Raw genomic sequence first — 57,671 nt, 5'->3', positions numbered from 1 at the left:
TTCAGGACGATAACCACTCTCCTTGAACAGCTGGAACACCTGAGCAGGGTCCAGTGCTCCGGCAAGATCGACGTTGGCGCAGAACCAGTCGATGAAGTCCTGGTCCAGCGTTGGAAACTGCACCATCGAAGCGCCAAAGAATGCCTGGTCCTTGCTGTTGCGCAACATCGCCAGCTTGTCCCGATTCGAACCGGTGCAAACGATGCGCAGGCCGTAGTGCCTTGAGCTGTTGAGCTCGTCCCTCGCCGCCTTGAGCGCGAACAGTGCTGCCACGCCTTCGTCGGTGGTGATCGCATGTTGCGCTTCGTCGATGATCAGCACGATGATCTTCTTCGACTCATCGGAAAGTGCCACCAACGCTGCCGTCAGGTCGATGTCCTTGCCCAGGCCAATCTTGTCCAGGCTGAAGTTGAGGCCACCGACTACGACCTTCTCCATCCCCGACGACCGTGCCAGCCGTGTGATGAAACCCTCATTGCGCCCGACCGCTTCGCGTACCGCCTCGACGATGACCTGGCCAGGGTCTTTCTTCAGGTCTTTCCACAAGTCGGCGTACAGCACGATCGCCCCTGTCGCCTCCAAGGCAGGCCGCAGGTCTTCACGGGCGAAGGTGGACTTACCGGTACGCCGTGGCGCCGCCAGGAAAACGCCCGAGCTGGCAGCACTGCCCACCGCGACCTGCAAGATCAGTTTGGAAAGCCGCGCAGCCAGGGCGGGTCGGTGATAGAGGGTTTCGGTCATTCCGGTCCTTTGAGCGTCGGTTATAGGAAACTATAGAGCGATTATAGACAAATTATAGAAGCGCGATTTTACAGACGATTATAGGCCGACTATAGAACGCAGCGAAACGGAAAGAGAACATTTGTACCCCTCGATATTGGCGCTGCAAAATCGGATCCAACGCGTTAAGGTAGGGAACAGGGACGGACCAATCGCCACGGAGCTCGCCATGACCACCCTCTCACGCCTCAGTTTGTTGGTTTTAGTCCTCGGCATGGTCCTGGGCGACATCATCGTGGCCAGCGTGGGACTGGTTGGCCTGTGCGGCGCCGCCGTCTACTTCACCCTCAAGCAGGATGCTCAGGACCCGCCCACCTCACCCGGATTCCTCGCCTAGGAAGACGCCGGCAGACGAATCCTGAACTGCGCCCCCCCTAACGCCGACTGCGCCACGGTCAATGTCCCGCCCTGCCCCTCGATCGCCCTTCGGCTGATCGCCAGCCCCAAGCCAAACCCACCGGTGTTGCGGTCACGGCTGCGATCCAGGCGATAGAACGGCTGGAAGATGCGTTCGCGTTCTTCGGGCGGAATACCGATGCCATCATCCTCCACGGTCAGCAGGCAGGCCCCGTCCTCCTCCTGCCGCAAGCGCAGCAACAGGCTCTGGTCGCAATAACGCATGGCGTTGCGCACGAGGTTCTGCACTGCACGCGCGGTCAACCTCGGGTCGAGCACGAAGCGCGGCAACATGCCCTCTGCGCGCACTTCCCATTGGATACCACGGCCGTCCAGCTCCTCGGCAAAACCGCCCAGCACGCTGTCGACCAACTCCAGCAGCGACACCTCGACCCGCTCACGGGCCTGGTCGGCGTTGTACAAGCGGCTATAGGACAACAACTCAAGCACCAGCTCATCCAGCTCGCGCACATGCCCAACGAGTTCCAGCAGGCGTTTGCGACTGGCTGGCGGCACTTCATCGAACAGCAGCACGAGGCCGAAATCCAGGCGGGTCAGCGGCGTGCGCAGCTCATGGGAAACCGCGTTCAGCAGTTCACGTTGCTGATTCACATGCCGTTCCAGGTCACTGGCCATGGTGTCGAACACTCCCGCCAGTTCTCCGATGTTGGAATGCGGCGAAATGTGCGTGCGCTCGGCCATCTGCCCTTGGCCCAGACACCTTGCGGTCTCCTTGAGTCGCTCAAGGTCACGCCAGTGCGGCCACACCCACAGCAGCAGGCATCCCAGCATGGCCGCGCCAATCAACACGGTAACGCCCCAGGACAAGAGGTTGATGTCCAGCGGATCGGGCGGCGCATGCAAACGTACCAGCCAGTCATTGTTCAGCGGGGCCAAAACGGTCTCGTAGTAACCCCAATCGCCGATACGCACCGCATAAAGCCCTTGCGCCAGGCGCGCCTGTTCGTCGCGGCTCAAGCCCGCCTGGTCATTGCGCAGCAATTGGACCTGGAGCGGCTCGAACACCTTGGCCAGGTCCCGCTCCACCGTCGGCCACTGCTCGGACGGGGTCTGTTGGAACTGGCGGACGATCAAGGTCTGTACACCTTTGGCCTGCTCCAGGTTATAGGCCATGAAGCGGTCCTGGAACAGTCCGACGATGGCATCCGGAATCAACAGCAAGGCACCGGCGTAGGCGACGATGATCACTAGGTACAGGCGCACCAGGATTTTCAGCATGCGGGTTCAGCACTCCCACTCGACACGACTGAACAGGTATCCCTTGCCCCAAACGGTCTTGATCTTGCGCGCTTCGCCGGCATTGTCGTCGAACTTGCGACGCAGCTTGGAAATGGCGACGTCCACCGAGCGATCGGTGCCGTTGAATTCGATACCCCGCAGTTCCTGCAGAATGCGATCGCGGCTCAGCACCTCGCCGGCACTGCGCGCCAACACCACCAGCAGGTTGTACTCGCCGCTCGACAGTTCCACTTCTTCGCCCCGCCACGTCACCGCGCGTTCGGCCAGGTCGATGCGCAAACTCCCCACCTGGATCAGATCACTTTCCAGGCGCGGCTCGTTGACGCTGCTACGGCGCAACAGGGTGCGCACGCGGGCCAGCAATACCCTGGGCTCGCAGGGCTTGGTGACATAGTCGTCCGCGCCCATCTCCAACCCCAAGACCTGATCGTGACTGTCATCACGGGCGGTGAGCATCAGAATGGGCAGGCTCTGCGAGGCCTGGCGCAGCAAGCGACACACCTGCAGGCCATCGAGGCCCGGCAGCATCAGGTCGAGTATCACCAGGTCGGGCCTTTGTTGATGGAATGCGTCCAGGACATGGTCGCCACGGGCAATCACCTGCACATGGTAGTCGTTTCGTTGGAGGTAGCTGGCAATCAGCTCGGACAACGCGCTGTCGTCTTCGACCAGAAGAAGGTTTGGCATACGCACTTTGATACATAACAAGAGGCAGGCAGGATATAGAATCCTACGCTGCGTCAGGGCCATTCTTCACACTTTTTCACACTCGCCCTACAGCTGGTAACAGGCAGCCAGCCCGCGGCTGCCTTAGGATACGCACGCTCATCATCGGAAGATCGGTATGCCTATTTCTTTCCCTTCGCGCCTGCGCCCCATGGCGCTTCTGGCGCTTGTCACCCTGACTCTGGCCGGATGCGACGACAGCTCGCAACCCAATGAACAAACACCCAAGCCCCAGGTGCGCGTGGAAACCGTGCAGCTGCAGCCTCTGGCAGTCAGCACCGAGCTGAGCGGCCGGCTGCTCGCCCCGCGCACCGCCGAAGTTCGCGCCCGGGTGGCGGGCGTGGTGCTCAAGCGTGTGTACCGCGAGGGCAGCGACGTCAAGCAAGGCGATGTGCTGTTCCTGATCGACCCGGCACCGTTCAAGGCTGACCATGACAGCGCCCGCGCTACCCTGGCCAAGGCCCAGGCTACCTTGTACCAGGCCCGGCTGCAGGAGCAACGCTACCGCGAGCTGGTCGACGACAAGGCCGTCAGTCGCCAGGAGTACGACAATGCGCGCGCGGCGTTCCTGCAAGCCGATGCGGCGGTCGCCGAAGCCAAGGCGGCGCTCGAGCGGGCACGCCTGAACCTGGGTTACGCCACGGTCACCGCCCCTATCTCGGGGCGCATTGGCCGAGCGCTCGTCACCGAGGGCGCACTGGTCGGGCAGAACGAGACCACGCCCCTGGCGACCATCCAGCAATTGGACCCGATCCATGCCGACGTCACCCAGTCGACCCGCGAACTCAACGCCCTGCGCCGCGCCTTGCGGGCAGGCGAGCTGCAACAGGCAGGTGATGGCCAGGCCCGTGCCACGTTGATCCAGGACGACGGCAGCGCCTACCCGCTGCCGGGGAAGTTGCTGTTCTCCGACATCAGTGTCGATCCGAGCACCAACCAGATCACCCTACGCAGCGAGTTCCCCAACCCGGATCTCGACCTGCTGCCGGGCAGCTACGTGCGCGTTCGCCTCGAACAGGCGCTGCAACCCAAGGGTATCAGTGTCCCGCAACGGGCCATCCTGCGTGACAGTGCCGGGGTACCGAAGGTGCTGGTGGTCGACCAACGGTCCCAGGTCAGCGAGCGCCAAGTCGCGCTGGGCAACGCCCAAGGTGACCGCTGGGTGGTCAGCGAAGGCCTGGCCCCTGGTGAGCGCGTGGTCATCGAAGGGCTGCAACACATCAAGGCCGGCGACCAGGTGCAAGTCGACGCCCCCCAGGGTGCCCAGCCCGTTGCCCAACACCTCGGCCAGTGAGGGCCTGATCCATGCCGCAGTTCTTCATTGACCGCCCCATCTTCGCCTGGGTGGTGGCGCTGTTCATTCTTTTGGCCGGAGCGCTGTCGATTGTGCAGTTGCCGGTGGCCCAGTACCCCAACGTGGCGCCACCGCAGGTCGAGATCTACGCCGTCTATCCCGGCGCTTCCGCGGCGACCATGGACGAGAGCGTGGTCAGCCTGATCGAGCAAGAGCTCAACGGTGCCGACAACCTGCTTTACTTCGAGTCGCAAAGCAGCCTGGGCAGTGCCACCATCACCACCACCTTCGAGCCCGGCACCCATCCGGACATGGCCCAGGTCGACGTGCAGAATCGGCTCAAGGTCGTCGAGTCGCGCCTGCCCCGCCCCGTCACCCAACAGGGCCTGCAAGTGGAGAAGGTCTCCACCGGCTTCCTGTTGCTCGCGACCCTCACCTCCGAGGACGGCAGCCTGGATGAGACCGCTCTGTCCGACATCCTGGCGCGCAATGTGATGAACGAGATCCGTCGCCTCAAGGGTGTCGGCAAGGCGCAGTTGTATGGCTCCGAACGGGCCATGCGCATCTGGATCGACCCGGCCAAGCTGATCGGCTACCAGCTCACGCCCAATGACGTCGCCGCCGCCATCGCCGCGCAGAACGCCCAGGTCGCGCCTGGCAGCATCGGCGACCTGCCCGCCCGTGGCACACAGGAGATCACCGCCAATGTGGTGGTCAAGGGCCAGCTGAGCACGCCGGAAGAATTCGCCGGCATCGTGCTGCGTGCCAATACTGACGGCTCCAGCGTGACCATCGGCGACGTCGCCCGGGTTGAGATCGGTGCTCAAGAATACCAGTACGGCACTCGCCTGAACGGCAAGCCAGCTACGGCCTTCAGCGTACAGCTCGCCCCCGGCGCCAACGCCATGGAGACTGCCGATCTGGTGCGGGCAAAAATGCAGGAGCTGTCACGCTACTTCCCCGAAGGGGTCCGGTACGACATCCCCTATGACACCTCGCCGTTCGTCAAAGTGTCGATCAAGCAAGTGATCAACACCCTGTTCGAGGCCATGCTGCTGGTGTTCGCAGTCATGTTCCTGTTCCTGCAGAACCTGCGCTACACCCTAATCCCAACCTTGGTGGTGCCAGTGGCGCTGATGGGTACCTTTGCCGTGATGCTGGCGATGGGCTTCTCGGTCAATGTGCTGACTTTGTTCGGAATGGTATTGGCCATCGGTATCCTGGTGGACGATGCCATCGTGGTGGTGGAGAACGTCGAGCGCATCATGGCTGAAGAAGGTCTTGAGCCCAGGGCGGCGACGCGCAAGGCCATGGGCCAGATCAGCGGCGCTATCGTCGGTATCACCCTGGTGCTGGTGGCGGTGTTCCTGCCGATGGCCTTCATGAAAGGCTCGGTCGGGGTGATCTACCAGCAGTTCTCGGTGTCCATGGCGGTGTCGATCCTGTTCTCGGCATTCCTGGCACTGAGCCTCACACCGGCCCTGTGCGCGACACTGCTCAAACCGGTGGCCAAGGGCGGGCATCATGAGCGCAAGGGGTTCTTCGGATGGTTCAATCGTCGCTTCGAAGCGACAAGCGAAGGCTACCAACGCTGGGTAATGGCGGCGCTCAAACGCAGCGGCCGTTATCTGCTGGTCTATGGCGCGCTGCTGGCGGTTCTGGGTTATGGTTTCAGCCAATTGCCCACCGCATTCCTGCCCACCGAAGACCAGGGCTACACCATTACCGACATTCAGTTGCCACCCGGTGCCAGCCGCATGCGCACCGAGCAGGTGGCAGCGCAGATCGAAGCCCACAACGCTCAGGAGCCAGGGGTGGGCAACACCACGGTGATCCTCGGCTTCAGCTTCTCAGGTAGCGGGCAGAATGCCGCGCTAGCCTTCACCACGCTCAAGGACTGGTCCGAGCGAGGGAGTGACGACAGCGCCCAGTCGATTGCCGACCGTGCAACCGTGGCCTTCAGCCAGATCAAGGACGCGATCGCTTTCTCGGTGCTGCCACCGCCCATCGATGGCCTGGGCGAGTCGACGGGTTTCGAGTTCCGCCTGCAGGACCGAGGTGGCATCGGTCATGGCGAGCTGATGGCAGCCCGTGACCAGTTGCTGGCCGGCGCAGCCAAGAGCAAGGTGCTGACCAATGTCCGCGAGTCATCGCTGGCTGAAAGCCCACAAGTGCAACTGGAAATCGACCGCCGCCAGGCCAATGCCCTGGGTGTGTCGTTTGCCGACATTGGCTCGGTATTGGATACCGCAGTGGGTTCCAACTACGTCAACGACTTCCCCAACCAGGGGCGCATGCAACGCGTGGTGGTACAGGCCGAAGGCGACCGGCGCAGTCAGGTGCAAGACCTGCTGAACATCCATGTGCGCAACAGCAGCGGCAAGATGGTACCTCTGGCTGCCTTCGTCCAGGCCAGGTGGGTCAGCGGACCCGTGCAACTGACCCGCTACAACGGTTACCCGGCGGTATCGATCTCAGGCGAACCGGCGGCCGGTTACAGCTCGGGTGAAGCGATGGCTGAAATCGAGCGCCTGGTAGCCCAGTTGCCCGTGGGTACGGGTCTGGAATGGACCGGCCTGTCGCTGCAGGAGCGTCTGTCCGGCAGCCAGGCCCCCTTGCTGATGGGGTTATCGTTGCTGGTGGTGTTCCTGTGCCTGGCCGCACTGTACGAAAGCTGGTCGATCCCCACCGCGGTGTTGCTGGTGGTGCCGCTGGGTGTGCTAGGGGCGGTGCTGGCGGTGACCCTGCGCGGCATGCCCAACGACGTGTTCTTCAAGGTCGGCTTGATCACCCTGATCGGTTTGTCGGCCAAAAATGCCATCCTGATCATCGAGTTCGCCAAGAGCCTGGTCGACCAGGGGCATGATGCCGTCGACGCTGCGGTTCAGGCTGCCCGTCTGCGCTTGCGCCCCATCGTCATGACCTCCCTGGCGTTCATCCTCGGCGTGGTGCCCCTGGCCATCGCCACCGGCGCCAGCTCGGCCAGTCAGCAGGCCATCGGCACCGGAGTGATCGGCGGCATGCTCAGTGCCACCCTGGCGGTGGTGTTCGTGCCGGTGTTCTTCGTGGTGGTGATGCGTCTGGCCGGGCGCGGCAGCGCCATCCAGGGCAAGCTGTTGACCGACGAAACCTGACTGGACAAGCAGCCCGTTGAATGAGAGGGTTCCCGGCATCGACTGCCCGGAACCCTTTTTCATGCCAGACGCACTGCCCCCCTGCTCCATCCTCATCCTCGCCGGCGGCCGTGGCCAACGCATGGGCGGCCGCGACAAGGGCCTGGTCGACTGGCAGGGCGAACCGCTGGTGGCGCATGTGCAGCGCGTGGTACGGCCTCTCAGCGATGACCTGGTGATTTCCTGCAATCGCAATCAGGACACCTACCGGGCCTATGCCAACCAACTGGTTGGCGATGCAGACCCGGATTTCCCCGGCCCCCTGGCCGGGGTGATCGCTGGGCTTGCAAAGGCACGTCATGAGTGGGTGGTGGTGCTGGCCTGCGACGCGCCGCTGGTCGACCAGGCACTGATCGACGACCTGCGCAAATTGGCCGTGCAGCATGACCGCTGCGCGATGGTTCGCCAGGGTGGGTTCTGGCAGCCAATGTTCAGCGTCCTGCCGCGCCGGGTATTACCCTTGCTCGAACAAGCCTGGGCAGCAGGTGAGCGGAGTTTGCAGAGAGCGCTGATGCGCCAGTCGATTGAAGGGCTGGACTGCGCGGAAGAGGATCCAAGGTTGAGCAACTTCAACAGCCCGAATCTGCTGAAGCGGACTTTGTAGGAGCGGGCTCGCCAGCGATCACCGGCCAAGCCGGTGCCACACGGCAACCCCGGTTTCCACAAGCCCCACGCCAGAGCGCAAACTGCACGGACTCACTCCAGCGCCAATTCCTCGACACTGATCTCACGCATCCTGAACTTCTGCACCTTACCGGTGACCGTCATCGGAAACTCATCGACGAAGCGGAAGTACCTGGGCACCTTGAAGTGGGCAATCCGCGCCCTCGCCCATTCGCGTAACTCGTCTTCGGTGGCCATATGCCCTGGATGCAACCGCACCCAGGCAACGATCTCTTCACCATACTTCTTGCACGGGACCCCGATCACCTGCACATCGGCAACCGCTGGGTGGGTGAAGAAAAACTCCTCCAGCTCACGCGGGTAGATGTTCTCTCCCCCGCGAATGATCATGTCCTTGCTGCGCCCGACGATCCGCACGTAGCCCTGCTCGTCCATCACCGCCAGGTCACCCGTGTGCATCCAGCCCTCGGCGTCGATGCTCTCGGCAGTGGCCTTGGGGTTGTTCCAGTAACCCAGCATCACACTGTAGCCACGGGTGCATAGCTCGCCGATCTCACCACGGGGCAAGGTGCTGCCCTCGGCATCGATGATCTTGTTCTCCAGCCTCGGCTGGGTGCGCCCGACACTGGTCACCCGCCGTTCCAGATCGTCATCGGCGCCAGTCTGCAGCGACACCGGGCTGGTCTCGGTCATGCCGTAGGCGATCTGCACTTCGGCCATGTGCATCTGGTCGATTACCCGACGCATTACCTCGATCGGGCAAGTGGCCCCAGCCATGATGCCGGTACGCAGGCTCGACAGATCGAATTCGCCGCGCTGTGGGTGGTCGAGTTCGGCGATGAACATGGTGGGTACACCGTACAGTGCGGTGGCCTTTTCTTCCGCCACTGCCCGCAGCGTAGCCAGGGGGTCGAAGGCGTCGTTGGGGTAGATCAGGGCACTGCCATGGGTCATGCAGCCGAGGTTGGCCATGACCATGCCAAAACAGTGATACAAAGGCACCGGCACCACCAGGCGGTCGTGTTCGGTCAGGCCCAGGCTTTCACCGACCATGTAGCCATTGTTGAGAATGTTGCGGTGGCTGAGCGTGGCGCCTTTGGGGAAGCCTGTGGTGCCAGAGGTGTACTGGATATTGATCGGGTCGTTGCACTGCAATTGCGCCTGCCGCTCGGCCAAGGCTTCGCGGCTGATGGCTTCGGCGCGGGCTTGCAGGTCATGCCAGGCCAGGAAACCTGGAGGCGGCGACAGCGCCAGGCTCACGACACCGCGCAGGTTGGGAAAGCGCTCGCAGATCAGCGCACCCGGCTGCCCATGGGAAAGGCCCGGGATCAGGCCCTGCAGCATGGCGTGGTAATCGGATGTCTTGAAGGCGTCCGCGCAGATTACCCAACGGCAGCCAGACTGGCCCAGGGCGTAGTCCAGTTCATTGGAGCGATAGGCCGGATTGATATTGACCAGAATGGCACCGACCCTGGCGCTGGCGAACTGAGTGATGCACCATTCGGCGCAATTGGGCGCCCAGATGCCCAAGCGATCGCCAGGTTGCACACCAAGGGCCATGAGCGCGCGGGCATGCTGATCGACCGCGTCAGCCAGCTGTTGCCAGGTGTAGCGCAGGGCCTGGTGGCGGACCACGAGTGCCTCGCGATCGGGGAAGCGGGCGACGGTGGCGTCGAAGGCGTCGCCGATGCATTGGTCGAGCAGGGCCTTGTCCGGGTTGCCCTGTGAGTAGCTTGGCTGGGGCATGGGCAGTTCTCTTGTTGTTCTTGTAATGACGGGACCGGCGCTTTCGCAGGCAAGCCGGCTCGTGCAGGGGAGCGATGCAGGAGCCGGCGTGGCGACGCCGGTTTAACGGACGAACACCTGAGGCGTGGTGGTGGACATGTCGCCACCGGGCAACTTGATGTTCTTCACCTTTTCCAGGGTTTGCGGGTTGAACACCGCCAGATCGTTGAAGGTGCCGCCCAGGTACAACTTGTCGCCCTTTTTGTCGAAGGTCACGCAATAGTAAGTGTGGTCCAGATTCGCCGCCTTGATCAGCTTGCGCTGCTTGATGTCGTACTTGGCCAGGCGGTTGAGCACGCCGTACATCTGGTTCGGGTCTTTCGGCGAGCGTAAGCCGGTGAAGTACAGCTCCGTCAGGTCGGCGAACTCAGCGGTATGACGCTTGCCCGTCTTCAAGTCCACGCTCAGGTAGCCATACAGCAACTCCGCGGTGTTGGGGTCCTGCTTCTCATCCTTGAACTTGGCGATGGTGTACAGCATCGAGAACTCATGCCGGGCGCTTTGGTGCGGCCAGAAATACAGCACGTCCGGAGCGCTGTAGCCCTTGCGGTTCCAATTGCGCAGCGGCAACGCCACTTCGTACTTGCCCGTGTTGACATCCATCTTGTAGAGGTCCGGCCCGGCCACGAACAGGCTGCCATCGTCGGCGGTGCGCATCAGGTAGACCTGGCGTGGCATCGGGAAGGTGCGCACGGGCTTGGCCTCCAGGCCATCAGCTGTACGGAATACCTCAAGGCGCGGCGGCTTGACCACGTAGTGGTCGTTCAGGCGCTGCGTCGGGTTGACCGTGGCATACACCTCTTTGCCGTCAGGGCTGATGGCGAACGAGTACATCGATTTGCCGACTTCGCCCGGCACGCTGGATAGGTTGGCGTGGAAGGTGGTCTTGCAGGTGTCCAGGTCGATGCCGTAGATGTCGGCAAAATGGTTGTTCAGCACGTAGGCGGTGCGGTTGTCCGGTGCCATCATCGCGGTGCCTGGGCCGAAGGCGTCAGGCATGCGGCAGCTCTTGTAGAGTGTGTCGCTGGCGACATCCACCACATGCAGGTTGTTCGGGTAGTTGGTGGCGATCAGGTATTCATGGCCAGCCTTCAAGGCGGGGCCGGTGTCTTCGGCCTGGGCTGCCCAGGCGCAGGTCATAGCGGCGATGGTGAGCGCGAGTTGCGCGCAGCGTCCAGCTTTCATGCGGTTTCCCCTTGTCATTCTTGTTGGACCGTCACTTGTCTTTCGGGAACACGGTGCCGAGGTTCCGCCAGTCTTCCTGGGAGTTGCTCGCCTGGGCGTTCCAGTCCTGGTAGGTGCTCATCATGTCCGGCACCTGGGCGGGCCACCAGCAAGGGTCGGAACAGCCATACAGGTCGGCTTCCATGGGCTGGCACAGCGAGCTCACGCCGCCAAAGGCGTCCACTTCCCAGCCCGGGTCGGTGGTGGCGGTGCAGCCGGCCACCGCGCTCATGGCCATGACTTCTTCGACGCGGTCTTCGGCGGCAGCCTGTTCGAGAATCCGTGCCTTGTTGTTCAGGGGCTTCAAATGCTTCATGTCAGTGCGCCTTCCGCGGAGTGATGTAGCGGTCGATGAAGGCCGGGTTGACGGCCATGATGCGGCTGTAGACCTCGATGCCGAAGTCGACCCAGTCACGCATCAGCTCGCAGTAGTGATAGGTCGGGTGCTGCGGGTCGCCGTAGCGGGCATAGCTTTCGTGGTAGCAACCGCCGGAGCACAGGTTGCGGATACGGCAGCTGTCGCAGCCCGTGTTGCTGCGGTCCAGACGTTGGGAGAGGAAGTCGTTGAGCTGCGCCTGCTTCACCCCCTGGTGCACATTACCAAAGGTCGGCAGGCTGGAGCCGGTGAAGCGGTGGCACAGGTTCAGCTCGCCTTCGTGGTCGACGGCCAGCATCTTCAACCCGGCGCCGCACGGCAGTGCCTTCTTGTGGCCTTCGTGGATGTCCGTAATCAGTTGGTGCAGGTTGGAGAAGCCGATGTTGCGATGCGCCAGTGCCGCCTCAAGGTAGCGTCGACCCAGTGCCTTCATGTTGGCGAAGACCTCCACCAGTTCGTCACTGGTCAGGTTGAAGCTTGCCATGTCTCCGGAGGTGACCGGCGCAAAACCGACTTCGGCGAAACCCAGCTCGTTGAACAGGTGGTTCCAGATCGTCTCGACGTCGGTGATGCCACGGGTCAAGGTCACCCGCGCACCCACCGGGCGGCTGTGGTAACGCGACAGCAGCATGTCGACCTTGCGTCGCACCACGTCGTAGGTACCCTGCCCGCCCACGGTGATGCGGTTACGGTCGTGCACGGTCTTTGGCCCGTCGATGCTCACCGACAGACCAAAGCGGTGGGCGTTGAGCCAGTCGACGATCTCTTCGGTCAGCAAGGTGGCGTTGGTGGTCATGATGAACTCCACCTGCTTGCCGGCCTCGGCGAAGCGCCGCTCGCAGTAGCCCACCATGTGCTCGATCAATGGCCTGTTGGACAGCGGCTCACCGCCAAAGAACACCACGCTGTAGCGCTCTTCGTTGGGCGATTCCGTGAGCAGCATTTCCACCGAGGCCTCGGCGGTGGCCGTGCTCATCTTCTTCCCAGCCGAGGGTTTGTCCAAGTCTTCCTTGTAGCAGTAGGTGCAACTTAGATTGCAACCGGTGTTGACATTCAGTACCACAGTGTTCAGCGCCGTGCGCTCGACCTGCTTGAGGGCGATCTCCGGGGTCAGCGGCGAGCCGTCGCTGACCACTTCCAGGGCGATCAACTCCCGTAGGGTCTCTTCGATATCCTGCCCGGCGAACTGCTGGCCAAGCCGCTGCATCAGCTCTTCGGCCGAGCAGCCTCGTTGGCGCAAGGCATCGATGATGCCGCCAGTCACCGCATCCGCGGTGAACAAAGAGCTGCTGGGAATGTGAAACAACATACGGTCGGCATCGACCTGCACTTCGTGCAGGTTGCGTTCGACCAGGTTCAGTAGTGCGCCCATGGCAACCTCCCGATAATCGATCCGTTGGAATACGCGTCCGCCACAGCCCTTAAGGCAACGGCGGGTTGTTCCAGCGTTGTACGGTGACGATCAGGTGGCCTTCGCCCTGCTGGCCGCCATCTTCGAGTTGGGCGATGACCTTCAGGTTGCCGGCGTTATTGGTCATCATCTTGCGCGCAGGGTTGGGGCCTGCGCCTCCCGGCACGAACACACCGTCAGCCTGCATGGTGCCGGCGAACTTCACGTCTTCGTCCTCGATCGCGCGTTCGTTGAACGGCTCGACCTTCCACTTCGCCGGCAGGTAGCCGATGCGCAGCGGCTGGCCACTGGCGTCCTTGCCCCAGGCCTCGGCCTCGAAGCGCCCCTGAACCTTGGGCACCGAAGCGCCGTTCTCGCCGATACGGGCAATGGAAAACGCCGGCACGACCTTCACTTCGTCGACCTTGTCGTAAACCGCCAGGCTTGCGCCCTTGAGCGCACCCACGGTCACTTCGCGCTGGCCAGGCGTGGCATCGGCCGCGGCTCGCGCCTTGACTCGAACCCACGTTGGAGTCGACTCCAGCACCTCGGTCACCTGTACACCTGCGCCAAGGTCCGGCTTGCCAGCAAGGTCACTGCCTACCAGGGTGACTTCCTGTTCGGTACCGGCCTTGATGAAGGCCGGCTGCACGGCCAGCAGACGCGCCTTGCCCGCCTGGGCGGCACTGAAGTCCAGGCCGCGCTCGTCGTGTTCGGCCTCGAACATGCGGCCTTTCATTTCGCCATCCAGCGCCGCGAACACCTGACGCAGGTGGCTGTCACCGACCTTTACGTTGCCGCGCCATTCGTAGCCGTTGTAGAGGATCGCCGAGCCGCTGCCATTGAACGGCGTGCCATCGGCGTAGGCGCCTTTGACGTCGACCTTGAAGGTGTCACCTTGGTCGGGGGTGACCGTCATCACGCCGCGTACATCACCTTTGGCCAACATATGGCCGCTAAACGCCCATTGTCCCTGAAGCGTATCGGCTTTGGGCTTGGCCTTTTCCCATGCCGCATAAGCGGGGCTCTCAAGCGGGAAGCGCTTGGCCAGGTCTGGCACCACTTGCTTGAGGGCGATTTCCAGCCACTCGCGGTCACGGGCCTGGGCCTGGTATTCCAAGGACGGCCATTGTCCGAGGTGGAAGTTGACCAAGTGCTCCCATTCCTGGGCGGGACGACGTTGCAAGGCCACCCGGGCACCGGAGTGGCAGCGACCGCAGGTCTGGCTCAGTTGTTCGTCGAAGTGCTCGACGGTGTTGAGCCGGCGTTCCATGGCATAGCGCACGCCGTCGGTTTCACTCGGGGCGAGGCCCTGCTTGTCGGCCAGGTACTTGACCAGGGTGCGGCGATCGTCATCGCTGATCTGCAGGCCGTGCATGACTTGCATGCGGGCGATACTCATCAGCCAGCCTTCCGGAGTCTTGCGCTGGTGGCTGATGCGACTGTAGGTGTCGTTGCCTTCGGGGATATGGCACCCCATGCACTTGTTCTGTAACAGGCTCGGGCCCTGCTCGGCCGCCATGGCCTGGGTGCTCAGCAGTGCGGCGGCAACCAGTGCCAGCTTACCCGCATGCCGCCGGAGTCGAGTCGTCTTCAAGGTCAGACCTCCACGGTGTTTTTCTTATGGTTTTCGCACGCTTTGGTACAACAGGTGTGCATGTATCGGTTGCGATACAGAAACTATGCCAGGTCACGCAAAAACGTTGAATTTCAGGCAGTTGGACAGTTTGCACGGCCAACTCGAGGGATTGCCGCCTGAAGCGCAGCGTGCCATTTCGCGACACGGTGTTTCATCCTGAGACAGGGCCTGGCGGGCGGGGCGCGCGCGATCCCAGCCCGCGGCCACGAGTCCAAGGGCCAGTCAGGTACCTGCGAGCGCGCACTTGCTCGGGCAAGCGCTCGACAGTCACTGTTTCACAACCGTCTCACAGCGTCTCAATGTGCAACAGCGCAACGGCGCACCCCCTCGCGTGCAGCGCGACAAACCCTAGGCATTTCAGGCCCTTGCGCACACGGGGCGAGCTTGGCACGGCCATTGCGCCAGTGCCCGTCACATCCAATGACAAGAGGCTCAGCCCCATGCTTTGCGAACTGCCCATCCTGCCTGCTACCCGCGCCTTCCTCGAACGCAAGCTGAAGATGCGCATCGGCGCCGACTGGCAGGACGCCGCCAGTGGCCAGACGCTTTCCTTTCGCAACCCGGCCACCGGGGAAATCCTAGGCGAAGTGCCAGCCGCCGATGCTACCAACGTCGACCGTGCCGTGCAGGCCGCCCGCCAGGCCTTCGATGATTCGCCATGGAGCCGCATGCGCCCGCGCGAGCGTCAGAACCTGCTGTGGCGCCTGGCCGACCTGATGGAGCGCGACGCGCAGCAACTGGCCGAGCTTGAATGCCTGAACAACGGCAAGAGCGCGGTGGTTGCCAAGGTGATGGACGTGCAATTGGCCATCGACTTCCTGCGCTACATGGCTGGCTGGGCTACCAAGATAGAGGGTAGTACCGTCGAGGCGTCCATGCCGCTGATGCCCAACGATCAGTTTCATGGCTTCATCCGCCGCGAAGCAGTGGGCGTGGTCGGTGCCATCGTTGCCTGGAACTTCCCGCTTTTGCTGGCCTGCTGGAAGCTCGGCCCAGCCCTGGCTACCGGCTGCACCGTGGTGCTCAAGCCTGCCGACGAAACGCCGCTGACTGCCCTGAAACTCGCAGAGTTGGTGGATGAAGCTGGCTATCCTGCTGGTGTGTTCAACGTCGTAACCGGCACCGGCCTGAATGCCGGCGCCGCCCTTAGCCGACACCCTGGCGTGGACAAGCTGACCTTCACCGGCTCGACCGAGGTGGGCAAGCTGATCGGCAAGGCGGCCATGGACAACATGACCCGCGTCACCCTAGAGCTCGGCGGCAAGTCACCCACCATCGTCATGCCCGATGCCGACCTGCAGGAAGCCGCCGCTGGCGCTGCCACCGCGATCTTCTTCAACCAAGGCCAGGTGTGCTGCGCCGGTTCGCGGCTGTACGTGCACCGCAAGTACTTCGACAACGTGGTGGCCGACATCGCCGGAATAGCCAACGGCATGAAACTTGGCAATGGTCTGGACCCGGCGGTACAGATGGGCCCGCTGATCTCCGCCAAGCAACAGGACCGGGTCACCGGCTATATCGAACTGGGCCGTGAACTGGGTGCGACCATCGCCTGCGGCGGTGAAGGTTTCGGGCCGGGCTACTTCGTCAAGCCGACCGTGATCGTCGATGTGGACCAGCGCCACCGCCTGGTGCAGGAAGAAATATTCGGCCCGGTGCTGGTCGCCATGCCGTTCGATGACCTGGATGAGGTGATCGCCATGGCCAACGACAACCCTTACGGCCTGGGGGCGAGCATCTGGTCCAACGACCTGGGCGCGGTGCACCGGATGATTCCGCGGATCAAGTCTGGCTCGGTGTGGGTCAACTGCCACAGCGCGCTGGACCCGGCGCTGCCGTTTGGCGGCTACAAGATGTCCGGCGTCGGCCGAGAGATGGGCGCGGCAGCGATCGAGCATTACACAGAGCTGAAGTCTGTGTTGATCAAGCTCTGACCGTTCCTGTGCCGGCCCTTTCGCGGTGCTCCTCGAAAGGGCCGGCACAACCACCCCCAAAAATAACGACAAAAACAGGGAGCACACCCTTGGGCACACTCTCGCCTGCGTCCTCGCCCTGGTGGTCACCGCACCCACCCAGGCCAACGAGCTGTACAACCAAAACGGCACGCCGTCAGGCCGTCGAATACGTGACCCAGGGCAAAACTGACGGGCGTTTGGTTAGGCTCTGTACGAAAAGCCTTGAAAGCCGGTGATGCTGCGCGAAAACAGGGCGGGGAGATAGCGGCGCCTACATGAAGTTATTCACCGCTTATTGCTTCTAACTTGAAATGCGAGGCTGCCGTAAAGGGCCATGACCTGCGCGGAACAATTAACGCGCTTCATCGATTGTCTCTTGCGCGATAAGCAGCAATTGATACCCGGGCCCACTGCTCAAAAACTCTTACACTACGCTCACGCCCCTCAGGCGTTGCTGCAGCGGCGAGTTGTAGCAATTCAGCTCTGCGGACAGGTACTACGAAACTTTCCAGCCTCAACTGGCGAGCAATGAAGATGGAAACGATAGCCTGAGCTCGCTCTGTGGAATCCGGTCTCACTGCACCATTCTCTCGAAGAAAGGCCATAATATCACCTGTCATTTGCCGCTCTTCAGGTGCAAAGCGTTCCACCAGGCGATTGAGATTGCCTATTGTGGATGCGGCCGATTGCTGAACGGCTCTAGCTTGCACCTGTCGCTGTACAGGTTCGCCGTTGCGCATAGGATTGACAAACGCGATTTGCCGGGGAGGCGGTGAATTTTGCCTCTGCGGGCGTTCCCCGCTCTCCCGTGCAAGTATCCTGTCTACCATAATTTTAGACTTAATATTCCCGCTCGGATCCGTAAAGTTGATCGGATCATCACCACAGTACGCATATGTATTTATGCCACCCAAGCCGAAGGGGCTGTAGGTGTCAGGAGACAAGAAGCGCATAAGCGTCGAGCTGTATAATCTTTTTCCGTTCCCTAAAAGATCACACGCCGTCATTGAGTCACGGACCTGGCCATTGAATGCCAGTATGGCCCCATGCTTTAACACATCAAAATGGCCATAAGGGGCGTACACGACTGCGCGTGCTTCATGCATGATCGAGTTTGTGGCGCTGGTAGAAAGTAACAGGGTCTTGTCAAGCGCACCCGCCCACTGCTCAGCAAGGGGGGAAGAATCACTTCGAAAGATTACGCTAATCTGGCCAATGGAACCGATAGCCGAGAGCCGGCCACCTTGGTAAAAACAGTGCTTTTTCATAACGGTTCTCGAAAGATCGGTGTCATATCTGAGCATTGCGAGACCGCTGTCCACAACTGGTAGTTCTGATAGTTTTCCGCGGTATTCCCCAGAAAGGTCAAATGAACCCCTGCTCCCATAGCCAGCGCCTCACCCTGGTCTGCTGCTGATCAGGGTGGCCTTGCAACACGCTCTCAAGTGGTTGGCCAGCCTGCAACGCACTGACCACCGGCGCTAACTCAATCCCCTGCAAATGCCACACCCCCAATGGCTGATCCGCCGTTACCACCACCTCGGTTTCGTCCACCAGCCCATCACGCAGCACTGGCCGCCGTTCGACCCGCACTGCATGCCAGTCTGCCGCCATGTGCAAAGGCTGCGCATCCGGCCAATCTTGCCGCTGAAGCCAGAACGGTTGCCCTGCGCGCCCCTGCTCTTGCCTGTAGAAATCCCGTCCGATCCGGGCAAAGCGCAAGAACAGCTGCTCGACCCGCTGCTGGTGAAACTGCCGCGCCAATCCTGCGCGCTCAGGCTTGCGCAACAATGTATTGATGACCACCGGCGCCTGAAACGCCGAGGACAGTGACTGGAAAATCCCGTTACCCGACAGTGGGTCAACGGCCATCGCTGCATCGCCCACCCGCACCCAATCTTGACCAACACATGCGCCAGCCAGAATCGCGGTACTGCTACGTGCATGCACCGGTGCCGGAACCAGCGCCTGGACATCGAACAGTTCGGCCACCAGCGCGCTGTGGGACCGCCGCGCCACGCAGTATTCCGCCAATCCGGCCTTGCCTGGCAGGCCGGCCGCGTCAAGGGTGACTTGCCAGTAACAGCGGCCATCCTCTAACCGCGCCATCCACGCCCAGCCATCCTCCAGGCTCTCCACCGCCGACGCAGGCGCCCCTGGGCTGCCTTGCCAGACATTGAGCAGGCTGACCGTCTCCGGTCCGCGCAGCCGGTCCGGGGCCAGTGGAGCCTGACGGCCTCGCGCTTCGACGAGGAAATCAGCCATCAGTACCTGCCCATCGTCCAGACGCACCTGGTGACCGCCCTCATGCGCGACTTCGCGCACCCGCCCCTCGACCACACGCACGCCAGCACGCTGAAGGTCGTCGCGCAGCGCCCGGTCAAAACGCTGTCGATCCAGCAAGAACTCCTGGTTCGTTTGCAGGTGCTGGCCGTTCCAGAGCACCTGTCGGGCTGCGGGCATGGCGGCCTGGCGCAAGGCCCCGCCCAAACCTGCATGTCGCAAGCCGTCCAGCACCCGCTGCGAAACCCCTTCAACTGCTGCGAAACGGCGCCAATCTGACACCACCATCACGGCATAGCCCAGCCGCCGCAGGCCTATGGCCGTGGCGGCACCCGCAGGGCCGGCACCCAGCACCACAATGCGCGGTTCAGGCATGGCCCAGACCTCGTCGCTCGGGGCCGGCATACGCTGCATTGCTGCGCAGCCAGTCGTAAATCTGCTGGCGATCCATGCTCGGTTCGTCGCGCAACAAAGCTGCAATCCTACCGCTCAAGGCCGCGCAGCCCAGGCTCGCGCCCGCCCTGCCGCCCGCGCCCACGTAACCGCCAAAGTCCGCCTGCCGCGTACCCAGCCACGACCACTGACCCGGAGCGCAGCGGGCATCGCCGGTTACCCGAATCACCCCGCTGTAGCTGGCCGGGTACACCGCCCCGCCCTGCGCCGGGCTGGATGCGCATAACAGCACCCCCGCCGCCAACGCTTCAGCGCAGGCCTGGTGTAGCACCGGGCGGTCTTGTTGCAGGCCCAGGCTGAGGTTGACCAGCGTCACGCCTGCCTCCACCAGCCACAGCAACGCAGCAGCCACCTGCAAGGCACTGGTGCTGGCCTGGCTAGCGAATACCTGGGCCAGCAACAGGGGCACCGGCCCGGCCTCGCCCTGCAAAGCGGCAACCACCTCACTACCGTGCCCTAGCTGGTCCGGCAACATCTCACCTTCACGCAACTGGCCGTCCTCCAGCCAGAACCGCCGCCCTTGCAGCAAGTAGCTGGCCTGGTGAGGCGAGCAACCGCTGTCAATCACGCCAACCCGCACGTCAGTGGCCATGCTTGATCACCTCCTGAGGCAGCACCTGCAACTGGCCGTCATCCAGGTACAGGTGCAGGTCAGCATCGGCCAGGGTCGAAGCACGGTGACTGATCAGGATGCGTGTGCGGCCGGCGAACAGCTGGTCGATGGCCGCGATCACTTCGCGCTCGGTGGCTTCGTCCACCGCCGATGTGGCCTCGTCCAGCACCAGGATCGCCGGCGCCTGCAGCACCGCGCGGGCGATGGCAATGCGTTGTTTCTGCCCGCCGGACAGCTGCTGGCCACGCTCCCCCAGCAGGCCGTCCAGGCCCAGCGGCAGGCTGTCGACCAGGCTGTCCAGCCGCGCCAGGCGCACCACCCGCTCCAGTTCCTCGCGGCTGGCCTCGGGCACGCCGTAGGCCAGGTTCTGTGCCAGGGTGCCGCGGAACAACACGATATCCTGGCTGACCACAGCAATGCGTCGGCGTAGCGCGGCCAAGTCCAGATCGCGCAGGTCGGTGCCGTCCAGCAGGATGCGCCCGGTGTCCGGATCGTAGAAGCGCTGCAACAGGTCGATCAGGGTCGACTTGCCGACCCCTGAGGCGCCGCTGATGGCCACTTTCAGCCCACCCGGCAGGTACACCTGCACGTTGTTCAGCACCGCGCCCTGGCGCCCTTCATGGGCAAAACTCACCCCCTCGAGGCGCAAGTCGCCCGGGCCGTCAGGCATCGGCCGCGGGTCGGCCACCGGTCGCACGGCCACGGACTCCTGCTTCAACTCCATGACCCGCCCCAGGCTCACCGCCATGCGCTGCACCGCCACGTACAGGCCCAGCAGGCTCTGCACCGGCCCTACCGCCATGCCCATGTAGGTGGAAAAGGCGATCAGTGCACCCAACTGCCAGGTACCCTGGATCACCCACCAGCCGCCGACCAGGAACGCACAAGCGCGGCACCAGGAGGTCAGCGTGCCGGGAATGGCCTGGGTGAAGAATTCGGTCACCTGCACCTTGAGTAGCTGGCGCATGTAGCCCTGGCCCAGCTGGTCCAGGCGCCCCGCCTCGCGGCCTTGCTGGCCGGCTGCCTGGATGAACTTCATCGCCGGCAGGGTCTCGACCAGAAACGACGACACATCCGCCGAGCGTTCGCGCAGGTTGCGTACTTCGCGCTCCACCTTGCGCCGCATCCAGCGCAGCCAGAGCACTTCGATGGGCACCAGCAACGCCAGCAGCAGCGACAGTTGCCACGACAGCATCAGCATCAACGCCACCGCGCCTACCAGGCCGATCACCGCCGATACCGCCGAAAACAGCGAATCCACGGCAAAGCGCTGGATTTCCGCCACATCGCCATCCAGCCGCGAAAGGATGTCACCTATGCGCCGCCGTCCGTAGAACGTCGGCGACAGCTGCTGCAGGTGGCGGTAAAGGTCATCGCGCAGGGCAAACAGGATGCGCCCCGACAAGCGCGTATGCAGGTAGCGGTTGACCCCGGCCAGCACGGTGCCCAGCAGCCCCGCAGCGATCATGATCGCCGCCATGTGCCAGAGGGTCTGGTAATCCTTGGCCAACAGGCCTTCGTCGATCAGGGTCTTGACCAGCCAGGGCTGCGCCAGGGCCAGCAGCGATGCCCCCAGGGACAGCCCCAGCAACACCGCGATGGCACGTCCGTGTGGCCGCACGAAACCATACAGCCAGGCTAACGCCTGGCGCATGAGCACCGGGTCGCTGGACTCCACCAGCCTTGCGAACAATCGCCCCATGATTCAGCCGCGCAACTGCTTGAGCTTGCGGTACAACGTCGCCCGGCTGATGCCCAGCGCTTCAGCGGCAGCCGAAACGTTGCCGTGGTGCCGGGCCAAGGCGCCGCGGATCAATTCCAGCTCGTTGTCCTTCAGGCTGCCCGACGGTGCGCCGCCCGTTGCGAGCTCATCGAGCAGGCAGTCGGTGAGGTGATCGAGGGTCAGCACCTGTTCACCCTCCTCGCGCATGGCCAGTGCGGTGCGCACGACCATTTCCAATTGGCGGATGTTGCCTGGCCAGTCGAAACCTTCAAGCAGCGCAGCCAGCGCCGGGTCGAGGCTGACGCCCTTGGCGCCGGCCTTGTGCAGCAGGGCTTCGATGATCCTGGCCAGGTCATCGCGCTCGCGTAGCGCTGGCAAGCGCAGTGACACGCCATTGACCCGGTAGTAAAGGTCTTCGCGAAAATGCTGCTCCTGCACCAAGCGCTTGAGGTCGCGGTGGGTCGCACAGATCAGCGCGACGTCGATCTCTTGCTCATCGCCCGCACCCAGCGGCGCCACCCGGCGCTCTTGCAAGACGCGCAGCAGACGAGCCTGCAAGGCCACCGGCATATCACCGATTTCGTCGAGGAACAACGTGCCGCCGTGGGCCTGCATCAACCGTCCGACCATGCCGCCTCGGCGCGAGCCGGTAAAAGCGCCCTCGCGGTAGCCGAACAGCTCCGACTCGATCAAACCCTCGGGAATGGCGGCGCAGTTGACCGCCACGAATGGCTTGTCGGCCCGGGGGCTCGCCTGGTGCAGTGCGCAAGCCACCACCTCCTTGCCGGTGCCGGTTTCGCCCAACAGCAGCACCGGCAGACCATTGCCCAAACCCTGGCGCGCCATGCGCAGGTTGCGCGCCAGGCGCGGGTCGCCACCGGCCAATGACTCCAGCGCCTGCGAGCGGGCGGCCGGTGCAGGTTTGTTCGTCGCCACGCTGCCATTGAGGTGCCCATGTCGCGGCAACTGCAAGGCACGGAAAAAGAACTCACCCTTGGCGGTCTGTACGCTGCTCACCCCACCCTGCCACAGGCGCGCGATGAAGGCTGGCGAACGCTCCCCCAGCAGGTCGCTACTGCGCCGGCCGATCAGTCCCTGGCGCGGCAACTGCAGCAGCTGGCAGGCGTTGTCGTTGGCCGCCAGTACTTCGCCGTCCAGACTCAGCGCCAACAAGCCATGCCAGGCGCTGTTGAGGTATTGCGGACGGCTGTGGAAGGCCAGGACAAGGTGTTCGGGGTGGCACAGGCCGAACATTCGGCTTTCGATGTTGCCTGCCGCCAGCATCAGGGTCGACAAGCTGTCCTGTGGCTGGGCCATGACCCCCTCGCGGGTGATGTCGAGCACACCGATCACCTCGCCACGCGGGTCACGCAGCGGGACCGAGGTGCAGGAAAACGGGCTGAGTCGGTCCAGGTAGTGTTCGCCGCAATTGATCAAGGTCGGACGGCCCTCCACCACGGCGGTGCCGATGGCGTTGGTGCCGCGCAATGACTCGCTCCAGCAGCTGCCTGGGTGCAGGTCGCGCAGTCCTTCGCGCTGGAGCACATGCTTCTGGCCTTCGATGGCCAGCACATTGGCCTGGGCATCGCCGAGGATGATGATGCCAGCTTTGCCCTGGCGGGATACCAGGTAATCCAGTTCAGGAGTGACCGCGTCCAGCAACAAGCGATTGCGTTCGAGCAGTGCCTGCAGGTCGTGGCCGTGTTCAAGGCCCAGGCCGACTTGTTCGCCCTGTAGGCAATCGAGGCCATGGCCAAGGCTGCGCCGCCAGGAAGCGTCGATTTCGTCGCGCAGCATGCCCAGTGGCAACTCGCCTTCGCTGGCCAGCTTCAAACGGGCCTGGCGGGATTCGTGAAGCGTGTCCTGGGCGTTTGTTATGGGTATGTGTCGCGCCATCTTTTGCTCCAGCTGTTCCCCCTGCCGGGGGTCGCATGCTTGGTATTTTTTCCGCAGTGTGCGGGAGAAATTTCTGGGCGTCGAGGTGATTGTCTTTAGGAGGGCGGTGGGGTATGGATCGAGCGCCGCCCGCGCGGCGCATCGCGAGCAAGGCTCGCTCCTACATCGGTTTCGGGCCAGTAACGCCAGTGTACGACTCGATAGTGCGCCATGCGCAAATCCCGCAGAACTCATTGGACCGAAACAGACGTAGGAGCGAGCCTTGCTCGCGATGCGCCGCGCGGGCGGCGCTCGATCCATACCCCACCCCATAGCCATCCACCTCCCGACCCCACCCCTAACCCCAACCTTGGGGAACCCACCCCACCACGCCATCACCCCCGACCCTGCCGCGATTCAGCAGAACCCAGGCCTCACGGGCCCTCCAGCCCGATTTAGGAGACTTGGCACGGCTGTTGCCGACTCCTGCACAGACGCCCCAAGTCCATGGGCTCGTTCGCAGGAGGAATTGACTCATGCTCCGACCGATACCCCACCCGCTGGCTGTGGCGATCTTCGCCGGCATGCTCCAGCTTCCCGCACAGGCTGCGCTCAACGCTGTCGATACCGGCACCTACACCGAAAACAACGGCAAATTCCCCGCCTGGTACCAGGACAGCCATGGTCGCACCCTCGACCTGTGCCTGACCAAGGCAGTGAGTTCGCGGGTTGCCGGTGCACCCGGCGCGCCTTCGTACATGTGCACGCTGTTGCCGACACCCGGTGTGTTCGACGACACACAACCCATCGCCTTCCCGACCAACTTCCCGGATGAAGCCTTCTGGTTCACCGCCGACGCGGCTATCGTCGATGCTGCCCGTGGCATCGACCTGAGCTATGGCACAGCGATCGAAGCGGCCTTCGGTGCTGGAGATCCGCTCGATGGCGACCAAGTCAGCTTCGCCCGGGTGCGTATCCGCGTCGACGTACCCGCGGCAGGTACCTATGTGATCACCCATCCCTATGGCGTCGAGGTGTTCGATGTACCTGCCGCCGGGCGCCGGGCAATCAACATGACCCGCGATATCGGTATCGGCAGCCCAGGCGACTTCACCGGTGCGCTCAAGGGCGATGTCGGCCCGTTCCTGCGCAGCGTCAACGGCCCCTACACCGAGGGCAGCGAGCGTTTCATCGGCGACCCCAATATCGAGGAACGAGTCACCGGCAGCCCGTTCAACACCAACTTCGTACGCATCGAAGGCCCCAACGGCATCGACTTACGCACCGAACTGTTCGCCGTGTCGGGCAAGCTCTCCGACGTCAGCCTGCCCACGCCCTTGATGCCCCAGCGCAGCACGTATTCGCGGCGTACCGAGAATGGCGACCTGCATGCCCAGCAGGACATGTTCGTGCTCGCTCCCCCGCCACCGGCCACCGTCACACTCACCAGCCAGGACCCTAACCTGCCGCTGACCGAGGCCAATGGCACCGGCACCTGGTACGCCCAGTCGGTGGTCAACCCGGCGCCTGGTACCAACCTGCTCATCCACGCCGACAACAGTGTGGCCATCCCCACCAGCACCGTAACCACCGCCACCCTGCCGCTGATCGACCTGGTGACCATCGCCCGCGCCGAGTACAGCCTGTCCAATGGTCTCTTGACCCTGGTCGCCAGCAGCAGCGACGAAACATCGCCACCCGTGCTCACCGCCCACACCGGCAACGGTGCATTGATCGGCAACCTCAGTGGCGATGGATCGCTGAAGTCGCTGACCACCAACCTCTCGCCCATTCCGCCAGCCAAGGTGCAGGTCACCAGCGCCCATGGCGGCAGCGACAGCGAAGACGTGGTGCTGGTGCCATGAACAGACAAAGGTTTCGCCTTCAAGGAGGCACCATGAACACTTGGTCTCGCCGGGCGCTGTGCGCCGCTGGTTTCACCCTGACCATCAGCAGCGCGGCCTGGGCCGCGCTGTCCGAAGTCGACCCCGGCCCCTATACCTTCGCCACCGGCGGTTACCCCATGTGGTACAAGGACGCGGACGGCCTGTCCCTGGAGTTGTGCCAGTCGCGGGCCACCAGTTCGCGGGTACCCAGCGCACCGGGCGCGCCTTCGTATATGTGCACCCTGCTCCCGGAACCGGGTGTCTACGATGACGCACTGCCGTTGGTGTTCCCCGATAACTGGCCGCCAGAGATGTTCTGGTTCCTGGCCGAGGCCACCATCCCGGCAGTCGGCAACAGCGGCTTCGAGCTTGAGGCTTACGTCGCCGGCGTCGAGGCGGCCTTCGCCGCCGAAAACCCGGTCGATGGCGATCAGCAGAGCTTCGCCCGCATCCGCATCCGCGTATCGGTTCCTACTGCAGGCACCTACAAGATCACCCACCCCTATGGCGTCGAGACGGTCAACGTGACCGCACCCGGACGCCGGGCGATCAACATCACCCGCGATATCGGCATCGGCGCGCCAGGCAACTTCACCGGTGCGCTGAACGGCGCAATCGGGCCGTTCCTGCGCGGGGCAGCCGGGCCGTACGTCGAGGTCAACCCGGACACCGGAGTCAGCGAAACCTTCGTCGGTGATCCGAACCGGACCGAGACTGTGCTCGGCAGCCCGTTCAATACCAACTTCATACTCATCGAAGGACCGAACGGCCTCAGCATCACGACCAATCAGTTCACCGTCTCCGGTAAAGTGCTGGACCAACGCGCACAGACCCCAGTGAGCCTGGAACGCGCCACCTACTCGCGCGACGGCTCCGGCACGCGCGTCGCAGTGTTCGCCAAAGCGCCAGGCGATGCCAACCTGTGCATGCGAAATGGCCTGGCACTGGTCGGTACGCCACCCTCGCCCTGCGAGTTCAACCTGTTGGCGGACAACAACGGACTGTTCTTCGCCCAGCAACTGAGTCAAGCAGCACCGCCTCCGGTAGTGGTGGTCACCGCCAGCAGCAGCACAGCGGCGACCCAACCCACGGCCCTGTCCAGCAAGCTGTCCGATATGGTCAACGTCAGTACTGCACGCTATGACTGGGCCAACAAACGCCTGGTGATCGAGGCGCGTTCCAGCGACGAAGTGGTGATTCCCGATCTGGTTGCCCAGGGCTACGGGCGCATGTCCAAGTCCGGAACCCTGCAGACGTTGACGGTCAACGACCTCAAGCAGCCACCAGCCACCGTCACGGTGAAATCCGCCCACGGCGGAAGTGATGTCGAGCCCGTGCTGGTGGTCGGCAATGCCCCGGTCGAAGCCGCCAACCAGCCGCCGCTGGCCCAGGCCGACACCGGCGCCACCAGCGTCGGCGTACCGATCACCCTCAACCTGCTGCTCAACGACAGTGACCCAGACGGCAACGTGCCGCTGACCCTCAGCGACCTCACCCAACCCGGTACGGGCCTGGGCGGCGTAGTCCTCAACGGCACGACCTCGGTGACCTACACCCCGCCAGCCGGGGCCACTCAGCCGGTGGTGGCCACCTTCACCTACCGGGCCATGGACGCCAAGGGCCTGAAGTCCGAGCCTGCCACTGTCACCATCAACGTTGCGCCCAACCAGGCCCCGACCGCCGTGGCCGACACCGTCAACACCCTGGGCGTCCCCATCACCATCAACGTATTGGCCAACGACACCGACCCTGAAGGCAACTTGCCGCTCACTGTCGCCAGTGTCAGCCAACCCGCTGCTGGCAGAGGCACAGTGACCACCGACGGCGCCACGGTCACCTATACCCCACCCGCCACCGTCACCACAGCCTTCCCGGCCACCTTCACCTATGTGGTACGTGACTCCATCGGCGCTACATCCACCCCTGGCACGGTCACGGTCAACGTGTCGCCACGGCCGGCTGCGGAGACTTTCACGGTCACCACCGCAACGGTCACGGCCCGCTCGAACAACCGTTACAACTGGGACTTCAGCGGTACCTCATCGGTGACCACCGGCAATGTCGTTACTGTCCGGGCGACCACCACCACCGGCGTGCAGACCCTAGGCACCGCCACAGTACCGGCCAACGGTCGCTGGCGTCTGTCGGTCAGCAACAGCACCACGGCGGTGCCGACGGCCAGCCCGACGGCGACGATAACCACCAGCCCCGGCACCACGCGCACCGTCAACGTGGTGGTGCAGTAAGGCAGGGAGAACGCCATGAAACGCCTGTACCTACTGCTGCTGTGCCTGGCCCTTGGCGGCCAGGCCAACGGCGCCGAGGACCTGATGGACAACGCTGACCTGGCGGCCGGCAACGACCTGGGTGACCCGGTGATCATCCGCCTGCTGCCGGCTGGCGCCGGCCAGGTAGCGGTGATCGAGCAGCAAGGCGCGGGCAACCGCGCCGCCCTCGACCAGAACGGCCAGGCCCTGCTGGGCCGCATCGTCCAGGGCGGGGGTGCGCAGGAGGCGTTCATCCTGCAGGAAGGCAGTGACCTGATGGCCAGCATTAGCCAACAGGGATATGGCAACAGCGCCTCGATCCGCCAGAGCGGCAGCAGCAACAGCGCGACCATCGAGCAGATCGGCAACAACAACAGCGCCAGCATCGAGCAGTCCGGCTCGGGACTCAGCAGCGCCGTGACCCAGGCCGGCAATGGCCAGCATGTTCAGATCACTCAATATCGATAGACCTGGAGGCACCACCATGTACAAGCTCGCCCCTTTAAGTGCCGCTATCGTCCTGGCCCTGGCCGGCCAGGCCATGGCCGACGACAGCAACTCGAACCAGTCCCAGAACGGTAACCAGAACATCGCCGAGGTGAGCCAAACCCTGGCTCCCTTCGCCTCGGCGACACAGAACCAGAGCGGCAAGGGTCACAATCACATGGCCCTGCAGGACGGCAGCACCAGTGACATTCAACAGAGCGCCACCGGCTCGTACAACGCCGGATACGGTGAGCAATACGGCGAGAACGGCAGCCAGATCCAGCAACAGGCAGGCGGCAACTACAACGATGCCTTCGCCAGCCAGTCCTACGGCGAAGGCAATCAGACGCTGCAGGTGCAACAAGGCAGCGAGAACCGCTCGACCATCTGGCAGGACATGCAGATGGGCAGCCAGGCCATCACCGGACAGACCGGCCAGCGCAACGAAGCGTTCGTCGAGCAAATGTTCGGTGGCACCAACAACAAGAGCGTGATAACCCAGGACGGTGCCGACAACTATGCGGCCGCCGAGCACCTGAACTACCTCGACGGCAACGTCCAGATCTATCAGGAAGGCAAGGAGAACTGGGCCTACGGCGACCAGCGCGACGGCACCGGTGGTGCCATTGGCATCAACCAGTATGGCACTGGCAACTCCGTGGAAGTCTGGCAAGACAACCAGATCGGCAGCCAGGCCAACGTCAGTCAGAGCGGCCAGCTCAACGAAGGCTATATCGACCAGAGTTTCGGCGAGGGCAACGTGGCCAACCTGTATCAGAACGGCAAGGGCAACGCCAGTTGGTCGGATCAGTTCGAGACCACCAACACCGTCGCCACCATTTCCCAGACAGGTAACAACAACCTGCACTTCACCTACCAGGAAGGCGACAGCCACAGCCTGAGCGTGACCACCAACGGTAACGGCAACAAGATCCAGGCGAGCAACTGGAAAGGCGACAAGCTCGGCGGCCAGTTCGGTGCCCGCCAACGCGCCGAGATCAACCAGAACGGCAATGGCAACACCGTCAATCTCACCCAGAACGACTCGGACAACCTGGCCCGCCTGAACCAGAAAGGCACCAACAACTCGATGACGACCGACCAGGCCGACACGTACAACGAGTTGTACTTCGAGCAAAACGGTACTGACAACGTATTGATCGCGTCCCAACGCGGCACCGACAACTATGCCTACGGCGAGACCAAGGGCAACACCAACACCATCACCCTCGACCAGTCGGGTACCGGCAACCAGAGCTACACCTATCAACTGTATGGGAGCGGCAACGAAGCCACCATCAAACAGACCGACACCTACAACGTGGCCTACGTGACCCAGGGTGGTCAGAACAACAAGGCCTTCGTCGACCAGAGTGGCGCTAACCAGAACGCCACCATCAGCCAGTTGGGCAGCGGCAACACGGCTACCGTGAACCAACACTGACCCCTTCCCCCTTTGAACCGCGGTGCTTCCTCTCCCTGGTGCCGCGGTTCCTTTTTTGCAAGCCACCCACACAGCGCCCCCCCAAATGTGGGAGCGCGTTTACCCGCGAATGGTCCAGCCGCACCAGCAGCGTTAGAATGACCACTCCCAACCGCCGATACCAGCGTAATGATCCAGTCCGATCTCGACCTGTTCGGTCCCCAGCCGCAACGCCTGGCCGTCCACACCGTGCTGCTGCCCGGCTTCGCCTTGGCCGAGATGGAGTCTCTGCTCGACGCCTTGCGCCCAGTGCTGCGTGCCGCACCCTTCAGGCACATGCAGACCCCAGGTGGCCAGCACATGGCGGTGGCCCTGACCAATTGCGGGGCGCTGGGTTGGGTCAGTGATGCGAAGGGGTACCGTTATACCCCGACCGATCCGCAAAGTGGCGAACCCTGGCCGGACCTGCCCCAGGTGTTACTAGGCCTCGCCCGGCGCGCAGCCGAGGTCGCGGGGTTCGAAGGTTTCGTACCGGATGCGTGCCTGGTCAACCACTATTTGCCCGGCACCCGGCTGAGCTTGCACCAGGACAAGAATGAACGGGATTTCAGCCAACCGATCGTGTCTATTTCACTGGGATTGCCCGCGGTGTTTCTGTTGGGCGGCTTGCTGCGCTCGGATCGGACCCAACGGGTACCACTGAGCCATGGCGATGTGATGGTCTGGGGTGGGGAGGACCGGCTGCGGTTTCACGGGGTGATGCCGGTCAAGCCCGGGGTTCATCCGCGAATGGGCGAGCGGCGGATCAACTTGACGTTGCGCAAGGCGGGTTGACGCCGCTGGTCGAACCCCGCTTTGGCAGACCTGTGGAAGGATTGGCACTGCTGGATGAAGCGGCACACACCCGGCTCGGTGCCAGGGTCAGCGTCATCCCTGTGGGTGCGGCCTTGGGCCGCTCCACAGCTGCAGTGCACGGCACTCGCCTGCATGCCGGCTCACTGCTGCTGATACTGGCTCAGGTACTTGTCCACCTCAGCCTTGCCATTGCCGGCCTCCCCCGCCACCTGCCACAAGCGCCGCTCGATCCCTTGCGCCAGCAGGTGCCCCACCGCCGCTTCGATCGCCGACAACACGCACAACTGCGCCGGTTCGTTGGTGGTGTACCCCACCTCTGCCTCGAGCAGCTTCTTGAATTCGATGAACTTGAACACTCCAGCATTGCGCCCGACCGAATAGATCGTCTTGCTGGTCATCACATTGGCCAACACTTGCCCGGTACGCACATCCACCGCCCGCAGGTTGACGGTCACCTGGTCGACCCGGTACTCGCGGGAGATGTCGATGCCCAGGTAGCGCGCGCCCTCGCCGCCGCTGCGCACGTTGGTGTCGTAGGCGATGATGCCGCCTTCGAGCATCAGGTTGGCAGCCTGCAGCGGTGGCAGCTCACCCTGGATGTTCTCGGGCACGTCCGCCTTTTTCTGCGAGGCGCGAATGATCTTGCGCTCGGTCAGCAAGTTCTGCAGGCCTTCACGCTCCAGCACCACGAACCAACCACTGGCATTCAGGGCATCCATCAGCATGCTGGCGGCTCCCTGGGTCACGCTGGTGGAGAACGAACTGGCCGGGGTTGGCTTGTACTGGCCCGTCTGGTCACGGAAGCCGTATACCACAGCCATCAGCCGTCCTTTGGGGCGCGGCATGTTGATCAGATCGTAGTAGGTCGAGGCCCTGGGCGTCAGGGTCGGGGTCTCGGAGTCCTGTTCGGCCGGCATCGGCTCGCGCAGGCTGCAACCTTGCAAGCCTTGCAGGGCGGCGAGAATCAGCAGTGTGCTCAGAAATCGTTTCATGATGCGCTCTCCCCAAAATCGAAAACCTGTCCCTCTCAGGGGTTCAGGCCGCTGACCTCGATGATCGACGTCTCTCCCGTGGCGCGGTCGGTGACCTTGATGCTCAGGGCACCCGAGTCGTCGATCACGTCGATCAGGAAGGAATCGGTGGACATGCTCCCGGTCTTGCCGTTGCTGATGTTGTCCAGCAGTTGCGACAACATCCGCGACTCCAACTGGTTGCTGAAGCGTTCCAGGGCCGAGGTACCGCCGAAGGCTTTGCTACGGTCCTTGAGGTCCGGGTCTTCGTAGTCGTTCTGGGCCTGGGCATTGTTCAACAGCCAGGTGCCGTTGAGCGGGTTGCCGCCGAACGCGGGGTTGACCGGGGTGTACACCAGCTCCGTGGCCTGGCTGGCCAAGGCACAGGCCGCCAGGCACATGGCGACGCAACGGGGAACATGGGTGTTCATAGCTCATCCCTCTCCAGATCAGTGGTGTCCTGCAGCAGGCGTTGCAACTTGCGTTGGATGATCTGCTGCTTGACCAGGTCGGCGGCCGCGACGGCCTCTTCTTTGAGTTGGGTGGTATTGGGTGGCAGAAAACGCCGGTACAGCACCTCCCGTTCGTACTCCACCGTGACCAGGCTGCCCCACCGGGCATCCGGGCGTTCGCGCACCACCAGGTTGAAATCCAGGCGGCTGGTAGCGCGCAGCCGGTCGGTGAAGTCGTTGTAGAAGTTGTGGCCGATGTGCGAGATGGTGTTATCGACGATGAACCCCATCATCTCGTCCTCACCACCGGCCTGAGCCAGCGGGCCTGCCAGCAGCAGACTCAGGTACACGGCTGCCAGGCGGGTCATGGCGCTTCTCCCCCACCGGCGTGGGTACGGCTGCCGCCAGCGCTTTCACCGAAGGACTGTTCGGCGACGAACTGCCAGTCGCTGTAATGTTCCAGCCCTTCGAAGGCTGACCATTGGCTGTCGAAGCCCGAGCGCTTGAAGGGGGTCGCATCCGAACGACTGAACACACCGGTGATGCGCCCATCGATCGAGCGCAGCAGGCCCCAGTCGGCGGTGCCGGTCACTGGGTCGGGGTACAGCTTGCGGATGTGCCGCTTGGCTTCGGGGAAGCGGTTGTCCTGCAGCAGGTCGGCCAATTCCTGTGGGTACTGGGCCAGGCCAGGAGACGCCCGGTAGTAGCTGCGCAGGGCCTGGGCGTATTGGCCACCGACCCACAGCAACTGCCGTTCGCGCTCACGCTGGGCGGCGCTGGACCACACCGTGCCGGTAGCGGCCAGGGCCATGCTGCTAACGGCAATCAGCAACAGTACGCCCAGGTAGGTGAAGCCTGCGCAGGCTTTACCATTCGGCATAGAGGCTGCCATCACGCGCCCTCCCTGTGGCACCACTCTTGATATCCGCCACGCCGCCCGCGACGCCCTCCGGAGGGGGCACTAGCTGCCAGGCATCGCTGCGTTCGGTGATCGGGTCGACCGGGGTGTTGCGCAGGTAGCGTTGCTCCACCAGTTGCTCCAGGGATTCTGGGTAGTGCCCTGTATCGCCGTAGTAGTGATCCAGCGCCTCGCGGAGCACCGCCAGGCTCTGGCGCAATGTTGCCTCGCGGGAGCTCTCCAGGCTGTTGAAGTAACGCGGCATGGCGATGGTCATCAACGTGGCGATGATCGCCATCACCACCAGCAGTTCGATCAGGGTGAAGCCGCGGCTGCGTTTCATGGCGTTCACCATTGCCCGTAGGGGATGTCGTTGAGGCCTTTGCCACGGGCCTTGGAGTACACATCGAACACGTCCTCGCCTGGGCGGGGGTTGTCCGGGTCGCTGTCGTAGGCTCGCAGGCCCCAGCCACCTTGGTCCTGATCCTTTGCCGCGAGCATCGGGTCGTGGGGGATGCGACGCAGGAAGTAGAACTTGGCCCCTTTGGCGCTGCGCACATCGCGCACGCCGTCCACCAGCACCTGCAGGCTCGGCGGATAGCCGCTGGCATTCAATCGCTTCTCGATATAGCCGGCATCGAAGGCGCGCTTGTAGGCGTCGATGCCGTCGCGGATCTGGTACAGCGCTTCGCGCAGTTGCTGCTCCTTGCCACGGCGCACCACGGTTTCGGTCAAGGGCGCCGCCATGCTGGCGAGCAGCCCGAGCAGTGCCAGGGTCAGCACCACTTCGATCAGGCTGAAACCTTGCTGATGGCGTTTCATGGCCGTGGGCTCGCCTTGGTTGGCATGCCTGCCATTTGGCTGTCGACCACTGGTGCATCGTCATCCTCGGCCGGGGTCTCGCTCGGCGCTTCGCTGGACGGCAGTGGTTGGCGCATCTGTCGAACCTGCATCGCCGACTCAGTGCCGGTGCCGAATTCCATGTCCGAGGGGCTCTGGTACGGCAGGTTGCGTACGATGCGCGGGGTGATCGCCAGCACCAGCTCGGACTTGCTCATGTCATCTTTGTTGCTGCCGAACAAGCGGCCCAGCCCCGGAATGTCGCCAAGGCCCGGGATCTTGTTACCGCTGGCGTTGTGGTCGTTGCGCACCAGACCGGCCAGCACCTGGGTTTCACCGTCGTGCAGGCGCAAGCTGGTCTGGGCGTTACGGGTATCGACCTGGACCGGAATGGTGCCCTGACGGGTGGCCTCCAACGGCGTGGCGTTGCTGACCTCGAGCGCCACCTTGATCGCCACTTCGTTGTTCAGGTGCACTGTCGGCTGGACTTCGAGCTTCAGGCCCACATCCAGGTAGGTAACGCTTTCGGTGATGACCGGGCCTTGGGTGGACGGCACCGAGGTGGCGCTGATGATCGGTACCCGCTGGCCGATGTGGATACGCGCCTGTTCGCGGTTGCTCACGCGGATCACCGGGCTGGCCAAGGTGTTGATGTCCTTGTCCTGGGCATTGATCTTGGCCTGGGGCGCCGGCGAGATACTGATGCGGCTGGAGTCGATGCCTCGCAACTGGTCCAGCACGCTGACCGACTTGCCGTCATCGGTCAGCACTCCGAACGTGTTCGGCCATTGCAGGCCGAGGTCGAGGATGCGTGACCGGGCCACTTCCATCACCTCCACTTCCAGCACCACCTCTGGGTTGGACTGGTCCTGGGACTGCAGCAGCTTCTCGGCCATGCGGATGGCGTCCGGGGTGTCACGCATGGTCAGGGTGTTCAGGCGCTCGTCGACGAACACGTCGCGGGTCTTGAGCATGGTCTTGACCATGTTCAACGCGGTGTTGGCGTCGATGCTGGTCAGGTAGAAGGTGCGCATGACCAGTTCCTGATAGTCCTTGGTCTTTTGTGGCGAGTCGGGATAGACCAGCAGCGTGTTGTCGTTGACGATCTTCTGGCGCAGCTGGTTCTGCTCCAGCAGCAGGGCCACGGCATCCTCGATGCGCACCTCACGAACGAAAATGGTGGCTTTGATGTCCGGGCGCAGGTCTTTGTCGAAGATGAAGTTGATGCCCGCTACCTGCGACAGCACCTCGAAGATGGTCTTGAGGTTGGCATCGCGAAACTCAAGGGTCACCGGGCGTTCGAGCTTGCTGCGCAGCTGCGGGAACGGCTGGGCGGTGCGGGCCTGGACGTTCTCGATGTCGCTACGCAGCATGATGCCCTTCTGGTTCTGTGGGTCGAGGCGCAGCACTTCACGCATGTAGCGCTCGGCGCCGAACAGATCGCCCTGGCGCAACGCGGCCTGGCCCAGGGCCACGCGGTCATCGAGGGTACGCATCAACTCCAGTTGGCGGATGCCTTCCTGGGCGCGGCGGTTGTTCGGCTCGATGGTGAGCACCCGGCCATACCCCAACCGGGCGCCAGCGAAATCGTGGCGGATGCGGTCGGAATCGGCCTGGCCCAGCAGCGCCTCGACCGCGGCCTGGCGCCCATGGGCCAGGGCGATGTTCAGCTCGGTGTCGCGCGGGTCTTCGCGCAGCGCCTCTTCCAGGCGGGCGATACCCGCCTCGTACTGGCCTTCCTTCATCAGCTCGGCGCTGTCCTTGCGTACCGCACTGGAGCCACACCCTGCGATGGCCACGCACAGGGCCAACAGCAAGAACGGAGCAGGCTTGCACGACTTCGATGGCTTCATGGTGCGCTCCCGACAGACAAGGTCTGCGACTGATGCAAGGGCAGGTAGACCAGGTCCAGCTCGTTGGCCGAGACCCGATCGAGGCGGTAGGTATCGTCAATCACGTCGCCCTGGCGCACGACGTAGAGTTTTTCGCCGCGCTGCAGGAAGATCTGCAGGTCGTCGCGGTCGCCAAGGCGTCCAACGAACTGGAACGGCAGCTCGGGTGCGGTCGGGGCAACGGCCACGACAGGCGCTGCCTGGACAGGCTGTTCGGTGACAATGGCCAGGGCCTGGGGTCGGGTCCATTGCTGGCTGGGGAACAGATCTTTGGAAGCGTGTTCTGGTGTGATCGCCACCCTTTCGGTTGCGACCTGTTTCGTGCCCGTCGTTGGCGCCGGCTTGCCAGCGATGGAGTCTGACGCCTGGTCTTCGCCGAACCAGTGCCCAGGCGCCCAGGCCAGGGCCGCCGACACCCCGAGAAAGCCGATCCACATCACTGCGCGCTGAGTGTTCATCACGACCTCGACAGATAAAGGGTCATGCGCAGGCGGCCATTGAGCTCGCGGTCGCCAATGCGTTTGCGTTGCAATTCAAGGTCTTCCAGCACCAGGGTCGGCAGTTGGTTGAGCAAGCCTTTGAGGAAGCCGCGGATCTGCAGGTAGCTGCCACGTACCGGCAGCACGATCTGGTAGCGTGCCAACTGGGTCTTGGGGTCGATGCCCAGCGCATATTCGCCTCGCGCCAAGCTGATGTGCTCTGCGCTAGCCAGGTGGTACATGCGCTCGATCAATGCGCTGGCCTGGGGCTGCCCTGGCAATTGCTGGCGCAGGCTGTCGAGCGCCTGTTGCTCAGGCTTCACGGCGATTTTCAGTTCGCCACGCTTGACCCGTTCCACCTGCGCACTGGCATCGGCCTCGTCGGCGCGCAGCTCGCGCACGGTTTGCCATTGCGGCAACAGAGCGCCAATCGCCATCGCCAGGGCCAGTGTGCCAAGGGTCATCGCAGCAAGTCCCACAGGACCGAATCGGCGCAGCTGTTCGTGAAGTATCAGACTAGGGACGCGCATGGCCGGTCTCCCAGGTGGCGGTCAGGGTGAAACGCACGGGGTGCTCCGGCTGGCCGGATACCACTTCGTGGTTGAGCAGCGACACGTCGCTGAGCTCGGCGCTGGCTTCCAGGCGCTGGTGGTACTGCAGCATCGCCTCCAGGTTGCGTGCCTCGGCGGCGATGCGCACCTGGCCTTTGCGGGCGTCGGGGGTCAGGGTCAGCAGCGCCACGTCTTCCTGCGGCTGCGCTTCGAGCATGCTGAATAGCTGCTGCCAGGGGCGCTGCAGTTGCTGTGAGACGCTGCGCATCTGCGCCAGGCGTTCAGCCTGCTCGCGGCTGGCGGCGCTGTTCTGCGGGGCGGCGGTGGCCGGACGGCGGCCCAACTGCAGCTCCAGGTTGTGCACCTGGGCCTCCAGGGCGATCTGCTCGGCCTGAAGCTGTTGCAAAACCAGCAGCAGTGCGCTCAGCAGCACACCGCCCACGGCCAGTAGCGACCACGCCAAGGGCCCGCTGCGCCGGGGCTGGAACTCCAGGTCGAGGCGGCGCATGTCAGGCCACCGCCCGCCACATGGCGCACAGCGGGTCGGCCTCGCTGGCCGGCTGGCACAGCTGGACCGCCTCCAGTTGCGGCACGTCGCCCCGCCCCGGCGCGTGCAGGTAGACCCGTGGCGGATGCTCGCCGTACAGCTCGCAAGTGCGCTCGATCAGCGCTTGCAAGGCCTGGTCAGTGTCGGCGCAGCCTTGCGCGAGCACCTGCTGCCAGGCGCCACCTGCGGCCAACAGCAGCACGCTGCGGCGCGGTTCGGCCAGCACGAACAGAAAGTCCCCCTGTTCCAGCCGCGCCGAGCAGCGGTTGTAGGCGGCCATCAAGTAAGGTTGTACCGAGCGCAGGTTCAGGCGGCTTTCCCGACCGAGGGCCTGCAGTCCTTGCAGCAAGGCCTCCGGCAGCGCGGTGGCGATACGGGCGCTGCCGGCTGGCTCTGGCGACAGCACAATGCGCCAATCCTCTAGCGACTGCCCGTAGAGGTTCTCGAAGCACGCCCGGGCGTAGGCATCGAGCTCACGCGGATGGTGGATGGCATCGCTCCAGGGCACCAAGCAGAAGCGGCTGTAGCGGGCCGACAGCAGTACCCGTAACGGTGCTCCACGCACCGCATGCTCGGCCACCAGCCCGGCCAGCGCCTCCAGGGCAGGCACCCAGTTCGGTTGGGCGGCGTCGCAGCTAAACTCGCGGCTGCCGAGCCATTGGTGGTGGTTGGCGTGCCAGCGACCCAGGCCGACACCTTCGGCGCCAAGCACGGCGCAGAAACGATCAGATGAATGTGACACGGTTGATCTCCTCAAGGGTGGTACGGCCCTCGCGGACCAGGTCCAGGGCCGACGCCCGCAGCAGGCGCAGGCCGCGCTGGCAGGCCAGCGACTTGATCTGCGACACGGGGCGGCGTTCGACGATCATCTGCCGCAGGTCGTCGTCCAGGTGCAGTAACTCGGCGATGGCGCTACGCCCGCGATAGCCACTTCCACGGCACTGGCCGCAGCCCTGGGCGCGCACGAACGACCAACCGACGACCGCTTCCCTGGTCAACCCCGAGGCGGCCAGTGTTTCGTCATCTGGTTGATGGGCCGTGGCGCAGTGGGGACAGGCCAGGCGGATCAGGCGCTGCGCGAGCACGGCATTGAGTGCCGAAACGAAGCTGTACGGGTCGACCTGCATCTGGCTGAAGCGGCCGATCACATCGAAGACGTTGTTGGCGTGGATGGTGGTGAACACCAGGTGCCCGGTAAGCGCCGATTGCACGGCGATCTGTGCGGTATCCGGGTCGCGAATCTCTCCGACGAGGATCTTGTCCGGGTCATGACGCAGGATCGAACGCAGCCCGCGGGCGAAGGTCAGGCCCTTTTTCTCGTTGACCGGTATTTGCAGCACACCCGGCAGCTGGTACTCGACCGGGTCCTCGATGGTGATGATCTTGTCCACCCCGTGGTTGATCTCGCTGATCATTGCGTACAGGGTGGTGGTCTTGCCGCTGCCGGTGGGGCCGGTGACCAGAATCATGCCGTAGGGTTCGGCGGCCAGCCGGCGCAGGGCGCGCAGGGTTTCGTCGGCAAAACCCAGGGCCTGCAACTGCACGCCGCTGACGTGGTCGGACAAGTCTTGCTTGTCGAGTACCCGCAGCACCGCGTCTTCGCCAAAGATGCTGGGCATGATCGAGACCCGGAAGTCGATCTGCCGCTCGCCCACGGCGACCTTGAAGCGGCCGTCCTGGGGGACGCGCTTCTCGCCGATATCCAGCTCGGCCATGACCTTGATCCGTGAGATAACCTGGTCGGCGAACGCACTGCCGCTGGCTTTGCCGGCGCCGTTTAGCACGCCGTCGATGCGGTACTTGATCGTCAGGCCCTGACCGGTCATGCCCAGGTGGATGTCACTGGCATGCTGCTTGAGGGCATCGTACAGCGTCGAGTTGACCAGCTTGACCACGCGACTCTGGTCTTCGCTGATGCTGGCCAGCGACAGGCGTTGCAGCGGGTCGCTCTCGTTGCTGGCCTCGTTTTCGTGGCCCAGGGCATCGACCGCGTGGAAGCTTTCTTCATGGCGGGCCAGGAAAGTGGCCAGGTCGGCAGCGTGGGTCAGGTACAGTGGCGCACCTTGCAGAATGTCGTCGATCCAGGCCAGCCGGGCCGGTTCGAAGGGGTCGGCGAACACACCCAGGCGCTCCCCGCCCTGCTCAATCAGTACGAACTCGCGTTTCAGGCACTGGGCCAGGCTGACCGTGTCGAAGCAGGCGGTGCTGGCCAGCAGCGCCTGGCTGCCCAGCACTGGGTAATGCAGGGTGGCGCCAAGGCGACGGGTGAAGGTATCGGGGGCATCGTTGGCCAGGCGTTCGAGGCAGGTAAGCAGGCGTTCACCGCAAGCTTGCTGGCGGGCCTGGGCCAGGAGCTCACGGGGGTATGCAACCCATGCTGAGGTGTCCGCCGATTCGGCGCCGTCTCGGCGTGCAAAGCCGTCCTGTGGGAGGGGGTTTACCCGCGAAAGGGCCGGTGCAGGCTCAGAGGCTTCCTTGGCTGTATCGACGACATCGGTCATGGCCTGCGACTCCGCTCAGGGGCGCGTCGCTGGCTGCTTCAGTCAGGGCCGCGGGCGCCGCTATTCCCCGGTGAGCAGTTGATCGTCGTCAGGTTCTGGAGGCTTGGCGCCATGACGGCGGCGATCGGCCAGTACCCAGCTGCCATCGTACAACTGCAAGGGGAACGATTCGTTCCTGTTCTGGCGTCGTTCGACGAACCCTTCGGCTGGGTGGTCCGTAGCCCTGCGCTGGCGTTGCATGCCCATCAGGTCGAAGATCACGCGGGCCAGTTCCGCCAATGGGAACGGCTTGAACAGGACATGGGTCACTCCCAGTTCGGCGGCTCGCTCACGGACCTCAACGGTCGGGTGGGCGGTGATCAGCACGAAGTGGCATTGCCTGTTCTTCTCACGCGCGCTCTGCAGAACCTGAAAACCCTCCATATCGGGCAAGCGGTAATCCAGCACGATCACATCCGGCGCCAGGCTCTCAGCCAGGCCAATACCGCTGGCACCGTCGTGGGCAACATGGACTTCCAGGCCTTGCGCCTGCAAATACGACTGCAGGTTCTGCGCAAGGGTCTGTTCGTCATCGACTACCAATACTCTGTTCACCAAGGTCGACTCCCAAGAACTACCCGGTTACCCAGTCTGCGAAGTGCGGCCTCGATAAGGCTTGAGCAGGCTTCGTGCCAGGCGTGAAGGGTCATGTTGCACCACTGTAAGTCATTGATTTGGCAGGCGTGTTCCGAACGCTTCACGCCAAGGATGTGCTCGGTTCCCCACTTCCGGGGGAGGTGATAGCACATTGCCAAGCCGGGTTTCCCCAGCATTGGGGAAACGCTACTGCCGGGCTCAGTCGGCGACCTCCACTGTAGCGGAATCTCGCAAACGTTGGCGCACGGCTTGCCGCGCCTGAGCTTGCAATTGCTCGATGAGCGCGGCCCTGGCCAGTTCCAGCCCTTGTTCCGGTATGACAGAAGGGTTATCACTTTGGTTCTGCGTTCCTTGCAGTCTTTGTCGATTGGCTCGGTAGAACGCCTCTACTTCGGGCTTGCCAGGCTCATCGACGACGCTTAGCTGGGCATAGACCTGCTGCGCGGCCAGTTCGTGACGCACGTAATCAGCGTAATTTGCCCTATCGAACCCCGCCTCTGCCAGCTTTCGTTCGAACACCGCCGGGCTGCCGAACGCCGCTTCCAGCTGGCTGACCTGAGCCGATACCTCCTCGTCGCTGATGACGATGCCGCGTCGTTGGGCTTCCTGCCAGAGCAGTTCCTTGTCGATCAATTCATCCAGCGCCTGGTCGCGAAGGCGCTTGTACAGGCCCGGATTGCGGATACTGGTCACAGCCCTGCCCTGGGCATCGAGGTATTCGCTGAAGTAGCGCTCCAAGCGCATTACACCGATTTCCACACCATTGACCCGCGCCGCTGGTTGCTCTGCCCAACCGGTGCTGGAAAGCAACCATAACAGCGCCAGCATCAGCATACGCATGGCCACCTCCACTCAAGGCATTTCCGGCAACGGCCGGTACGGGGCAACGGCGGTGAAGCGCGGCCCAGGCAATGACACGGCCACCACATGAGCGCCCGCCATGCCTTGGCGACGACCGGGGCCGAAGTTGAGGGCCGGAGTGAGGCCCGTGTTGACGTCATGCAAACCTTCCAGCGCCACCACCAGTCGTTCGCGACTAGCGTCGCGACCGATTTGCTTCAAGGCGTCGGTCAACAGGCGCAAGGCGCACAAGGTGTTGACCTGCAGCGAAGCCTGGCGCGGGTCCAGTCCCTGGCGGCGTTGTACGCCGGCCAAGGTCGCCAGGCCGTTCTCGGTCCAGTCATCGGGCACGAACGGATAGGCCAGGAATACACGCTGCGACCATTGCGATGGCAACTGCGCCACAGCGCCCGCCACCTGACTGGAGGCCGCCAGCAAATAAGGATCGCGACCGGCTGCCTGCAGTGCACTGGCCAGTTCGGTGAAGGCCTGCGCACGACCGACGAACACAATGCCCTGCGCCTCCAGCGCCTGGCCGGCGAACAACTGCGCAGGCCTGGTAGCCCAGCCCTGCTTGTGCAAGCGTTCACGTACCTGCTCGGCCAACGATGCCTGTTCGGCGTCGGCGTAGACCACCTGCAAGCCATCGGCAGGCACACCCAGGGCCGTCCGTGCATGCTCGGCCAGGCTCAATAACTGCGCGGGCAACCCTGGTAGAGGGTCGAATATCTGCGCGCTGCCGCCGCTGCGTGGTGTGCTGCCCACCAACGGCACACCACGCTGCTCGAGCGCAGCCACCAGCTGTTCATCGAGCATCGGTGCCAAGGGTGAAATCAACGCGAACACCTGCTGCTCGTCCAGCAGGCGTTCGAGTGCCTGGCTGGCGCTGGAGGGATCATTGCCTGGGTCCCGCACCACCAGCTCTAGACGCCGGCCGTGGATGCCACCCTGCTGGTTGAGCTGTGCCAGGCCATCCTCAATGACGGCGCGCACCACATGGCCAGCGTCGGCCAACGGCCCGCTGCCGGGCAACAGCGTGCCCAAACGCAGCACGTCCTCCTCGACACCAGGGTCGCGATCGTCGCTCAGCCGCTTCAGGTAGGCGGTCAGGTTGCGCTGGTCGGCCAAGGTCAGTTCGAAGCGTGGCATTGCCGCGTCCAGGCGGTTGCCAGCAGGGTCGATACCCTGCTGGATCGCGCGCACCAGGGTGCTGTCGGTGTAGGCAGGGTAGCTACGGCCATTGGTTTGGCGCTCGCCTTGGCCAAGCCCCAGACGCGACCAGTCCAGGCTTGGTGGACGAACTCCGCCTTCGGCGCGGCCACGCCCATCGGCACCGTGGCAACTGGCGCAGGGCAGCACGTGGGCCGGCACGGTCAGGCCACTGGCACCGACCCGCGCCAACAGCTGGGCTTCGCTGCTGGAAATGCCTTCGCGGTAAAGGCGCTTGCCGGCCTGCTCGTGCTCGGTCAGATCCAGGGCCTGGGCGCAGAAACTCGATAGCAGGCTCAGGCACAGAACGCCTCCTCGCATCGCGCTGAGCGCGGATGTGGGAGTCAGTCGGAACGAGAGCGCGCACTGCGGCCCCTTCGCGGCACAACGCCGCTCCCATAGGGAATGCGCAGGCGTGGCGACCATGAACAGTCGGCGCATGGCCAAGAACACGGGGCCGCACATGGTGTTCACCGACCTGCAAGGGGTTGGGCCAACAGCTGCATACGCTGGGCGATGGCCTCTGGCGGTGCGTCCGGACGGATCTTGCTCCAGCGTTTGCCTGCCACATCCCCGGCAATCAACTGGGTCGAATGCTGTTCGGGGCTAGGCAGGAACTGGCCGATACGCCCCAGCACCAGGTCGACACTGGCCTTGTCACCCGTCAGGAACAGCCAGTTGGGGCCATCGACACCTTGCTTACGGGCATAGGCCTTTAGCGCAGCAGGCGTGTCGTTTAGCGGGTCGCTGCTGATGGAGATGAAAGTCACCTGGTTGGCCAGTTCCGGCCCCATGGCGGTTCGTACCTCCTGCAACTTGCGAGTGATCAGCGGACAGGCGTCGTTACAGTGGGTGAAGATTACGTTCAGCATCACCACCTTGTCCTTGAGCACATCACTGTAGAAGCGCAGCGCGCGACCGTTCTGGTCCACCAGCAGGGTGTCGGTGAACCAGGTGTGGGCGTCGCGGGTGCCGCCGCCACTGCTGTACGCGTGCGGTGCCGGTTGTGGCGCCGGGGCATCCGGCGCATGGCCGTCGTGAGCCAACGCCACCGAGGTGAGGATCCACAGGCAACCGACAAGCATCAGCCAGTCGAAACTACGCATGCCGCAACGGCGAGAGGTCAGGCTGCTCATGGTTGCACCTCGGACTGCTCAGGGTTGGCGGCGATCGCCGTGCTCTTGGCGTGCACCCGGCGGGCGCTGAGGCGGTTGATTTCCTCGATCAGCACGGCCGGGTCGGTAAAGCCGTAATAGCGCGTCCAGTGGCCGCTGCGACCGTCGCCTACCAGAATCAGGGGCGGATGCTGGCGCAGGTCGGCGCTGAAGCTCCCCAGGCCCTTGAGGGTCTCGCTGATGGCATAGGGCGAGCCGGTCAGCCAGCTCCAGCCAGGCCCATGCTGGAAGGCCTTGGCATAGTCGCGCAGGCGCTTGGCGTCATCGCGCTGGGGGTCGACGCTGATCGACACCAGTTGGATCTCCTCACCTACGCGGCCGCCCAGTTGCTGCTGCACCTTGCCCATGATCGAAGACACCACGGGGCACACCGTGGTGCAACGGGTGTAGATGAAGCCCATGACCACCAGACGCTCGCCCACCAGGTCTGTCTCCAGGCGCACCGGCATGCCGTTCTGGTCCAGCAGTGCCACATCGGCAAAACGAACGCTGGCCTTCTCCTGACGCGCAGCCGGAGGTTGCTCGGCGGCACCGCTGTGGTCGTGGCCGGCGTGGGCCTGCGCGAGGTTGCTGGCCAGGACCAGGCTCAGGGCAAGCACTTTGCAAGCATGCAGGCTGTTCATCGCACACTCCTAGTTTCAGCTTCAGGGGCTTTTGACACGGTGGCCGGCAGGACACGCAGGCTGGTGTAGTTTTCCTCGGCGAACTTGCGACCCAGCGAAGGCGACTGGACATGCAGGTACCAGGCGCCCGCCTCGGGCAGGTTCAGCGCAGCCTGGTAGACCCCCTCGCCCACTTCCTTCAACGCCTCGGTGCGCGGCATTGAAGAAGGTGCTAGAAAGTAGCGCAGGCTCAGGTCACTCAACCCTTCGCGTGGTTTGCCGTCATCGCCGAGAATGCGTACCCGAGCGGTGAACGCGCCCTGTTGCGCCAGAGGTTGGTCGGTGCCGATGAATTCGGCATGGGCACCCTTGCGTCTGAGCGCATTGGGAGCGCTCGTCACATCGGTACTGAAGCAGTGGATGATCTGCGGTTGGTTGAGCAGGAAGGCGACATCGAACTTGCCGGCCGCCGGCAGTTTCACCGTCGAACCATACACACCCGGCGCCAGTTCGCGCAGGCTGCGGTCGATGACGATGGCGGCGCGGGCCTGGTGGCCCCGGTTGTTGTAGCCGGACATAGGGGCATTCATGCCCTCGGCATAGAAGTAGGTGGTGTTGTCTACCGGGTTGACCACGAACACCGAGTTGTCATCGCGTGACACCGACAGGCCTTGTGCGAGCGGCAAGTCACCCGCCTGGCGCGGCGCGGCGGGGCCGGCTTCGAACCCCTGGGTGATTGGCTCACGTCCCTCGCCCAGGCTGCTGAGGTTGATCATGCTGACTTTGGGCGAGGCCAGGCCGCGCACATAGGCATAACCTTTGGTGAAGGTCAGCTGGTACGGTTCGGCTGCGACTGGGATGCGGTGGATCAAAACGTCGGTACTGGCATCGATGACCAGGGCCTGGCTCTCCAGCGTGTTCAGCACGATGCCGTAGCGACCGTCGCTGCTAAAGCGCATCGGTCCCAGGCCCTGCTCTGCCTTGATGATGTGGCGCAATTGATGACTGCGGGCATCGAACACCCGCACCGAGCCCTCCTTGCCATCGACCACATAGATCGCCTGGGACAGCTGCGAATAGGCCACCGAAAGCGGGTGCGGGCCTACCTGCAGGGTCTTGAGCAGGCGCATTTCGGGGATATCGATGATGCTGAGCGTGCCGCCATCGCGGTTGGTGATGAAGGCGTAGCGCGAGTCGCCGCTAAACGCGATTTCGTGGTGGCCGGAACCGGTGGCGAACGATTTCAGCGTCGTGCGTGCGGGTATGTCGATCACGGTCACCCCGCCCTTGGCCGGGTCGTCGCTGTTGTTGCCGACCCATAGCCGATGCTGGTCTGGCTGCAGCGCAACGCGCACAGGCTGATCGCCGGCGTCGAGCGTTGCCACGCGGGTGAAGGTTTCAGTGTCGATCACCGCCACCTTGCCGCGCTCTGGGATCGACACGAACACCTGTTTGTCGTCACCCGTGGCAGTCCAGTCCATCGGCCGCCCTGGCAGTTCGATGCGCGCCAAGGTACTGGTCACGCCGCCGACCGATACGGTAGGGTCGATCACGGTCAGGCTGGCGTCCTTGTTCAGCACGAGGAGGAAGTAGCTGTTGAGGTCGAGCAAGGGCCTGGCACCGATGCTGCTTTTGAGGAACAGCGCCACCCTCGCCTTGCAGCTGTTGTCACGCTCGCCGCTGGGTGCCGACTGGGCCGGGTCGATCCAGGCACCCGGCGCCATGCCCGACAGCGGCTGACCGCTGGTCTGGTCGCTCACCTTGAAGCGGATGTTGGCGAAATCGCCCTCGCGCAACTCGCCACCGGCCAGTGGCCGCGCCTCGAACTCCACGGTCACGCCGTCCCGGCTCATCCGGTGCAGGGCCTGCTCGTCGGCAGCCTCTTGCAACAACTCGCGAGGGTCGCACCAGAGCTTCTCATACGCAACGCCCAGGCCGATCAGCGCAACCCCCAGCATTACCCCCATCAAAGCAGGGCGAGTCTTCTTGTTCATGCTCGCGTTCCCCTCGTCACTGCGCTGGCGCCGTCGTCGGCGGTGCTTCGTTGGTTACCCGCAGGATGCCCCACAGCCCGGAAAGGTTGCCGTAAGCGGCATAGTCGCGGAACAGGTAGTCGCCTGGTATGGCATTGGCGCCCCCGGCACTTGGCAGCATGAAGCTGAAGTGCGCGGCTGGCAGCACACTCTCCTGGGCACCTATGTACATCGACATCGGGTTGTAGCCGAAGCGGACCGATCCGATCCCCGGCAAGCTGCTCGGGTAGCCATCGACATCGTTCTTCTCTGCCTGGTACGCGTGCAGTGGCCACAGATGCCCGTCCAGCTGGTAGGTCATGCCTCGGCTGCCCCCACTGGGCATGACGATGTGGTTGCGCACCGCCTGGCCAGGCTTGGCATACAGCACCGGGGTCAGCGGGTCGCCACCGACCAGGGCGTTGCTGTAGGCCATGTGGGCATTGGGCACGTCACCAAAGCCCAGGCCATCGGCGCGGCCGAACGGTGAGTCCGGGGCCATGCCGAAGCGCAGCCACAGCGGTTCGGTCTTGTAGTTGACGGCCATGTTGCCGTTGTCCTGGGGATCGCCCGCCGCCCCATTGCCCTCGGTGTTGATGCCTTCCACTGGACGGCCATCAGCCCAACGCATGTTCAGCGCTCGTTGCCAGACCGTGACGAAGTCGCGGTAGTCCGGCTGGCCAGAGACCTTCACCGTGGCCTGGGCGCGGCTGGCAGTGTCCTCGGTCCAGGTCGCGGTTTGCGGCAGGATGCTCATGGCGCCCACCAGGCCTTTCTGCGGCTGTTTGATGACGTCCGAAGGGGTCAGGTTGAGGCCACCGAACTCGATGGGGGTGGTGTTGATGTTGTCCACCGTGCGCCCCAGTTGCAGCGCCGGCTTGCCCTCCCGTTCCAGATGCCCGGCGTAGTACTGGTACACCTTGGTCGGGTAGGCACCACTGGTACCAGTGCGTGGTGGAACGGTCTGCACCGGGTTCAGGCCCACGTTCACGCCATCGGACTTGGTGATGTCATAGGCCAGCAGTTGCGCGTGCAGGCCCACATGGCTGGACGGACGCATCAGGTTGTTGGCGAAGGCTGTGGAACCTTCGCTGTCGAAGCGGTCGCGCTTGACCACGTTGTGCATCACGGCGGTACTTGGCAGGTCTGGCATCACCAAGGGCAGACGGTTTTCCAGGGTGATGCTGATGCAATCGCCTGCGTTGGCGCGCAGAATCAGCGGCTCCACCGGCACCCCCGCCTTGAGCTTGCCGGTGGTGGCGTCCAGGTCGGCCTTGCGCACGTACAGCACGGCGGTGGGGTCATGCAGCGGTGCGCTGTGGCCACCGATGGTGAAGGTCCCTCCGTCCTCCGGATCGACACCCGAGACTTGCGCGATGCTGGTCCTGCGGCTGTTGAACACCAGCGTGCCGCCATTGGCCTTGAGCGGTCCGCCGACATGCTGGCCAATACCGGCAGGGTCGTTGATGCTGACCCCGTTGCGGTTTTCCAGAATGTCGTTGGCCAGCGCCGCAACGATCTCGTAGTTGCGCTTGACCGTCGTACGGGTGCCGATGCCATTGGGGTTGGCGGTGGTTTTCGGGCAGATACCGTCAAAGTTCACCGTGTTACGCATCGCCACCGGCTGTGGGTTGTTAGGCAGCGGGTAGAGGTCGGCGCGTTGGGCGGTATAGTTGCGCATGATGCCCCAGATGCCGTTCCAGTAGCCCTCGAGTGCCGCATCGAGGGAGTACAGATAATCGCCATTGGTCGCGGCAGAACTGGAGATCATCGACACCGGCGCCATGAAGCCCAGCTGCTCGGAAATACCGATCATCTGCGAGGACTTCCAACCCGAGTTGGAGCTGTTGCCGAAGCCGCTGCCGTTCTGCAGCCACTTGACACCGTGCAGAGTGACGTTGTGCTCCTCTTCATGCCCACCAGCGTGCATGCGCAGGCGGACGTTGTCGCCCGAGTAGGTGCGCAGCATTGGGGTGAACGGGTCGCCTGGCTCGCTGCCAGCCTTGTTGATGTGCGGCGGGAACAGCGTGGTGCCACCGGTAGGCCCGACTGCCGAGGTGATCGCCGAAGGCGCCAGGTTCATTGCCGGAATCGCGCGGTCGGTCCGGCTTTGCAGGGCATAGCTCAGGTCGCCGCCGAGGCCGTCGGCCTGCATGCCACGCTTGCCGTCCGGACCGACCTTGTTCGGGTCGAACACACGCAGGGCAAGCGGCTCGTTGCGATAGTTGACGACGAACATGCCGGGGTCGTCCACGGAGATCGCCTGCGGGCATGGGCGGGTCGGGCAGCCAGGGTTGATGCCGCCGCGTTCTTCGACGATCGCTTCCAGCAGGTTCGACGCCTTACCCCGCACTGGCGGGTTGATGGCGTAGCGGAAACTATCGCCGGTAGCCGGATAGGCCTGACCATTGGGGATGCCGTCGGGACCGGCACCTACATACACGCCGGCTTCATAGGCATGCTGGAAGTCGCTGTACTCCAGGAAGAACTCGCGATAGCTGTCGTTCTTGCCGTCCCCATCGTTATCCCCCGTCTGGATTACTGCCTGCCACGAGGTCGGGCCGCCGTCCTGGCGCAGGGCCGGGTTGTACAATTGCTCGCCGGTTTCGGCGTGGTACCAGGTGGACCCTGCGGGTTCGGCCAGCACGGTGGCGTACAAGCCCAGTTGCTGGTGGGTCGATGGGCCGAGGTGGTCGTGGGTGAAGATGGTGCCCAAGCCACGGTCGACGTTGTACACGTTGACCAGTGGGTCGGCGAACCAACGCTGCATTGCCGAGCGCGCGCCGAGCCAGTCGGCCCTGCCGAAGCGACCGAAATACGGATGTTGCTTGGCTTTCGGGCAGGCAGCGGTGCCGTCCCGCGCGTCGCCTTCACTGCAGTTGTTGAAGGAACGGATGGCAGCTATGCGCTCGACGACGCTGCCAGGCGAGAGAATGCCGTCTTCATAGTTCCAGCCGTTGGCCGAACCATCGGCCGCCGTGAGATCCCATTTCGGCAAGTGAATGTGCTGCCCGATCACATCGGTCGGGGTCCGTACCTGGTAGTCGTCCATTTCATAGAACGACGGGATCAGGTTGGTGTGGGTGTACATCGTGCAGTCGAAGGTGTTCATGCGCATCACCAGCGGCTCGGGTGGACGCTGCTTGGTGATGACCGGCCAGGCGTCCTCCCAGAGTGAGAGAATACGCGCCTGCGGGAAGTGGTAGCCGACCTTGTTGTACACCGCGTCGAACTGGATGTTGGCAGCTTTGTAGATACGTGGACGGTCGGCGGTGAAGGTGGACGAGCCGCGGAAGCTCATGCCCATCAGGCTTTCACCACTGAAGAAATCACCGGGGCCCGAGGTTTGGGTCAGGCGTTTGCCTCGGTCATCCATGCACGGCTCATAGAAGGGTGCACCCGCGGTTGGCAGTGCACCGTTGGTGCGAAACGCCTTGGCAACCGGCTGGCTACCGGGGATGAGCGCATAGCTTGGGTGTTCGGCCTTGGCGTGGAACTGCATGGCCGCCTGCTCGACGTCGGTACCTTCTTCCGGCAAGTAGATGGGCTTGGCCTTTTCAACCACCTTGGAGAAGTCCAGCTTGGTCATGGTGGTGACAGCCTCGCCACCTGCGGATACGCCGTCGAGTGCATGGCGGCCCAGCCCCCCGTCCCAGCCATCGACCTGGTTCGGGTCGAGGTTGGCCCACAGGGCCTTGCCGCTGTCCTTCAGTTGTCGGGCCAACGCCGGGTCGAGCATGTCCAGCGGTGGGGTCGGTGGCCGTTGGCCCACACTGCTCTCCATGCCGCCGATCCAGAACGGATAGCCGGGGTTCTTCAGTGTGCCATCGGCGTTGCGGTTGGCCTCGGTACGGTCCACCAGTGCCAGTGAGCCCACCGCCTTGGCTACTGCAGGCTCATGACCATGATCGTCGTCACCCTCCTCTTGACCCTCGTTTTCTTCCTGCCCAGCCACCAGGGACTCGGACAGCTTTGGCACCACCACGACCTTGCCTGGCATCGGCGCCATGGCCTTGCCCGGGAGCGGCACGATGGCCGGAATTGGTGTACCGGCGACAATCTCGCCGTCAGGCAAAGCACGGGCGCCCGCAGCGGGTTTGCCGCTGCGCAAGGCGAATGGCGTGCTGTGGTAGCCGCTCTCGCCCTGCCCGCTGACCTCCAGGCGCGTGCCTTCCTCGAACACATCGTGCACCCGCCACATTGCCCACATGCCTTGCGCGAAGTGTGGGTAGAAATGGCAGTGGTAGATGGCATCGCCTGCCACACGGTTACGGTTGCCCGAGCCACCGTTGGCGATTTCGTAGGTGTAGCCGATACCCGGCCCGATACCTTGGGCATCGATGTAGTCGGAGTTGTCGTCATTGGGGTTGAACAGCCACTGGTGCCCGTGCAAGTGGAAAATGTGCTGTTCATGACCATTATGAGTGTTGCGGAATTTGGTGAAATCACCGATGTAGCTGTGGTGCACGTTGGCCGGCTCCGCCGGGTACAGCGCCATGCTGGCCTTGACGCCGATGGCACTGGCCGGTGGTACTTCGCCTGGGCGGATGTGCTCCAGGCCAACGTTGGCCGGGACATCCACCAGGGTACCGATGTCTCCTACGGTATGGGCGCTCAGGAAGAACTCTTCATACGCGCACGACAGGCAGTCGTGCATCGGCCCAACGCCCAGGCGATTGGCCACCACCTCCGCGCCCATGCCGCCAGAGCCATAGTTGATCATGAACGAGTCGCGGGCCGGCTCCAGCACATGCCCCATCACCGGGTCGGCCCAATAGCCAGGAAACGCCTGGGTGCCTGCGACTTCATCGGCAAACTGCGAGGCGAAGTCGCGGAAGGCTTCCAGCCGGTTGGGCAATGCCGGGTTGCGTTTATTGATGCTTTCCAGCGGATAGGTCGAGCGCGGGAAACTGCCGTCCGGGTTGGGCCCCATGACGATCGCATCGGTGTCGCTGCTGAGAATCTCGTTGCCGTCGACCATGGCGATGATCGGCTTGCCGGCCTTGCCTTCGGCGATCCAGGGTTCGACCTGCGGGTATCGCGCTTCATAGTCGATTACCGGCTGGCCGGTGGCAGTACGCCCCGTCGTGGCCAGGCGCATTTCCTCTTCAGTCAACGTGTTTCGGTAAGTACGACCCAGTTTGGGTACCACCACCACCTGCCCGAACAAGCCGTTGGCAACATTGCCAGCGGCACCTTCGCCGCCAAAGGTCGCGGCCTTGCTGGTGGCTGCAAATGCGCCTTCACGCTCGGCATACAGGGTGTAACTGCGAGTACTGCCGGGCGCAACCAGGAAATTGCCGTTACGACCGGTGTTGGCAGAGATGTCGGCAATGCTGTTGACCGCCTGCATGCCATTGACCTGGAAGCCGACCAGTCGCTCGGCGACCTGCTCATCGGCAACGAAACCTTCGCCGCCTTCATTCTCGACCTGGTTCTCGACTTCCGCCTCCCCCTCGCCTTCAGGTGCTTCCACATCGAAGCCATGTTTGTTGGGGTTGGCCTTGTAATCGAGCAGGTTGGTCAGGTTGACGGTCAGGCAATCACCGGCAGCCACCCGCAGCACGATCGGCCGCGGGCGCTTGTCCGGGCGCAGGGTGACCTTACCCGGTACGGCCGCACCGCCATTGCTGAGCGGTACGAGGTTTTCATCCACCACATCCTGGCGGAGTGCGAACATCATGCCGTTGGCGTTTTGTGCGCCGAGGCGGTTGAACATCAGGGGCTGGTCCAATGCCACCACGTTGGCGACCAAGGTGCGCTGGCACTGCACCGCCGCTTCGCTGGTAGCCTGCCAACCGAGGACGGCCAGCACGAGTGAGGTCAGGACAGAGCCTTTGATCGGGGTCGACATGCTGCACCTCCGGGACACAGGTAAACTGCGAGGAGACGGAGCAAGGTGTATGCCATTTGGTAAAATGGCAGTATTTTCAATTACTTGAATAATCTACCGAACGGTATTGGGGAGGATTCCCCACCCCTGTTCCCCCAATTGGGGGGAACCGCTGGCAAGCGCCAGTTGGACTCAAGGTGCTTTCGCTTCTTATTCAGTACATATCGCCGCTGGCAAATCTTGCGTCGGCCCTTGCGCAAGCCCCCCGGAAATCTGCAGGATTACACGCCGCCCTTCTTCAAGAACGGGCAATGATCAAGTGCCGCACAGGACACCGTTGCCGATGCCCGTCGACCTGCAAACACTCTACCCAAGACTGATCCACCTGATGCTGGACACTGTGTTCGTAGTCGACCGGGACAACCAGATCGTTTTCGTCAGCGATGCGTGCGAGGCCCTGCTGGGTTACCGCGCTGAAGAGCTGATGGGCACCCTGATCACCGACTACATGCATCCAGATGACCTGTCGACGACCCGTGCGTCAATCATCAGGGTGATGAACGGTCAACCCCATTTCGATTTTCGTAACCGCTACCTGCGCAAGGATGGCGAAGTCGTGCACATCCTGTGGTCGGCCTTCTGGTCCGAAGAGATCGGTGCTCGCATCGGCGTCGCGCGGAACGTGTCGGCTCTGACCAAGGCTGAGGAGGATCTGCGCTTTCTCGCCCACCACGACCCATTGACCAAGCTGACCAACCGCTCGATTTTCAACGACCGGCTCGAATCGGCACTGCGGGCTGCTCAACGTCACGGCCGCAGTCTGGCGTTGCTGTTCCTGGACATAGATGATTTCAAGCACATCAACGATGTCCATGGGCATGCGATGGGCGACCGCGTGCTGTGCATGATCGCCAGGCGTCTGGAAGGCTGCGTGCGCGAGACCGATACGGTGGCGCGCATCGGTGGGGATGAATTCACGGTGCTGATGACCGATGTCCAATCGCAGACCGCCGTGTCAGAGAAGGTCGCGCAGATACTGGCGGTGATGTCCGAGCCGTTGGGGACCGAATTCAATGGGCTGAACATGCCGTCCTGCAGCGTTGGCGTGGCCTACTACCCCGAAGATGGGGAAGACGCCGATACCCTGCTCAGCCGTGCCGATGGCGATATGTACCGGGTCAAACGACAACGCTCCACCACGGGCTGAATTTTTTAGGCAAAATGCCACCACTCTGACTTTCAATCCCTGAACCCTGCCGCTAGAGTGTCGCCGCCGGGAATTGGATCCCGGTCCTCGTGTCATGGAGAAGTCAGTGAAGTACCTCAGCAAATGTGCAGCAGCAACCGTTCTTGGCTTGGTTCTGGCCGGTTGCACCGGAGCACCGATCCAATCTCGGCACTATGACAGCAACGAATACACCGTGCTCGGCCACAGCCAGGCAAGCGCCACGGGTATCATGCTGTTCGGCATCATTCCGATCCGCCAGAACAACCGCTTCGTTCGCGCACAGAACGCGGCCATCAAGGCCAAGGGTGGCGATGCCATGATCAATACACAAGTGCAGGAAAACTGGTTCTGGGCTTGGGTCCTCAGTGGCTACACCACCACCATCTCCGGTGATGTGATCAAGCTCAACAACGTGCAGTAACCCTTTCGCGCCACCTGTCGAGCCAGCTCGGCCGGTGGCGCAGGCCTGATCGCTGCGTCAGGCCACCGGTTCCGCGGTGTCCACACGGCGTTTCTGCCCGGAGCCATTCCAACGCATCACGACCACACGTACCGCCCAGTTCCAGCAATACCCCACCAGCACCCCGCCGACAATGGCCAGCACCACGGCAAACGCCTGGTGATCGAAAAGACGCCGCGCCACGGACTGGAATTGGAAGTGCGTCAGGTAGATGTACAGGGTCGACGAAGCAATCGCCGCCGCCGCTCGAGCGATGATCGCCGGCACTGCGACCGGCCGCAGCCAGATCAACGCGAGAATCGCCGGCAGTGCAATGTCGATAAACCCAAGTTTCGCGACCTCCTCCCCACCATGGCCCGCCAGTGCGACCAAGTCCAGCTCACCGATCACCAAGACCGCCACCGCGCTGACGACCCATTTGCGTACCGTCGAATCGGCAAAGTGCACGGCCATGCCCAACACCATGATCGCGAGGAAATGCTGTGGTACTCGGTTCAATAGCACCGTGGCGTCGAAGACGAAGGACCTCAGCAGCACATCGAGCACCACCAGCGCACAGGATGCCAGCACCAGGTTGCGGAACGGGTTGGCCATGACTCGCCTACGAATCCGGTCGACCGACAGCAGCAGTCCGATGATCACGATCATCTGCAGCAGCACCTCGATGTACCAGGAGTTGAACACGCCGACCTCGGACGTCGGGAACCAGTTGTTGATCAACAACAGCGATTGCCAATGGAAGGTATCGAACACCAGCTGAGTCAGTACGTTGTAGCCGATAGTCGGCACCGCGATGGTAGCAACGGACTTCACCAGGGTTCGGGCGTCGCCACGTTCATCGATGGCCCGGAGTTGAAACCTGGCCAGGCTAAGGCCAGAGATGAGGAACAGAACCGAGGTCTCTCCCACCAGGCGCCAGTTCTCGAACACATGGAAATGGCCGATGACGATGAGCAGGATGCACAGCACCCGGAGCAACACTGGTATTTCCATGGCCCGGGTTGCCAGCCCGGATGCCTTGGCCTGCCCGGCCATTTCCGCGAGCTCGCGCACCGCAGTGGTCTCCCACCGATCCGGTAGATGGCCAAGCAGTGACTCCAGCGCCATGGAGGCCTGGACGAAGGACAGCGAATCGCCGCCCAACTCGACGAAGGTCAGGTTGGCATCGACGTTCGGCACCTGGAGGATCCGCGCCCAGGCCTCGCTGAGCTGGACCGCCAGCGGGGATAGCTCATGGCTATCGAGCGCTGCCGTAGGTGCCTTGTCGAAGGCCGGGGGCAAGGCCCGCTTGTCTATCTTGCCGTTGGGCGTCAGGGGGATGGCATCGAGAAACACGAACAGCGCAGGCACCATATAGTCTGGCAATTCACCGCCCAAAGCATCACGCAGTGCAGCGGCCGTTACGGGCTGCGCAGGGACACAATAGGCCACCAGCCTGACCATCGGACCGTCGTGATTGGCCAGCACGACGCACTGTTTGACCTTCGGGTGGCGGGCGATGGCGTTTTCGATCTCTGCCAACTCGATACGATGCCCGCGAATCTTCACTTGACTGTCAGCACGCCCGAGGAAACTGACGCTGCCGTCTGGCAGATAGGTCCCCAGGTCGCCGGTGCGGTAACAGATGTCGTTCGCGGCCCCTGTGAAGGGGTTCACCACGAACTTGTCAGCGGTCAACTCGGCATCGTGCCAGTACCCCAGCGACAGGTACGGGCTGCGGATGTAGATCTCCCCCGTTTCACCCTCGCTGACCTGTTGCCGGGCCTCGTTCACCAACAGCAACTGCGCGCCATCGATCCCCTTGCCAAGCGGGATCTTGCCGCTTTCGGTTCTAGGATCGACCTGGTGGAACGCCATGGCCTGTGGTGTTTCGGTGGTCCCGTAGAAGTTGACACTGACCGTGAGCGGAGCGATGGCCCGGATCTGCTGGTACAACGCCGGACTCAAGGCGTCGCCGCCCCAGAACAAGTAGCGCAACCGCTCGAACACCAGTCCGTTCATTCTGGCGCCGGTTTCGATCAGCTTGCCCAAGGGCGGCGTCAGGTGCATGACCGAGATACCCTGTTGCTCGATCCAGGCGGCCAGCGCCGCCGGGTTGGTCAAGGTAGCCTGGGCTGGGCAAATGACTTTCGCCCCGATCGACAAGGGCGTGAAGACGTCCCGATATACCGGGTCGTGGCCCAGGCCCGACAGCATCGAAAAGCAGTCGTCGCGGCTGAAACCATGATGACGGACATGCCAGTCGATGAAATGCACCAGCGGTGCGTGGTGGGTCACGACTCCCTTGGGTACCCCGGTGCTGCCGGAGGTGAAGGTGATGTACGCTGGCTGGCCAGGGTCGACCTCGGGTAACGGCAGGTAGTGGCCGGCGAATCGCCGCAGGGCCTCGCCGGGCGCCTCGGGCACTTCGATCAGGCCTGGCTGCGGGCCTGAGGGGTCGAGGTCGAGCTGGGCATCACCGCACAGCAGGACCTGCACAGGTTCAAGGGTGCGGATGATCTGGTTCACTCGCGCCGTCGGATAGGCAGCGTCGGCAATGGTGAACGTCAACCCCGCCCGCAGGGCGCCGAGCATGGCGTAGACCATGCCGGCACAACGGCTGGCGACGATCACCACCCGATCGCTGCCCTGGGCACCTTTGGCCAGCAACAAGACCGCCATGGCTTGGCTGATCGCTTCAAGTTCGTGGTAACTACAGTGGGTATCGTGGGCGATGATCGCGGTGGCATCGGGCGTTTGCCTGGCCTGATGCAGGAAGTCCAGGAAGATCGGCCGCTCGGCACGGTATTCCAGGAACAGTGTCGGGTCCGGACGCGAGTCCTGCATGGTGGGTGTCTGCTCCGAGAGATCGGGACGTGCCTTGCGTGAAAACCGCAGGACGATGACAGAACGTTAGTGCACGCTGGCCGTTATCGCCAATGGACGGCGCAACGACACATCACTGGCTGATGCTGCAAGCCACTATGGAAGTGGGCTTACCCGCGAACAGGGGCAAAGCCCGACTTTCCGCATGCCTGTGGTCTTTCACTTGGACTTGGCATTTTTCTTGTTGATGGCCTTCATACGGGTGGCGGCCCGCTGCACGGTGGCCATCTTCTCCGGTCGTTTCATGCCGCGCCACTTGCGGATCTCTTCGCGCGTGCGGCCGCAACTCACGCACAATTCGCTGTTGAGCTGGCAGAGCGAGACGCAAGGGTTGTCGATGTCTTTGGCCATGGGTTGCTCCGTAATCGGGCGGAAATCATACAGCAGATACCCGTGACAGTTTGCATGGCGAGCCATGCGTTCGGGTGCAGGGTGTCGAGTTGCCACTGACTCTTCCACTTGCACCCACACTCCTTCACATCACCCCCGCGGTATGTAATGTGGCGCTTGGTGCGTTGCCTGGCGTTCCAGCCCGCGCTGGATTCGTGTCCTTTCCTATTCGTTCATGTGGCATTTTGCGTAGTCAGGGTATCTATCAAGAACGTCATTCCAAACATTTATTGATGCCTCTTCGAAAGCGGACCCATCACACTCTGCCTTCTCTTCGCTGCCGCGTAACGCAATAAAATCTTCCGCTGTGTTAATCATAATAACCACTGCACGCAAGAGATTTAAAATCAAGGGCGGCGGCAAAAACTGAGTGCAACACCTGACCAACCCGGTACAGTGTGCCTATGTCCTATCAAGAACTCAGCATCGAAGAGCGCATCACGATTCAATTTGGCCAACTCCAAGGCATGAGCCAGAGGGCTATTGCCAGGCTGCTTGATCGCAGCCCCTCGACCATTAGCCGAGCGCTTCGTCGCAACGCCCCTGAGGCGGGCCGGTACTCGGCGAGTCAGGCTCATCAGCACATGCGACACCGGCGCCTGGCTTGCTGCCCCAAGCGTAAGCTGCTGCCCGGAAGCCAACTGTTTGACCTGGTGGTTTATCTGCTGCGTAAATGCTTTTCTCCCCAGCAAATTGCCGGCAAGCTTAACGCCATGGAATTTCCGAATATTGAAGATGCATACGTCTGTCGCGAGACGATCTACA

At 63.2% G+C, this 57,671-nt stretch carries 47 protein-coding genes (1 of these 47 running past the window's edge); 13 read left to right on the top strand and 34 right to left on the bottom strand.

Annotation, left to right across the window (positions count from 1 at the left end):
* Window positions 1–741 carry the 5' portion of an ATP-binding protein gene (locus H620_RS0105885; RefSeq protein ID WP_023380623.1) on the bottom strand. The gene continues 417 nt to the left of window position 1, outside the view, so only the first 741 of its 1,158 coding nucleotides appear in the window; it begins with the start codon at window positions 739–741; the stop codon falls past the left edge of the window.
* A gap of 208 nt (window positions 742–949) precedes the next feature.
* Here H620_RS0105885 and H620_RS27155 point away from each other — a divergent pair, with 208 nt between their 5' ends.
* Window positions 950–1,117: a hypothetical protein gene (locus H620_RS27155; RefSeq protein ID WP_167332793.1), complete on the top strand. Its 168-nt coding sequence runs from the start codon at window positions 950–952 to the stop codon at window positions 1,115–1,117.
* Here H620_RS27155 and H620_RS0105875 read toward each other — a convergent pair.
* Together H620_RS0105875 and H620_RS0105870 are read right to left on the bottom strand one after the other, a co-directional pair.
* Window positions 1,114–2,415 (bottom strand): ATP-binding protein, encoded by a 1,302-nt coding sequence (locus H620_RS0105875; RefSeq protein ID WP_027906933.1) that lies wholly within the window; start codon window positions 2,413–2,415, stop codon window positions 1,114–1,116. The genes H620_RS27155 and H620_RS0105875 overlap by 4 nt on opposite strands.
* 6 nt (window positions 2,416–2,421) lie before the next feature.
* A complete protein-coding gene (locus H620_RS0105870) occupies window positions 2,422–3,123 on the bottom strand; it encodes a response regulator (RefSeq protein WP_027906932.1) in 702 nt (233 codons plus the stop codon).
* A 157-nt stretch (window positions 3,124–3,280) separates the two neighbouring features.
* Here H620_RS0105870 and H620_RS0105865 point away from each other — a divergent pair, with 157 nt between their 5' ends.
* The 3 genes from H620_RS0105865 to mobA all read left to right on the top strand — a co-directional run bounded on the left by H620_RS0105865 (window position 3,281) and on the right by mobA (window position 8,233).
* Window positions 3,281–4,456 (top strand): efflux RND transporter periplasmic adaptor subunit, encoded by a 1,176-nt coding sequence (locus tag H620_RS0105865; RefSeq protein WP_023380627.1) that lies wholly within the window; start codon window positions 3,281–3,283, stop codon window positions 4,454–4,456.
* An 11-nt stretch (window positions 4,457–4,467) separates the two neighbouring features.
* Window positions 4,468–7,590: an efflux RND transporter permease subunit gene (locus H620_RS0105860; RefSeq protein WP_027906931.1), complete on the top strand. Its 3,123-nt coding sequence runs from the start codon at window positions 4,468–4,470 to the stop codon at window positions 7,588–7,590.
* A gap of 61 nt (window positions 7,591–7,651) precedes the next feature.
* Window positions 7,652–8,233, top strand: coding sequence for a molybdenum cofactor guanylyltransferase MobA (gene mobA / locus H620_RS0105855; protein WP_023380629.1), 582 nt, complete (start codon window positions 7,652–7,654; stop codon window positions 8,231–8,233).
* Window positions 8,234–8,325: 92 nt separating this feature from the next.
* Here the strand turns inward: mobA and H620_RS0105850 are convergent, their stop codons facing one another.
* The 5 genes from H620_RS0105850 to peaA form a co-directional block, all read right to left on the bottom strand.
* Complete coding sequence (locus H620_RS0105850) at window positions 8,326–9,999, bottom strand: fatty acid CoA ligase family protein (RefSeq protein WP_027906930.1); 1,674 nt, start codon at window positions 9,997–9,999, stop codon at window positions 8,326–8,328.
* Between the two features lie 102 nt (window positions 10,000–10,101).
* On the bottom strand, window positions 10,102–11,223 hold the full coding sequence (gene peaD / locus H620_RS0105845) for a quinohemoprotein amine dehydrogenase subunit beta (protein WP_027906929.1): 1,122 nt from the start codon (window positions 11,221–11,223) through the stop codon (window positions 10,102–10,104).
* A gap of 31 nt (window positions 11,224–11,254) precedes the next feature.
* On the bottom strand, window positions 11,255–11,578 hold the full coding sequence (gene qhpC / locus H620_RS0105840; protein WP_023380631.1) for a quinohemoprotein amine dehydrogenase subunit gamma: 324 nt from the start codon (window positions 11,576–11,578) through the stop codon (window positions 11,255–11,257).
* 1 nt (window position 11,579) lies between these two features.
* Window positions 11,580–13,010, bottom strand: a complete 1,431-nt coding sequence (peaB, locus tag H620_RS0105835; protein WP_027906928.1) for a quinohemoprotein amine dehydrogenase maturation protein — start codon at window positions 13,008–13,010, stop codon at window positions 11,580–11,582.
* Window positions 13,011–13,059: 49 nt separating this feature from the next.
* On the bottom strand, window positions 13,060–14,625 hold the full coding sequence (gene peaA, locus H620_RS0105830; RefSeq protein WP_023380633.1) for a quinohemoprotein amine dehydrogenase subunit alpha: 1,566 nt from the start codon (window positions 14,623–14,625) through the stop codon (window positions 13,060–13,062).
* A gap of 482 nt (window positions 14,626–15,107) precedes the next feature.
* Here peaA and H620_RS0105820 point away from each other — a divergent pair, with 482 nt between their 5' ends.
* Window positions 15,108–16,601 carry an aldehyde dehydrogenase family protein gene (locus tag H620_RS0105820; RefSeq protein WP_027906927.1) on the top strand — a complete coding sequence of 498 codons (1,494 nt, stop codon included), beginning with the start codon at window positions 15,108–15,110 and terminating at the stop codon, window positions 16,599–16,601.
* A 383-nt stretch (window positions 16,602–16,984) separates the two neighbouring features.
* Here the strand turns inward: H620_RS0105820 and H620_RS26295 are convergent, their stop codons facing one another.
* The 5 genes from H620_RS26295 to H620_RS0105800 form a co-directional block, all read right to left on the bottom strand.
* Window positions 16,985–17,890 carry an RHS repeat-associated core domain-containing protein gene (locus tag H620_RS26295; protein WP_244880945.1) on the bottom strand — a complete coding sequence of 302 codons (906 nt, stop codon included), beginning with the start codon at window positions 17,888–17,890 and terminating at the stop codon, window positions 16,985–16,987.
* A gap of 97 nt (window positions 17,891–17,987) precedes the next feature.
* The gene (gene qhpG / locus H620_RS0105815; protein WP_027906926.1) at window positions 17,988–19,280 is read right to left on the bottom strand and encodes a flavin-dependent monooxygenase QhpG; all 1,293 of its coding nucleotides are present in this window, start codon (window positions 19,278–19,280) and stop codon (window positions 17,988–17,990) included.
* Window positions 19,273–19,950, bottom strand: coding sequence for a subtilisin-like serine protease QhpE (gene qhpE / locus H620_RS0105810; RefSeq protein WP_023380637.1), 678 nt, complete (start codon window positions 19,948–19,950; stop codon window positions 19,273–19,275). The genes qhpG and qhpE overlap by 8 nt, the downstream gene beginning before the upstream one ends.
* Complete coding sequence (locus H620_RS0105805) at window positions 19,940–21,673, bottom strand: ABC transporter ATP-binding protein (protein WP_023380638.1); 1,734 nt, start codon at window positions 21,671–21,673, stop codon at window positions 19,940–19,942. The genes qhpE and H620_RS0105805 overlap by 11 nt, the downstream gene beginning before the upstream one ends.
* A gap of 3 nt (window positions 21,674–21,676) precedes the next feature.
* Window positions 21,677–23,590: a sigma-54-dependent Fis family transcriptional regulator gene (locus H620_RS0105800; RefSeq protein WP_027906925.1), complete on the bottom strand. Its 1,914-nt coding sequence runs from the start codon at window positions 23,588–23,590 to the stop codon at window positions 21,677–21,679.
* Window positions 23,591–24,105: 515 nt separating this feature from the next.
* Here H620_RS0105800 and H620_RS0105795 point away from each other — a divergent pair.
* From H620_RS0105795 to alkB, 5 genes are all read left to right on the top strand, one after another.
* The gene (locus tag H620_RS0105795) at window positions 24,106–25,434 is read left to right on the top strand and encodes a hypothetical protein (protein ID WP_023380640.1); all 1,329 of its coding nucleotides are present in this window, start codon (window positions 24,106–24,108) and stop codon (window positions 25,432–25,434) included.
* Window positions 25,435–25,466: 32 nt separating this feature from the next.
* Window positions 25,467–27,701, top strand: coding sequence for an Ig-like domain-containing protein (locus H620_RS0105790; protein WP_023380641.1), 2,235 nt, complete (start codon window positions 25,467–25,469; stop codon window positions 27,699–27,701).
* A 15-nt stretch (window positions 27,702–27,716) separates the two neighbouring features.
* On the top strand, window positions 27,717–28,190 hold the full coding sequence (locus tag H620_RS0105785; RefSeq protein ID WP_023380642.1) for a curlin-associated protein: 474 nt from the start codon (window positions 27,717–27,719) through the stop codon (window positions 28,188–28,190).
* Window positions 28,191–28,206: 16 nt separating this feature from the next.
* On the top strand, window positions 28,207–29,652 hold the full coding sequence (locus H620_RS0105780; protein WP_023380643.1) for a curlin-associated protein: 1,446 nt from the start codon (window positions 28,207–28,209) through the stop codon (window positions 29,650–29,652).
* Between the two features lie 168 nt (window positions 29,653–29,820).
* On the top strand, window positions 29,821–30,465 hold the full coding sequence (gene alkB, locus H620_RS0105775) for a DNA oxidative demethylase AlkB (RefSeq protein WP_027906924.1): 645 nt from the start codon (window positions 29,821–29,823) through the stop codon (window positions 30,463–30,465).
* A gap of 161 nt (window positions 30,466–30,626) precedes the next feature.
* Here the strand turns inward: alkB and H620_RS0105770 are convergent, their stop codons facing one another.
* The 19 genes from H620_RS0105770 to mnxG form a co-directional block, all read right to left on the bottom strand.
* Window positions 30,627–31,478, bottom strand: coding sequence for a CsgG/HfaB family protein (locus H620_RS0105770; protein WP_023380645.1), 852 nt, complete (start codon window positions 31,476–31,478; stop codon window positions 30,627–30,629).
* Window positions 31,479–31,513: 35 nt separating this feature from the next.
* The gene (locus H620_RS0105765) at window positions 31,514–31,927 is read right to left on the bottom strand and encodes a curli assembly protein CsgF (RefSeq protein WP_023380646.1); all 414 of its coding nucleotides are present in this window, start codon (window positions 31,925–31,927) and stop codon (window positions 31,514–31,516) included.
* A complete protein-coding gene (csgE, locus tag H620_RS0105760; RefSeq protein ID WP_023380647.1) occupies window positions 31,924–32,316 on the bottom strand; it encodes a curli production assembly/transport protein CsgE in 393 nt (130 codons plus the stop codon). Before csgE ends, H620_RS0105765 begins: the two co-directional genes overlap by 4 nt.
* The gene (locus tag H620_RS0105755) at window positions 32,313–32,840 is read right to left on the bottom strand and encodes a type II secretion system protein (RefSeq protein WP_027906923.1); all 528 of its coding nucleotides are present in this window, start codon (window positions 32,838–32,840) and stop codon (window positions 32,313–32,315) included. The genes csgE and H620_RS0105755 overlap by 4 nt, the downstream gene beginning before the upstream one ends.
* Complete coding sequence (locus tag H620_RS0105750) at window positions 32,815–33,189, bottom strand: type II secretion system protein (RefSeq protein WP_023380649.1); 375 nt, start codon at window positions 33,187–33,189, stop codon at window positions 32,815–32,817. Before H620_RS0105750 ends, H620_RS0105755 begins: the two co-directional genes overlap by 26 nt.
* 5 nt (window positions 33,190–33,194) lie before the next feature.
* Window positions 33,195–33,668, bottom strand: coding sequence for a type II secretion system protein (locus H620_RS0105745; RefSeq protein WP_023380650.1), 474 nt, complete (start codon window positions 33,666–33,668; stop codon window positions 33,195–33,197).
* Complete coding sequence (locus H620_RS0105740; protein WP_023380651.1) at window positions 33,665–35,539, bottom strand: secretin N-terminal domain-containing protein; 1,875 nt, start codon at window positions 35,537–35,539, stop codon at window positions 33,665–33,667. Before H620_RS0105740 ends, H620_RS0105745 begins: the two co-directional genes overlap by 4 nt.
* On the bottom strand, window positions 35,536–36,036 hold the full coding sequence (locus H620_RS0105735) for a hypothetical protein (RefSeq protein WP_023380652.1): 501 nt from the start codon (window positions 36,034–36,036) through the stop codon (window positions 35,536–35,538). The genes H620_RS0105740 and H620_RS0105735 overlap by 4 nt, the downstream gene beginning before the upstream one ends.
* The gene (gene pilO, locus H620_RS0105730; protein WP_027906922.1) at window positions 36,036–36,587 is read right to left on the bottom strand and encodes a type 4a pilus biogenesis protein PilO; all 552 of its coding nucleotides are present in this window, start codon (window positions 36,585–36,587) and stop codon (window positions 36,036–36,038) included. Before pilO ends, H620_RS0105735 begins: the two co-directional genes overlap by 1 nt.
* The gene (locus H620_RS0105725) at window positions 36,574–37,116 is read right to left on the bottom strand and encodes a PilN domain-containing protein (protein ID WP_023380654.1); all 543 of its coding nucleotides are present in this window, start codon (window positions 37,114–37,116) and stop codon (window positions 36,574–36,576) included. The genes pilO and H620_RS0105725 overlap by 14 nt, the downstream gene beginning before the upstream one ends.
* A 1-nt stretch (window position 37,117) precedes the next feature.
* A complete protein-coding gene (locus H620_RS0105720; protein WP_023380655.1) occupies window positions 37,118–37,897 on the bottom strand; it encodes a hypothetical protein in 780 nt (259 codons plus the stop codon).
* Window positions 37,881–39,656, bottom strand: a complete 1,776-nt coding sequence (locus tag H620_RS0105715; RefSeq protein WP_027906921.1) for a GspE/PulE family protein — start codon at window positions 39,654–39,656, stop codon at window positions 37,881–37,883. Before H620_RS0105715 ends, H620_RS0105720 begins: the two co-directional genes overlap by 17 nt.
* Window positions 39,657–39,716: 60 nt before the next feature.
* Window positions 39,717–40,253, bottom strand: a complete 537-nt coding sequence (locus H620_RS0105710) for a response regulator (RefSeq protein WP_027906920.1) — start codon at window positions 40,251–40,253, stop codon at window positions 39,717–39,719.
* A gap of 237 nt (window positions 40,254–40,490) precedes the next feature.
* Window positions 40,491–41,132: a SurA N-terminal domain-containing protein gene (locus H620_RS0105705; RefSeq protein ID WP_023380658.1), complete on the bottom strand. Its 642-nt coding sequence runs from the start codon at window positions 41,130–41,132 to the stop codon at window positions 40,491–40,493.
* A gap of 12 nt (window positions 41,133–41,144) precedes the next feature.
* Window positions 41,145–42,782 carry a cytochrome c/ABC transporter substrate-binding protein gene (locus H620_RS0105700; protein WP_425311458.1) on the bottom strand — a complete coding sequence of 546 codons (1,638 nt, stop codon included), beginning with the start codon at window positions 42,780–42,782 and terminating at the stop codon, window positions 41,145–41,147.
* 29 nt (window positions 42,783–42,811) lie between these two features.
* Window positions 42,812–43,477 (bottom strand): SCO family protein, encoded by a 666-nt coding sequence (locus tag H620_RS0105695; protein ID WP_023380660.1) that lies wholly within the window; start codon window positions 43,475–43,477, stop codon window positions 42,812–42,814.
* Window positions 43,474–44,139 carry an SCO family protein gene (locus H620_RS0105690; RefSeq protein WP_023380661.1) on the bottom strand — a complete coding sequence of 222 codons (666 nt, stop codon included), beginning with the start codon at window positions 44,137–44,139 and terminating at the stop codon, window positions 43,474–43,476. Before H620_RS0105690 ends, H620_RS0105695 begins: the two co-directional genes overlap by 4 nt.
* Complete coding sequence (locus H620_RS0105685; RefSeq protein ID WP_023380662.1) at window positions 44,136–46,112, bottom strand: cytochrome D1 domain-containing protein; 1,977 nt, start codon at window positions 46,110–46,112, stop codon at window positions 44,136–44,138. The genes H620_RS0105690 and H620_RS0105685 overlap by 4 nt, the downstream gene beginning before the upstream one ends.
* Before the next feature lie 16 nt (window positions 46,113–46,128).
* Entirely contained in the window at window positions 46,129–51,984 is a 5,856-nt protein-coding gene (gene mnxG / locus H620_RS0105680; RefSeq protein WP_027906918.1) for a manganese-oxidizing multicopper oxidase MnxG, read from the bottom strand.
* Between the two features lie 322 nt (window positions 51,985–52,306).
* On the opposite strand from mnxG, the gene H620_RS0105675 reads away from it, so the two are divergent.
* Both H620_RS0105675 and H620_RS0105670 read left to right on the top strand, forming a co-directional pair.
* On the top strand, window positions 52,307–53,170 hold the full coding sequence (locus tag H620_RS0105675; protein ID WP_027906917.1) for a GGDEF domain-containing protein: 864 nt from the start codon (window positions 52,307–52,309) through the stop codon (window positions 53,168–53,170).
* Between the two features lie 106 nt (window positions 53,171–53,276).
* Window positions 53,277–53,612 (top strand): hypothetical protein, encoded by a 336-nt coding sequence (locus H620_RS0105670; RefSeq protein WP_023380665.1) that lies wholly within the window; start codon window positions 53,277–53,279, stop codon window positions 53,610–53,612.
* Between the two features lie 57 nt (window positions 53,613–53,669).
* On the opposite strand, the gene H620_RS0105665 is transcribed toward H620_RS0105670, so the two are convergent.
* Together H620_RS0105665 and H620_RS0105660 are read right to left on the bottom strand one after the other, a co-directional pair.
* Entirely contained in the window at window positions 53,670–56,477 is a 2,808-nt protein-coding gene (locus H620_RS0105665) for an amino acid adenylation domain-containing protein (protein ID WP_027906916.1), read from the bottom strand.
* A gap of 198 nt (window positions 56,478–56,675) precedes the next feature.
* Window positions 56,676–56,867, bottom strand: a complete 192-nt coding sequence (locus H620_RS0105660) for a DUF1289 domain-containing protein (RefSeq protein WP_023380667.1) — start codon at window positions 56,865–56,867, stop codon at window positions 56,676–56,678.
* Between the two features lie 443 nt (window positions 56,868–57,310).
* Between H620_RS0105660 and H620_RS0105655 the strand changes: the two genes are divergently transcribed.
* On the top strand, window positions 57,311–57,671 hold a 361-nt coding region (locus H620_RS0105655; RefSeq protein ID WP_027906915.1), incomplete at its 3' end, for a helix-turn-helix domain-containing protein.

The sequence above is a fragment of the Pseudomonas taiwanensis DSM 21245 genome (genome assembly GCF_000425785.1).
In the GTDB taxonomy this organism is placed as follows: Bacteria; Pseudomonadota; Gammaproteobacteria; order Pseudomonadales; family Pseudomonadaceae; genus Aquipseudomonas; species Aquipseudomonas taiwanensis.
The sequence above is the reverse complement of the archived record's forward strand: the minus strand, read 5'-3'. Positions and strand labels throughout refer to the sequence as shown.

Coding starts and splice junctions, on each gene's coding strand:
- H620_RS0105660 (WP_023380667.1), bottom strand. CDS start 56,867: ATGGCCAAAGACATCGACAACCCTTGCGTCTCGCTCTGCCAGCTCAAC.
- H620_RS0105800 (WP_027906925.1), bottom strand. CDS start 23,590: ATGGCGCGACACATACCCATAACAAACGCCCAGGACACGCTTCACGAA.
- H620_RS0105865 (WP_023380627.1), top strand. CDS start 3,281: ATGCCTATTTCTTTCCCTTCGCGCCTGCGCCCCATGGCGCTTCTGGCG.
- H620_RS0105745 (WP_023380650.1), bottom strand. CDS start 33,668: ATGAAACGCCATCAGCAAGGTTTCAGCCTGATCGAAGTGGTGCTGACC.
- H620_RS0105770 (WP_023380645.1), bottom strand. CDS start 31,478: ATGAAACGATTTCTGAGCACACTGCTGATTCTCGCCGCCCTGCAAGGC.
- H620_RS0105870 (WP_027906932.1), bottom strand. CDS start 3,123: ATGCCAAACCTTCTTCTGGTCGAAGACGACAGCGCGTTGTCCGAGCTG.
- mobA (WP_023380629.1), top strand. CDS start 7,652: ATGCCAGACGCACTGCCCCCCTGCTCCATCCTCATCCTCGCCGGCGGC.
- H620_RS0105860 (WP_027906931.1), top strand. CDS start 4,468: ATGCCGCAGTTCTTCATTGACCGCCCCATCTTCGCCTGGGTGGTGGCG.
- H620_RS0105750 (WP_023380649.1), bottom strand. CDS start 33,189: ATGAAACGCAGCCGCGGCTTCACCCTGATCGAACTGCTGGTGGTGATG.
- H620_RS0105665 (WP_027906916.1), bottom strand. CDS start 56,477: ATGCAGGACTCGCGTCCGGACCCGACACTGTTCCTGGAATACCGTGCC.
- H620_RS0105740 (WP_023380651.1), bottom strand. CDS start 35,539: ATGAAGCCATCGAAGTCGTGCAAGCCTGCTCCGTTCTTGCTGTTGGCC.
- H620_RS0105805 (WP_023380638.1), bottom strand. CDS start 21,673: ATGGGGCGATTGTTCGCAAGGCTGGTGGAGTCCAGCGACCCGGTGCTC.
- H620_RS0105700 (WP_425311458.1), bottom strand. CDS start 42,782: ATGCGCCGACTGTTCATGGTCGCCACGCCTGCGCATTCCCTATGGGAG.
- H620_RS0105715 (WP_027906921.1), bottom strand. CDS start 39,656: ATGACCGATGTCGTCGATACAGCCAAGGAAGCCTCTGAGCCTGCACCG.
- qhpE (WP_023380637.1), bottom strand. CDS start 19,950: ATGGCCACTGACGTGCGGGTTGGCGTGATTGACAGCGGTTGCTCGCCT.
- H620_RS0105690 (WP_023380661.1), bottom strand. CDS start 44,139: ATGAACAGCCTGCATGCTTGCAAAGTGCTTGCCCTGAGCCTGGTCCTG.
- peaD (WP_027906929.1), bottom strand. CDS start 11,223: ATGAAAGCTGGACGCTGCGCGCAACTCGCGCTCACCATCGCCGCTATG.
- H620_RS0105735 (WP_023380652.1), bottom strand. CDS start 36,036: ATGAACACTCAGCGCGCAGTGATGTGGATCGGCTTTCTCGGGGTGTCG.
- H620_RS0105790 (WP_023380641.1), top strand. CDS start 25,467: ATGAACACTTGGTCTCGCCGGGCGCTGTGCGCCGCTGGTTTCACCCTG.
- qhpG (WP_027906926.1), bottom strand. CDS start 19,280: ATGCCTGAACCGCGCATTGTGGTGCTGGGTGCCGGCCCTGCGGGTGCC.
- H620_RS27155 (WP_167332793.1), top strand. CDS start 950: ATGACCACCCTCTCACGCCTCAGTTTGTTGGTTTTAGTCCTCGGCATG.
- H620_RS0105695 (WP_023380660.1), bottom strand. CDS start 43,477: ATGAGCAGCCTGACCTCTCGCCGTTGCGGCATGCGTAGTTTCGACTGG.
- qhpC (WP_023380631.1), bottom strand. CDS start 11,578: ATGAAGCATTTGAAGCCCCTGAACAACAAGGCACGGATTCTCGAACAG.
- csgE (WP_023380647.1), bottom strand. CDS start 32,316: ATGACCCGCCTGGCAGCCGTGTACCTGAGTCTGCTGCTGGCAGGCCCG.
- H620_RS0105675 (WP_027906917.1), top strand. CDS start 52,307: ATGCCCGTCGACCTGCAAACACTCTACCCAAGACTGATCCACCTGATG.
- H620_RS0105705 (WP_023380658.1), bottom strand. CDS start 41,132: ATGCGTATGCTGATGCTGGCGCTGTTATGGTTGCTTTCCAGCACCGGT.
- H620_RS0105725 (WP_023380654.1), bottom strand. CDS start 37,116: ATGCGCCGCCTCGACCTGGAGTTCCAGCCCCGGCGCAGCGGGCCCTTG.
- H620_RS0105785 (WP_023380642.1), top strand. CDS start 27,717: ATGAAACGCCTGTACCTACTGCTGCTGTGCCTGGCCCTTGGCGGCCAG.
- H620_RS0105765 (WP_023380646.1), bottom strand. CDS start 31,927: ATGAACACCCATGTTCCCCGTTGCGTCGCCATGTGCCTGGCGGCCTGT.
- H620_RS0105780 (WP_023380643.1), top strand. CDS start 28,207: ATGTACAAGCTCGCCCCTTTAAGTGCCGCTATCGTCCTGGCCCTGGCC.
- H620_RS0105820 (WP_027906927.1), top strand. CDS start 15,108: ATGCTTTGCGAACTGCCCATCCTGCCTGCTACCCGCGCCTTCCTCGAA.
- H620_RS26295 (WP_244880945.1), bottom strand. CDS start 17,890: ATGAAAAAGCACTGTTTTTACCAAGGTGGCCGGCTCTCGGCTATCGGT.
- H620_RS0105685 (WP_023380662.1), bottom strand. CDS start 46,112: ATGAACAAGAAGACTCGCCCTGCTTTGATGGGGGTAATGCTGGGGGTT.
- H620_RS0105875 (WP_027906933.1), bottom strand. CDS start 2,415: ATGCTGAAAATCCTGGTGCGCCTGTACCTAGTGATCATCGTCGCCTAC.
- H620_RS0105850 (WP_027906930.1), bottom strand. CDS start 9,999: ATGCCCCAGCCAAGCTACTCACAGGGCAACCCGGACAAGGCCCTGCTC.
- peaB (WP_027906928.1), bottom strand. CDS start 13,010: ATGGGCGCACTACTGAACCTGGTCGAACGCAACCTGCACGAAGTGCAG.
- pilO (WP_027906922.1), bottom strand. CDS start 36,587: ATGCGCGTCCCTAGTCTGATACTTCACGAACAGCTGCGCCGATTCGGT.
- H620_RS0105755 (WP_027906923.1), bottom strand. CDS start 32,840: ATGGCAGCCTCTATGCCGAATGGTAAAGCCTGCGCAGGCTTCACCTAC.
- alkB (WP_027906924.1), top strand. CDS start 29,821: ATGATCCAGTCCGATCTCGACCTGTTCGGTCCCCAGCCGCAACGCCTG.
- mnxG (WP_027906918.1), bottom strand. CDS start 51,984: ATGTCGACCCCGATCAAAGGCTCTGTCCTGACCTCACTCGTGCTGGCC.
- H620_RS0105795 (WP_023380640.1), top strand. CDS start 24,106: ATGCTCCGACCGATACCCCACCCGCTGGCTGTGGCGATCTTCGCCGGC.